The organism is Lacticaseibacillus salsurivasis (assembly GCF_036246225.1).
GTDB classification, from domain to species: Bacteria; Bacillota; Bacilli; order Lactobacillales; family Lactobacillaceae; genus Lacticaseibacillus; species Lacticaseibacillus salsurivasis.
Genome location: NZ_BTTP01000015.1, coordinates 1 through 54,673, shown reverse-complemented (window position 1 = coordinate 54,673; position 54,673 = coordinate 1). Strand labels below are relative to the sequence as shown.

General features: G+C 53.0%; 66 protein-coding genes, 9 tRNA genes and 1 rRNA gene (1 of these 76 cut by a window edge). 7 read left to right on the top strand and 69 right to left on the bottom strand.

What is annotated here, in order from left to right; all coding sequences use genetic code 11:
* Nucleotides 1-507 carry the start of an accessory Sec system translocase SecA2 gene (gene secA2, locus AAA927_RS10230; RefSeq protein ID WP_338217742.1) on the bottom strand. Its footprint begins 1,842 nt before the window's first position, so the window shows 507 of its 2,349 coding nt (coding positions 1-507); the start codon lies at nucleotides 505-507; the stop codon falls past the left edge of the window.
* A gap of 73 nt (nucleotides 508-580) precedes the next feature.
* Here secA2 and AAA927_RS10225 point away from each other — a divergent pair, with 73 nt between their 5' ends.
* A complete protein-coding gene (locus tag AAA927_RS10225) occupies nucleotides 581-784 on the top strand; it encodes a hypothetical protein (RefSeq protein WP_204119550.1) in 204 nt (67 codons plus the stop codon).
* Nucleotides 785-1,124: 340 nt separating this feature from the next.
* On the opposite strand, the gene AAA927_RS10220 is transcribed toward AAA927_RS10225, so the two are convergent.
* The 3 genes from AAA927_RS10220 to AAA927_RS10210 form a co-directional block, all read right to left on the bottom strand.
* Nucleotides 1,125-2,144 carry a glycosyltransferase gene (locus tag AAA927_RS10220; RefSeq protein WP_338217741.1) on the bottom strand — a complete coding sequence of 340 codons (1,020 nt, stop codon included), beginning with the start codon at nucleotides 2,142-2,144 and terminating at the stop codon, nucleotides 1,125-1,127.
* Nucleotides 2,145-2,216: 72 nt separating this feature from the next.
* Nucleotides 2,217-3,233: a glycosyltransferase gene (locus AAA927_RS10215; protein WP_338217740.1), complete on the bottom strand. Its 1,017-nt coding sequence runs from the start codon at nucleotides 3,231-3,233 to the stop codon at nucleotides 2,217-2,219.
* Between the two features lie 30 nt (nucleotides 3,234-3,263).
* On the bottom strand, nucleotides 3,264-4,157 hold the full coding sequence (locus AAA927_RS10210; protein ID WP_338217739.1) for a glycosyltransferase: 894 nt from the start codon (nucleotides 4,155-4,157) through the stop codon (nucleotides 3,264-3,266).
* Nucleotides 4,158-4,662: 505 nt separating this feature from the next.
* On the opposite strand from AAA927_RS10210, the gene AAA927_RS10205 reads away from it, so the two are divergent.
* The gene (locus tag AAA927_RS10205; protein WP_204119546.1) at nucleotides 4,663-6,003 is read left to right on the top strand and encodes a C1 family peptidase; all 1,341 of its coding nucleotides are present in this window, start codon (nucleotides 4,663-4,665) and stop codon (nucleotides 6,001-6,003) included.
* A 43-nt stretch (nucleotides 6,004-6,046) separates the two neighbouring features.
* Here the strand turns inward: AAA927_RS10205 and AAA927_RS10200 are convergent, their stop codons facing one another.
* The gene (locus AAA927_RS10200) at nucleotides 6,047-6,724 is read right to left on the bottom strand and encodes a 2,3-bisphosphoglycerate-dependent phosphoglycerate mutase (protein ID WP_338217738.1); all 678 of its coding nucleotides are present in this window, start codon (nucleotides 6,722-6,724) and stop codon (nucleotides 6,047-6,049) included.
* Between the two features lie 117 nt (nucleotides 6,725-6,841).
* Between AAA927_RS10200 and AAA927_RS10195 the strand changes: the two genes are divergently transcribed.
* On the top strand, nucleotides 6,842-7,645 hold the full coding sequence (locus AAA927_RS10195; RefSeq protein ID WP_338217737.1) for a homoserine kinase: 804 nt from the start codon (nucleotides 6,842-6,844) through the stop codon (nucleotides 7,643-7,645).
* A 45-nt stretch (nucleotides 7,646-7,690) separates the two neighbouring features.
* Here AAA927_RS10195 and AAA927_RS10190 read toward each other — a convergent pair whose 3' ends face one another.
* The 7 genes from AAA927_RS10190 to AAA927_RS10160 form a co-directional block, all read right to left on the bottom strand.
* Nucleotides 7,691-7,927, bottom strand: coding sequence for a CsbD family protein (locus AAA927_RS10190; protein WP_338217736.1), 237 nt, complete (start codon nucleotides 7,925-7,927; stop codon nucleotides 7,691-7,693).
* Nucleotides 7,928-8,023: 96 nt separating this feature from the next.
* Nucleotides 8,024-8,269 (bottom strand): hypothetical protein, encoded by a 246-nt coding sequence (locus AAA927_RS10185; protein ID WP_125582157.1) that lies wholly within the window; start codon nucleotides 8,267-8,269, stop codon nucleotides 8,024-8,026.
* Between the two features lie 68 nt (nucleotides 8,270-8,337).
* Entirely contained in the window at nucleotides 8,338-8,589 is a 252-nt protein-coding gene (locus AAA927_RS10180) for a hypothetical protein (RefSeq protein WP_125582155.1), read from the bottom strand.
* A gap of 196 nt (nucleotides 8,590-8,785) precedes the next feature.
* A complete protein-coding gene (locus tag AAA927_RS10175) occupies nucleotides 8,786-9,763 on the bottom strand; it encodes a serine hydrolase (RefSeq protein WP_338217735.1) in 978 nt (325 codons plus the stop codon).
* 97 nt (nucleotides 9,764-9,860) lie between these two features.
* A complete protein-coding gene (locus tag AAA927_RS10170) occupies nucleotides 9,861-11,102 on the bottom strand; it encodes a glutamate-5-semialdehyde dehydrogenase (protein ID WP_338217734.1) in 1,242 nt (413 codons plus the stop codon).
* Nucleotides 11,099-11,905 (bottom strand): glutamate 5-kinase, encoded by an 807-nt coding sequence (proB, locus tag AAA927_RS10165; RefSeq protein WP_338217733.1) that lies wholly within the window; start codon nucleotides 11,903-11,905, stop codon nucleotides 11,099-11,101. Before proB ends, AAA927_RS10170 begins: the two co-directional genes overlap by 4 nt.
* 248 nt (nucleotides 11,906-12,153) lie before the next feature.
* A complete protein-coding gene (locus AAA927_RS10160; RefSeq protein ID WP_435891523.1) occupies nucleotides 12,154-13,113 on the bottom strand; it encodes a glycosylasparaginase in 960 nt (319 codons plus the stop codon).
* A gap of 210 nt (nucleotides 13,114-13,323) precedes the next feature.
* Between AAA927_RS10160 and AAA927_RS10155 the strand changes: the two genes are divergently transcribed.
* Nucleotides 13,324-13,530, top strand: a complete 207-nt coding sequence (locus AAA927_RS10155; protein WP_125582146.1) for a hypothetical protein — start codon at nucleotides 13,324-13,326, stop codon at nucleotides 13,528-13,530.
* Between the two features lie 56 nt (nucleotides 13,531-13,586).
* On the top strand, nucleotides 13,587-13,829 hold the full coding sequence (locus tag AAA927_RS10150; protein WP_338217731.1) for a YdeI/OmpD-associated family protein: 243 nt from the start codon (nucleotides 13,587-13,589) through the stop codon (nucleotides 13,827-13,829).
* A 51-nt stretch (nucleotides 13,830-13,880) separates the two neighbouring features.
* Here AAA927_RS10150 and AAA927_RS10145 read toward each other — a convergent pair whose 3' ends face one another.
* The 40 genes from AAA927_RS10145 to rpsJ all read right to left on the bottom strand — a co-directional run bounded on the left by AAA927_RS10145 (nucleotide 13,881) and on the right by rpsJ (nucleotide 37,899).
* On the bottom strand, nucleotides 13,881-14,681 hold the full coding sequence (locus AAA927_RS10145; protein WP_338217730.1) for a hypothetical protein: 801 nt from the start codon (nucleotides 14,679-14,681) through the stop codon (nucleotides 13,881-13,883).
* 2 nt (nucleotides 14,682-14,683) lie between these two features.
* Nucleotides 14,684-14,995 (bottom strand): PadR family transcriptional regulator, encoded by a 312-nt coding sequence (locus AAA927_RS10140; protein ID WP_338217749.1) that lies wholly within the window; start codon nucleotides 14,993-14,995, stop codon nucleotides 14,684-14,686.
* A 217-nt stretch (nucleotides 14,996-15,212) separates the two neighbouring features.
* The gene (locus AAA927_RS10135) at nucleotides 15,213-16,118 is read right to left on the bottom strand and encodes a TMEM175 family protein (protein ID WP_338217729.1); all 906 of its coding nucleotides are present in this window, start codon (nucleotides 16,116-16,118) and stop codon (nucleotides 15,213-15,215) included.
* A gap of 75 nt (nucleotides 16,119-16,193) precedes the next feature.
* Nucleotides 16,194-17,450 (bottom strand): NRAMP family divalent metal transporter, encoded by a 1,257-nt coding sequence (locus tag AAA927_RS10130; RefSeq protein WP_338217728.1) that lies wholly within the window; start codon nucleotides 17,448-17,450, stop codon nucleotides 16,194-16,196.
* Nucleotides 17,451-17,997: 547 nt separating this feature from the next.
* Nucleotides 17,998-18,390 carry a 30S ribosomal protein S9 gene (gene rpsI, locus AAA927_RS10125; protein WP_125582008.1) on the bottom strand — a complete coding sequence of 131 codons (393 nt, stop codon included), beginning with the start codon at nucleotides 18,388-18,390 and terminating at the stop codon, nucleotides 17,998-18,000.
* Between the two features lie 13 nt (nucleotides 18,391-18,403).
* Entirely contained in the window at nucleotides 18,404-18,850 is a 447-nt protein-coding gene (rplM, locus tag AAA927_RS10120) for a 50S ribosomal protein L13 (RefSeq protein ID WP_125582010.1), read from the bottom strand.
* 175 nt (nucleotides 18,851-19,025) lie between these two features.
* Nucleotides 19,026-20,240: an MFS transporter gene (locus AAA927_RS10115; protein ID WP_338217727.1), complete on the bottom strand. Its 1,215-nt coding sequence runs from the start codon at nucleotides 20,238-20,240 to the stop codon at nucleotides 19,026-19,028.
* A gap of 106 nt (nucleotides 20,241-20,346) precedes the next feature.
* A complete protein-coding gene (gene truA / locus AAA927_RS10110; RefSeq protein ID WP_204119673.1) occupies nucleotides 20,347-21,090 on the bottom strand; it encodes a tRNA pseudouridine(38-40) synthase TruA in 744 nt (247 codons plus the stop codon).
* 48 nt (nucleotides 21,091-21,138) lie between these two features.
* Nucleotides 21,139-21,933, bottom strand: a complete 795-nt coding sequence (locus tag AAA927_RS10105; RefSeq protein WP_338217725.1) for an energy-coupling factor transporter transmembrane component T family protein — start codon at nucleotides 21,931-21,933, stop codon at nucleotides 21,139-21,141.
* Nucleotides 21,926-22,792, bottom strand: a complete 867-nt coding sequence (locus AAA927_RS10100; protein WP_338217724.1) for an energy-coupling factor ABC transporter ATP-binding protein — start codon at nucleotides 22,790-22,792, stop codon at nucleotides 21,926-21,928. Before AAA927_RS10100 ends, AAA927_RS10105 begins: the two co-directional genes overlap by 8 nt.
* Entirely contained in the window at nucleotides 22,768-23,601 is an 834-nt protein-coding gene (locus AAA927_RS10095; protein ID WP_338217723.1) for an energy-coupling factor ABC transporter ATP-binding protein, read from the bottom strand. The genes AAA927_RS10100 and AAA927_RS10095 overlap by 25 nt, the downstream gene beginning before the upstream one ends.
* 322 nt (nucleotides 23,602-23,923) lie before the next feature.
* Nucleotides 23,924-24,304, bottom strand: coding sequence for a 50S ribosomal protein L17 (rplQ, locus tag AAA927_RS10090; protein ID WP_125582023.1), 381 nt, complete (start codon nucleotides 24,302-24,304; stop codon nucleotides 23,924-23,926).
* A 21-nt stretch (nucleotides 24,305-24,325) separates the two neighbouring features.
* On the bottom strand, nucleotides 24,326-25,264 hold the full coding sequence (locus tag AAA927_RS10085; protein ID WP_125582025.1) for a DNA-directed RNA polymerase subunit alpha: 939 nt from the start codon (nucleotides 25,262-25,264) through the stop codon (nucleotides 24,326-24,328).
* 113 nt (nucleotides 25,265-25,377) lie between these two features.
* Nucleotides 25,378-25,767, bottom strand: a complete 390-nt coding sequence (rpsK, locus tag AAA927_RS10080; protein WP_125582027.1) for a 30S ribosomal protein S11 — start codon at nucleotides 25,765-25,767, stop codon at nucleotides 25,378-25,380.
* A gap of 21 nt (nucleotides 25,768-25,788) precedes the next feature.
* Nucleotides 25,789-26,154: a 30S ribosomal protein S13 gene (gene rpsM, locus AAA927_RS10075; RefSeq protein WP_125582029.1), complete on the bottom strand. Its 366-nt coding sequence runs from the start codon at nucleotides 26,152-26,154 to the stop codon at nucleotides 25,789-25,791.
* 26 nt (nucleotides 26,155-26,180) lie between these two features.
* Complete coding sequence (rpmJ, locus tag AAA927_RS10070) at nucleotides 26,181-26,300, bottom strand: 50S ribosomal protein L36 (RefSeq protein ID WP_125582031.1); 120 nt, start codon at nucleotides 26,298-26,300, stop codon at nucleotides 26,181-26,183.
* A 54-nt stretch (nucleotides 26,301-26,354) separates the two neighbouring features.
* Nucleotides 26,355-26,573, bottom strand: a complete 219-nt coding sequence (gene infA / locus AAA927_RS10065; RefSeq protein ID WP_054717703.1) for a translation initiation factor IF-1 — start codon at nucleotides 26,571-26,573, stop codon at nucleotides 26,355-26,357.
* A gap of 131 nt (nucleotides 26,574-26,704) precedes the next feature.
* The gene (locus AAA927_RS10060) at nucleotides 26,705-27,361 is read right to left on the bottom strand and encodes an adenylate kinase (RefSeq protein ID WP_338217720.1); all 657 of its coding nucleotides are present in this window, start codon (nucleotides 27,359-27,361) and stop codon (nucleotides 26,705-26,707) included.
* 25 nt (nucleotides 27,362-27,386) lie between these two features.
* Nucleotides 27,387-28,700, bottom strand: a complete 1,314-nt coding sequence (gene secY, locus AAA927_RS10055; protein ID WP_125582035.1) for a preprotein translocase subunit SecY — start codon at nucleotides 28,698-28,700, stop codon at nucleotides 27,387-27,389.
* Nucleotides 28,700-29,140 (bottom strand): 50S ribosomal protein L15, encoded by a 441-nt coding sequence (rplO, locus tag AAA927_RS10050; protein ID WP_125582037.1) that lies wholly within the window; start codon nucleotides 29,138-29,140, stop codon nucleotides 28,700-28,702. The genes secY and rplO overlap by 1 nt, the downstream gene beginning before the upstream one ends.
* A gap of 30 nt (nucleotides 29,141-29,170) precedes the next feature.
* The gene (gene rpmD / locus AAA927_RS10045) at nucleotides 29,171-29,356 is read right to left on the bottom strand and encodes a 50S ribosomal protein L30 (RefSeq protein WP_125582039.1); all 186 of its coding nucleotides are present in this window, start codon (nucleotides 29,354-29,356) and stop codon (nucleotides 29,171-29,173) included.
* 11 nt (nucleotides 29,357-29,367) lie between these two features.
* Nucleotides 29,368-29,877 (bottom strand): 30S ribosomal protein S5, encoded by a 510-nt coding sequence (gene rpsE, locus AAA927_RS10040; protein ID WP_125582041.1) that lies wholly within the window; start codon nucleotides 29,875-29,877, stop codon nucleotides 29,368-29,370.
* Nucleotides 29,878-29,898: 21 nt separating this feature from the next.
* Nucleotides 29,899-30,258 (bottom strand): 50S ribosomal protein L18, encoded by a 360-nt coding sequence (gene rplR / locus AAA927_RS10035; RefSeq protein WP_125582043.1) that lies wholly within the window; start codon nucleotides 30,256-30,258, stop codon nucleotides 29,899-29,901.
* A 92-nt stretch (nucleotides 30,259-30,350) separates the two neighbouring features.
* Nucleotides 30,351-30,881, bottom strand: a complete 531-nt coding sequence (rplF, locus tag AAA927_RS10030) for a 50S ribosomal protein L6 (RefSeq protein ID WP_338217719.1) — start codon at nucleotides 30,879-30,881, stop codon at nucleotides 30,351-30,353.
* A 27-nt stretch (nucleotides 30,882-30,908) separates the two neighbouring features.
* A complete protein-coding gene (gene rpsH / locus AAA927_RS10025) occupies nucleotides 30,909-31,307 on the bottom strand; it encodes a 30S ribosomal protein S8 (RefSeq protein ID WP_125582047.1) in 399 nt (132 codons plus the stop codon).
* A 30-nt stretch (nucleotides 31,308-31,337) separates the two neighbouring features.
* A complete protein-coding gene (locus AAA927_RS10020; RefSeq protein WP_125582049.1) occupies nucleotides 31,338-31,523 on the bottom strand; it encodes a type Z 30S ribosomal protein S14 in 186 nt (61 codons plus the stop codon).
* 12 nt (nucleotides 31,524-31,535) lie between these two features.
* Complete coding sequence (gene rplE / locus AAA927_RS10015; RefSeq protein WP_125582051.1) at nucleotides 31,536-32,078, bottom strand: 50S ribosomal protein L5; 543 nt, start codon at nucleotides 32,076-32,078, stop codon at nucleotides 31,536-31,538.
* 6 nt (nucleotides 32,079-32,084) lie between these two features.
* Nucleotides 32,085-32,426, bottom strand: coding sequence for a 50S ribosomal protein L24 (gene rplX / locus AAA927_RS10010; protein ID WP_125582053.1), 342 nt, complete (start codon nucleotides 32,424-32,426; stop codon nucleotides 32,085-32,087).
* A gap of 26 nt (nucleotides 32,427-32,452) precedes the next feature.
* A complete protein-coding gene (gene rplN, locus AAA927_RS10005; protein WP_125582055.1) occupies nucleotides 32,453-32,821 on the bottom strand; it encodes a 50S ribosomal protein L14 in 369 nt (122 codons plus the stop codon).
* Nucleotides 32,822-32,851: 30 nt separating this feature from the next.
* Complete coding sequence (rpsQ, locus tag AAA927_RS10000; RefSeq protein ID WP_338217718.1) at nucleotides 32,852-33,115, bottom strand: 30S ribosomal protein S17; 264 nt, start codon at nucleotides 33,113-33,115, stop codon at nucleotides 32,852-32,854.
* Nucleotides 33,116-33,135: 20 nt separating this feature from the next.
* Nucleotides 33,136-33,330, bottom strand: coding sequence for a 50S ribosomal protein L29 (gene rpmC / locus AAA927_RS09995; protein WP_125582100.1), 195 nt, complete (start codon nucleotides 33,328-33,330; stop codon nucleotides 33,136-33,138).
* A complete protein-coding gene (gene rplP, locus AAA927_RS09990) occupies nucleotides 33,320-33,754 on the bottom strand; it encodes a 50S ribosomal protein L16 (protein ID WP_125582059.1) in 435 nt (144 codons plus the stop codon). Before rplP ends, rpmC begins: the two co-directional genes overlap by 11 nt.
* 3 nt (nucleotides 33,755-33,757) lie before the next feature.
* Nucleotides 33,758-34,420 (bottom strand): 30S ribosomal protein S3, encoded by a 663-nt coding sequence (gene rpsC, locus AAA927_RS09985; protein ID WP_125582061.1) that lies wholly within the window; start codon nucleotides 34,418-34,420, stop codon nucleotides 33,758-33,760.
* A gap of 3 nt (nucleotides 34,421-34,423) precedes the next feature.
* Nucleotides 34,424-34,786 (bottom strand): 50S ribosomal protein L22, encoded by a 363-nt coding sequence (gene rplV / locus AAA927_RS09980; RefSeq protein WP_125582063.1) that lies wholly within the window; start codon nucleotides 34,784-34,786, stop codon nucleotides 34,424-34,426.
* 18 nt (nucleotides 34,787-34,804) lie between these two features.
* Nucleotides 34,805-35,086: a 30S ribosomal protein S19 gene (gene rpsS / locus AAA927_RS09975; protein ID WP_125582065.1), complete on the bottom strand. Its 282-nt coding sequence runs from the start codon at nucleotides 35,084-35,086 to the stop codon at nucleotides 34,805-34,807.
* Between the two features lie 39 nt (nucleotides 35,087-35,125).
* Nucleotides 35,126-35,965, bottom strand: coding sequence for a 50S ribosomal protein L2 (rplB, locus tag AAA927_RS09970; RefSeq protein ID WP_338217717.1), 840 nt, complete (start codon nucleotides 35,963-35,965; stop codon nucleotides 35,126-35,128).
* 31 nt (nucleotides 35,966-35,996) lie between these two features.
* A complete protein-coding gene (gene rplW, locus AAA927_RS09965) occupies nucleotides 35,997-36,284 on the bottom strand; it encodes a 50S ribosomal protein L23 (RefSeq protein WP_125582069.1) in 288 nt (95 codons plus the stop codon).
* Nucleotides 36,284-36,907 carry a 50S ribosomal protein L4 gene (rplD, locus tag AAA927_RS09960; RefSeq protein ID WP_338217716.1) on the bottom strand — a complete coding sequence of 208 codons (624 nt, stop codon included), beginning with the start codon at nucleotides 36,905-36,907 and terminating at the stop codon, nucleotides 36,284-36,286. Before rplD ends, rplW begins: the two co-directional genes overlap by 1 nt.
* Before the next feature lie 22 nt (nucleotides 36,908-36,929).
* A complete protein-coding gene (gene rplC, locus AAA927_RS09955) occupies nucleotides 36,930-37,565 on the bottom strand; it encodes a 50S ribosomal protein L3 (RefSeq protein WP_125582073.1) in 636 nt (211 codons plus the stop codon).
* Between the two features lie 25 nt (nucleotides 37,566-37,590).
* Complete coding sequence (gene rpsJ / locus AAA927_RS09950) at nucleotides 37,591-37,899, bottom strand: 30S ribosomal protein S10 (protein WP_125582075.1); 309 nt, start codon at nucleotides 37,897-37,899, stop codon at nucleotides 37,591-37,593.
* A gap of 371 nt (nucleotides 37,900-38,270) precedes the next feature.
* Here rpsJ and AAA927_RS09945 point away from each other — a divergent pair, with 371 nt between their 5' ends.
* Complete coding sequence (locus tag AAA927_RS09945; protein ID WP_338217715.1) at nucleotides 38,271-38,819, top strand: cysteine hydrolase family protein; 549 nt, start codon at nucleotides 38,271-38,273, stop codon at nucleotides 38,817-38,819.
* 111 nt (nucleotides 38,820-38,930) lie between these two features.
* Here the strand turns inward: AAA927_RS09945 and fusA are convergent, their stop codons facing one another.
* The 3 genes from fusA to rpsL form a co-directional block, all read right to left on the bottom strand.
* Nucleotides 38,931-41,021, bottom strand: coding sequence for an elongation factor G (gene fusA / locus AAA927_RS09940; RefSeq protein ID WP_125582079.1), 2,091 nt, complete (start codon nucleotides 41,019-41,021; stop codon nucleotides 38,931-38,933).
* Between the two features lie 101 nt (nucleotides 41,022-41,122).
* The gene (gene rpsG / locus AAA927_RS09935; RefSeq protein ID WP_125582081.1) at nucleotides 41,123-41,593 is read right to left on the bottom strand and encodes a 30S ribosomal protein S7; all 471 of its coding nucleotides are present in this window, start codon (nucleotides 41,591-41,593) and stop codon (nucleotides 41,123-41,125) included.
* Nucleotides 41,594-41,643: 50 nt separating this feature from the next.
* Entirely contained in the window at nucleotides 41,644-42,057 is a 414-nt protein-coding gene (gene rpsL, locus AAA927_RS09930) for a 30S ribosomal protein S12 (RefSeq protein ID WP_125582083.1), read from the bottom strand.
* Nucleotides 42,058-42,320: 263 nt separating this feature from the next.
* Here rpsL and AAA927_RS09925 point away from each other — a divergent pair, with 263 nt between their 5' ends.
* A complete protein-coding gene (locus AAA927_RS09925; protein ID WP_338217714.1) occupies nucleotides 42,321-42,803 on the top strand; it encodes a hypothetical protein in 483 nt (160 codons plus the stop codon).
* A 270-nt stretch (nucleotides 42,804-43,073) separates the two neighbouring features.
* On the opposite strand, the gene rpoC is transcribed toward AAA927_RS09925, so the two are convergent.
* The 14 genes from rpoC to rrf form a co-directional block, all read right to left on the bottom strand.
* Entirely contained in the window at nucleotides 43,074-46,736 is a 3,663-nt protein-coding gene (gene rpoC / locus AAA927_RS09920; protein WP_338217713.1) for a DNA-directed RNA polymerase subunit beta', read from the bottom strand.
* 12 nt (nucleotides 46,737-46,748) lie between these two features.
* Entirely contained in the window at nucleotides 46,749-50,360 is a 3,612-nt protein-coding gene (rpoB, locus tag AAA927_RS09915) for a DNA-directed RNA polymerase subunit beta (protein WP_338217712.1), read from the bottom strand.
* A gap of 245 nt (nucleotides 50,361-50,605) precedes the next feature.
* On the bottom strand, nucleotides 50,606-53,089 hold the full coding sequence (locus AAA927_RS09910) for an ATP-dependent Clp protease ATP-binding subunit (protein ID WP_204119681.1): 2,484 nt from the start codon (nucleotides 53,087-53,089) through the stop codon (nucleotides 50,606-50,608).
* A gap of 53 nt (nucleotides 53,090-53,142) precedes the next feature.
* Nucleotides 53,143-53,610, bottom strand: a complete 468-nt coding sequence (locus tag AAA927_RS09905) for a CtsR family transcriptional regulator (RefSeq protein WP_204119682.1) — start codon at nucleotides 53,608-53,610, stop codon at nucleotides 53,143-53,145.
* A gap of 152 nt (nucleotides 53,611-53,762) precedes the next feature.
* Nucleotides 53,763-53,836, bottom strand: a tRNA-Pro gene (locus tag AAA927_RS09900).
* Nucleotides 53,837-53,840: 4 nt separating this feature from the next.
* Nucleotides 53,841-53,912, bottom strand: a tRNA-Gly gene (locus AAA927_RS09895).
* A gap of 23 nt (nucleotides 53,913-53,935) precedes the next feature.
* Nucleotides 53,936-54,009 (bottom strand) — tRNA-Arg (locus AAA927_RS09890).
* A 10-nt stretch (nucleotides 54,010-54,019) separates the two neighbouring features.
* A tRNA-Leu gene (locus tag AAA927_RS09885) sits at nucleotides 54,020-54,105 on the bottom strand.
* Between the two features lie 10 nt (nucleotides 54,106-54,115).
* Nucleotides 54,116-54,187 (bottom strand) — tRNA-Gly (locus tag AAA927_RS09880).
* A 16-nt stretch (nucleotides 54,188-54,203) separates the two neighbouring features.
* Nucleotides 54,204-54,276, bottom strand: a tRNA-Thr gene (locus AAA927_RS09875).
* A gap of 4 nt (nucleotides 54,277-54,280) precedes the next feature.
* A tRNA-Leu gene (locus AAA927_RS09870) sits at nucleotides 54,281-54,362 on the bottom strand.
* Between the two features lie 31 nt (nucleotides 54,363-54,393).
* Nucleotides 54,394-54,466, bottom strand: a tRNA-Lys gene (locus tag AAA927_RS09865).
* Between the two features lie 2 nt (nucleotides 54,467-54,468).
* Nucleotides 54,469-54,541: transfer RNA gene (locus AAA927_RS09860), tRNA-Val, on the bottom strand.
* Between the two features lie 8 nt (nucleotides 54,542-54,549).
* Nucleotides 54,550-54,666: ribosomal RNA gene (gene rrf, locus AAA927_RS09855) — 5S ribosomal RNA — on the bottom strand.
* Nucleotides 54,667-54,673 lie beyond the last annotated feature (7 nt).

Sequence of the window (54,673 nt, the reverse complement as noted above, 5' to 3'; positions counted from 1 at the left end):
GTACACAATATCCGCGCTGTACACCTGATGGCGATCGAGTTCTTCCTCATCACTGCCTTCTTCTGCCACCCCAGGCATCACGGTCAGACCCAGCCACTGGTAAACAACACCCATTTCTTTGGCATCACGGTTGGCCAAGTATTCATTGGCGGTGATCAAGAAGTTGCCCGGCCCGGTCAGACCATGCAGGTACATGGGCATGATGGCGGTCAGCGTTTTGCCTTCACCGGTTTTCATTTCGATAATGTTGCGGTCTTCCATGGCCACCGCGCCCAAAATCTGAACGTCATACGGCACCATGCCCAGCACCCGCCGCGCCGCCTCACAGACTGTCGCATAGGCTTCCACTAGCAGCTTATCTAGCGGCTTGCCTTGGGCGAGCTGTTCACGCAATTCTGCGGTCTTCGCCTTCAGCTGCTCATCGCCGAGCGCCTGATACTGCTTGATCAAGGCTTGGATTTGCCGGGTTTGCCGGATGTATTTATGTCTACGCAGGGAAAAATTCATCTCGGGATCATCGTTCCTTTGGCTTCAGTGAGTTCACGTTGCAGTTTCACGCCGGCATCCATATAATGTGGGTATGAAAACAGAGAAAAAAAAGATTAACCAAGCCGATAGCTTGCTCGACCAAGACATCGAAGGCCGATTCGCCAAAGAAAAAAATGAAATCGTCAAACCTACCAAGAAAAAGCCTGGGGGTAAAGGTTCACAAATTTTCATGGCGTTTCTGTTGGCCGGATTGATGCTGATTGGCATCTTGGTGCCGCTTTTGACCATGTTTTAAGCGGCAGGGGCTCATTTTTCAGAAAAAATGTTATTTAAAGTATAGCACAGGCCAATTATTTCCACGCTCATATATGACAACTCTCGTTTCGAAAAATGGTACACATAGGGAACAATTTTGACGACCGGCTCGACTTGGGGTCGCCTGTTGCCTCTAGTGAACCAAAAGCAGCAGGCGAAAAGCAAGCCTGGCGCCCTAGCTGGCAGTGAACAATAAGCCGCTGCCAGGGCCACAATTAAGCGGCTTCATTCCTTAACTACTGGGAATGAAGCCGCTTCTTTTTGTCGTTGATGATGGTGGCAGTTATTGAAAGCAGGCAAAGTGGCGCCTTAAGTGCCACTTATTCACTGGTAATATCATGCGCCGCTAACACGGCTTTTAAGGCGGCTAACTGGGTGTGGCGGCCAGCGCGAATCAAGGCGGACAGCGCTTTAACCTGGTCAACCAGCGGGCCATAAGTGGCCTCGGTTTGCGCGGCCATCACATCAGGGAGCTGGGTCAGGTGATCAACCACCAGCCCGACCTGATTTTGCTCGATGTAGGCCCCAATCGCGCTTTCGCGGTTGGCAATCACCGGCAAGCCCAGCGCCAAGTACAGGCTGAATTTATGCGCCTGGTTGATGCGCGCATAGGCGGCGTAGTGGCCCTGATCATCTTCATCCCAAATCAAGCCAAAGCCGTTCGTCAACGTTAAGCCCAACTCTGCCTGCGACATGGTGCCGCGGTAGGTGACCCCAGGGCCAAGCGGATAACTTAAGTTGGTTTGACCATTTTCCGAGCCATACACCTGGACATCTAGGCTAGCTGGCACATGCCGCAGAAAACCACTCTTCCACTTCATCAAGTTGCCAGCATAATGCAAGGTGCGGCTGAAGCTTGGCTGGTGGTACGTCATCGGCTCCACGTACCCCCATGGGCCACTGATAATAATCGGGCGCTTCACCCCGTCCGCCTTAATCGCAGCCGCCATGGGGGTGGTTGAAACCATCACGACATCAAAACTATTGAGATAATCTAGCCATTCCACTTTCGGGTACAGCTCCGGATAGCGCAGATACTCGACATCATGAACAAACGCCACGATTTTCGCGTGGCGCTGGTGCACGGCCTCAATGATGTACTTTTCAATCGTGATATCCGCATAGGTCGGGGTCTGATAGATGACCACCTCGCCGGCTTGCACCGGCCCCAGCATTCCCTCAATGCGCCCGGCCCAGTCGCCGTCGCCTTCAAATTTGATGAAGCGGTTGTACCAAAGCGGCTGAAAACCGATTTGCTGAAGATAATGGGCCACGTCTTCTTTCGGCTTAACCACCGCTTGATCGGACGCCGCCTGAAGCGGACTGATAATGTAATTCATGTTGACCTCCTAGGACAAAGGGAACGCCGTCTGCCAGTGCGGCAGGCGGCGTGGGAATCGGTTGCTGACGGCTTAGTATTCAGAAATACCATTCACCGCCATGATGGCCTTAAGCGCCGCCAGCTGGAGATGGCGCCCGGAGCGAATCAAAGCTTCCACTGGTTTGACCGCCGCCAGTAGTTGATTGTACTGGTCTTCATCCATCGCCGCCATCACAGGCACCAAGGCTTCCATATCATCCACCACAATGCCGACGTGATTAGCCGCCACAAAATTGCCCACCTGGCTGCCTTTTTTGGCAATCACTGGCAGGCCCAGTGACAAGTACAAGCTCAGCTTATGCGGCATGTTGATCAAAGCGTAGTCGTTGTAGTGATGGGTCGAATTCTCGTCCCAAACCAACCCAAAACCGTTGTCCAAGGCCAGGGCCAAAGCTTCTTGCGAGTATGAGCCCATGCGCTCCACGGAATCGGCGATGCTATAGCCTAAATCACTGTTGCCATCGCTAGAGCCGTACAACTTGACCTGCAGCTCGGCAGGGATGTTGGCCATGAAGCCGCCCTTCCATTCCACCAGGTTACCGGCATAGTGAATCGTCTTGGAAAAATGCGGCTGGCGCGAGCCGATGGGTTGAATGTAGCCCCAAGGACCAGTCACGACAATGGGCAGGTTCACCCCACTGGCCAACACTTGGCGCTTTTCTTCTGGGGTATTCACCAGCAAGGCGTCGTAGGAGCCGAGGTATTCGACCCAGGTCTTGCGGTCGTAGCTCTTGGGATAACGCAGGTACTCCGCGTCGTGCACTAAGGCAATCACCTTCCCGCCGCGATCATGCGTGCCATGCACGAAGGCATCTTCCACGGTCAGCGGTGCATACCCTGGTACTTGCGGGATGACAATATCGCCGGCTTGCACTGGCGCTAAAATCCCGCCTTTGATTTCAGTTTCCCAATGGTCTTCATTATTGATATAGCGGGAATAGCGCAAAGGCAAAAAACCGATGTTACTAAGAAAAACGGCGGTGTCTTCTTTGGGTTTGATCACCGCTTGGTCGGTGGGGCCTTGAATTGGTGTCACAGTATAAAGCATATTTACTCTCCTCGATGTGGGCAACGACCATTAATAATGGTTCAACCCTCTGCGCTTGGTTTCTGTTGTGAAAAATTCCCGAGTTTGGCTGAAGTACTGCCAAAAAGCGGCTTCGAATTCATCCATCACCGCCAAATGACCCCACGGCCGGTAGCCATAAAGATTGCTCAGGAAATGGCGAATCACCACGTGCTGGCGCTCTGCGGTCATGTCAGCGGCCACTGCCGGATCGGTTTGCTCCGCCCAGTGAGTCAACCAGTCGTCGTCTTTTTGGAAGTTGTACCGAAACGGGAGCAAGGTCACCTTGCCTGCCGTCAGCATATTCAGTAGCGTCTGATCCGGATATTGGTAATTCGCCTGATCCGCCCGCTCAACCAGCATCTCTGGTTTGAACAGCTCGTTATACAGCGCCACATTGATGACCAACACCCCGGAGTTGAAGTACGCCTTCATGCTCGAAAAATCCGGTAAGACATTTTGGTCAACTGGCGGGTTTAACGTGTAATAGTAGAAATCTGGCACTGCCGCCATCACGTTGCCCGGCCGATTCAGGCTGAACAGTGGCGCAATATCGGCCATGATGATGGTGTCGTTATCAATCATCAAAAGCTGTTCGTAATTGGGGAAATACGCCGGCACGAACAGCCGCCACAAGGTCACCTGCCCAAAGCGGGCATTATCGTAGTGCTTGAGTTCAGAGGTGATGGGTGGCTTTTGCCAGACAAACAAATGTACTTGCGGTTTCTGGTAGAAGTCTGGCAGCTCACGCAGTAGCGCGACATCGGCATCCAACTCGCCTTCTGTGACCACCAAGATATCAAGCGCGTCTTCGCTTTGATAATGGTCAATCAAAGAAGCAATCGAAGTGGCACAAAGTAAAATGTGCGGGCCACTGACCGTATACACCACTGCATTTTTTGCCATAAACAAACTCCCTCCGAGCACCGTTTTCATCGCCATTGCGTCAAGGCGCAACGCCGGTCAATTCTGATTTCAGTCTGCGCCGATGGTCACCAACAAGCCGCATTGGCTTGGCCGGCCCATTCAGCGTTCAGTTCCTTGTGATAGGAATCCTAGTTAACCATAACATTCCCGGTCTTGTCGGAACAGTCAATTTTTGCAAGATTCCTTTGCCGGATAGCATTGATCACGTCGGCTTGGGGCATACCATAACGTCAGCCGGTCGTTGCGCCGGCCACTAACCTCAGTCTAGGCCGACGCGGCTACCACCGTCAATCACCGGTACCTGCACCTGCGTTTACAAAGGCCAAATTTCGCCGTCAAGGCTTTTGCCAGCCGATTTTCATTTTGAGGTCGACATTGCTTGCGGTTTTTCACGCCTCGCGGGTTCCTTCCCCTGCGGCTTTATGCTAAACTGAGAAAGTCTGAGAGTGTATCATTATTTTCTAATTAAAGGAGTGAACGGAACATGTCAAAGGCAGTTACTGCTGAAGATCTTGCTAAGTACCAAGCTGACCTGGAAAATACCCCAGGCAGCGCGGCCATCCAAAAAGCCGTCATGAACAACGGGGTGCTGAAGTCCAGCGAGGACGTGCACAGCCAAACCACCATGGAGAAAACCTTCTCCATTGATTTGAGCACCGGCACCGTGGCCGACCAGAAGCAATCCGGCCGCTGCTGGATGTTCGCCGCATTGAACACGATGCGCCATGACATTCAACAACAATTCAAAATCAAAGGCTTTGAACTCTCCCAGAACTTTACTTTCTTCTGGGACAAATTCGAAAAGTCCAACTACTTCTACGAAAACGTCTTGAAGACCGCCGGCGAAGACATTGACAGTCGCAAAGTGGCTTGGCTGATGGCCAACCCTCAGGGCGATGGTGGTCAGTGGGATATGCTGACAGCCATCATCGACAAGTACGGGATCGTGCCGAAGTCCGTGATGCCTGAAACCTTCAGCTCCTCTGCTTCCGGTCAGATGAACAAAGTCTTAAACCTGAAGTTGCGCAAAGATGCGGTGACCCTGCGCAAGCTGGTCGCCGATAACGCCAGCGATGAAGACATTCAAGCAGCCAAGGACAAGATGCTCTCCGAAGATTACCGGATTTTGGCTTACACGCTGGGCGTGCCGCCAACCAAGTTCGACTTCGAATATCGCGACGATGACAAGAACTACCACATCGACCGCGACTTGACCCCCCGCACTTTCTACGAAAAGTACATTGGCTGGGACACCAACGCGTTCCAGAGCTTGATCAATGCCCCAACGGCAGACAAGCCTTACAACCACCTGTACACCGTTGAGATGCTGGGTAACGTCATTGGCGGCCGCGAAGTGCGCCACTTGAACCTCACTGTGGACAACCTCAAGCAACTAGCCATCAAGCAGCTGGAAAACGGTGAAACGGTTTGGTTCGGTTCCGATGTTGGTCAGTCCTCTGACAGCAAGCTGGGCATCATGGATCCAGCCTTGTTCGACAAGAACGGCCTGTTCAACGCCAACTTCGACATGACTAAGGCTGATCGCCTGGATTACGGCGAAAGCCTGATGACTCACGCCATGGTTATCACCGGGGTGGACATTGTTGACGGCCAGCCAACCAAGTGGAAGGTTGAAAACTCTTGGGGTGAAAAAGCCGGCGACAAAGGTTACTTCGTCGCTAGTGATGCTTGGTTCGACGAATTCGTTTACCAAGTGGTCATCAACAAGAAGTACCTGAGCCAAGACTTGCAAGATGTCATCAAGAATGAATACGATCACCCCACTGTTCTGAAGCCATGGGATCCAATGGGTGCCTTAGCTTAATGAGATTCAAAAAAGCCGCAGCGATGCGGCTTTTTTCGTGGCTTCATTTGGTAATGACGGTTTTATCCACAATGTGCAACCGGTCGTCTAAGGTGTAAACAATCGGCTGGGCATTGGCCACTTCCACTTGGTCGATTTGATCATCGGGAATGGCTTCTAGGTATTTGATGAGGGCGCGCAGCGTGGAACCATGGGCGACCACCAACTGGTTCTCCTGGCGCAGCAGGCGTGGGGCCAATTCATCGCTCCAGTAAGCAATCAGGCGCGTTTCGGCATCCTGCAAACTTTCGCCGCGGGGAATGATGCTGGCTGGGAAGCGGTGATAGCGCCGGCTGCGACTAGGATTGACCAACAGCGGCGGCCGACTCGTGTAACTGCGCCGCCACAACGCCACCTGCTGAGCGCCAAAGAGCTGACGCGTTTCGTCCTTGTTGATGCCGCGCAAGGCGCCATAGTGGCGTTCATTCAAGCGCCAGGATTTGGTGATAGGCAACCAGTTTTGGCCAATCGCATCTTGCACTAGGTAGGCCGTTTCAATGGCGCGTTTGAGCACCGACGTATGCACATGCCCGAACAAAATTTGCTGCGCTGCTAGCGCCTGCCCTGCCACCTGCGCCTGGAGGACGCCATGCGCCGTCAGCGGGACATCGGACCAGCCGGTGTAGGTATTAGAAAAATTTGCGGCACTTTCGCCGTGCCTGAGTAAGACCAGTTTGACCATCCGTCAACCTCCCAATCACTAGAGTATACCATTTTCACCGAAAATCAGAAAAAGGGCTGGAAAATGAGAATATAATTAGATATACTTATTCTTATCTCATGATATGGAGGACTTAAGATGGCGATATGGGTGCCTGGCACGATTACATCACGAATTCAACCTGATTTGGCGCTGGCCATTGACCGTGGCGTCACCTTAAGCATCGGCGAGGAAAGCTTCGAATGGCAGATCACTGCCAATGACCAAACGCTGCCCACGGATCAAACCAACCTCATCATCGATGTGGCGTTAGCGCTAGATCCCATGCTGGTGCCCCATGAACTGACCTTGAACACCACGGTCACGCCCAGTGTTGGCTTAGGGGCTTCGTTGGCGGCGACGATTTTAGGCATTGAACTGGCCGAAACGCTGAGCCAGCAGCCGATCACCTTGACCCGTAAGCTGAACATGGCCGCCTTTTTCGAACCCAATCAGGCGGCCATTCAGGCCAGCTTGTTCGGTGGCTGTCTGGTCTACGCGCGGCCGAACAACATCATCAACTTCGGTACTGAGTTGGTGCAAGGCGCGATTTACGTGCCGGATCAGGTGGTGGAAACGCCGGTTGACCCTACGCCTTGCACGCAAGGCGCCTCGGCTCGCAGCGTGATGAACGCGATGATGAATGCCGATGGTCCTTGGCTGCAGCAGCATTTTCCGTTGCGTTCTCAAGTGACTGCCGGCTACTATCCGCATGCCGAAATGGTCTCCCGCGCGGTACTGGCAGCAGGTGGCTTCACGACTTTCGTTTCGGCCAATGGCCCGGCGCTGGTGTGCCTCGCGCTCACCGAGCACGAAGACTTCTTCCCGCGGCTACAGCAACAGCTCACTGCCGGCACCGTCGCCCCATTTCACTTATCCCGGCGCGGCGTGACACATGTTTAACCCAAAAAGGAGTCTGGCCAACGCCAGGCTCCCTTTTTTGGATGATTAGTCGTCATGCTGCACGTGATCCACAGCATCGTTGAATTTTTCGGCTGCCTTTTCGGTGACGTCATCCGCTTTGGCGGCGGCGTCCTTTTTGGCAGCATCCAGCTTTGCTTCGGCCTGACCTTTCAGGTTTTGGGCTTTGCCTTTGGCTTCCAACTTTTCGTTGTTGGTGACCTTACCGGCGGCTTCTTTCACCTTACCAGCGACCTTGTCTTTCATGGCATCAAAATCTGGCATATCATCCCTCCTTTACTCCTCAATCATACCCAAAGCTCTATATAAAAAGCGAATATAATGCTTTATCAAAAAAGACAAAAAAATAGACCCAAGGGCCTACTTCTTCGCGTCATCAGGGACGGGCGGTTGGACCGCCTCACCGTCTTTGGTGATGTCTTTATAATTGACCACGGTTTTGTGTTTGAGATCCTCAACCGTTTCGTGGTCTTTTTTTGCGAACTGATCGATCGTCAGTAACGCGGCGTTGGCATATAACTTTTCCACCGTCCCGGTAAAGCTTAACGGGACCTGCTTGCTCTTTGTGACGTCGACAGTTTCGCCGACATTGATTTCTTGGGCCAAAAAAGTTCCCCCTTGTCGTTAACGACATGCAACGTCGTCTATTATACCATAATTGGCCCAGTGCCGTCTTAACTGGCGGCTTCGTCCTCTTCAAGCTGCTGCTGCTCGGAAATCCCCGGCGTCAGCACCTCCATTTGGCGCTTTGAAATCACGGCTTGATAAAGCAAGTCGCGAGCATTCATCCGGTCTGCTGGATCGAATTGCTCGATCATGACCAGCGCAGAATTCTCGTAGCATTTTTTGATGGTGCCGATAAAATCGTGTTCCATGTTGCCGTTGGCGTGGCAACGAACGATGGCTTGTCTGGTAATGGCTGTCATGATAGCGCCTCCATTTCTTTTTATAAATCGAGTATACCACTAGTGTTCTTATGGTCAATATAATTTATTAATTATATTTAAAAAGACACACGTTATTTTGTGATTTTCTGCACTATTCTGAATACTGCATTAAAAAAGGCCAAGTAACACCAGAAGTGTACTTAACCTCATTTTTCACATAAGATTGGTGCGACCGTTAACTACCATACACAATGGTTTGAATTTTCTCGGCATAGGTCTTAATCGCCGAGAAATTCTGGTAACTGCCATTATCGGTCATAATCACCAGCAAGTAGCGCTGGCCTTCAGCTGTCGTCACGATTGCGGCGTCATTATCGGTCGTGCCCAGCCAGCCTACTTTGTCCTGCACCGTGCTGCCTGGATCAGCCGCACTGGCGGCAGCAGGAATGCCATCGCGGTAAACTTGCTTACCCATGGCCGTCAGCAATTTGTTTCGATAGGTGGCATCGGCAAACGGACCTTGCCCTTTCACCAGCAGCTTGAGCATTGTCAGCAGGTTGTCACTGCTGGTGGTCGCCGCGCCAGAGTAATGGAACGGCGCGGTAATGCCAAATTGACTCAGGTAGGTGTTGATCGGCGTACCGCCAGAGCTTTTCAATACCGTTTCGGCATAGTCATTTTGGCTGTTGACGATCATCGCCTGAAACCCGCTTTCGTCACTGCTGGTCCAGGTCTTGGCACCAATGGCCACTTCATGGAACAGCCAAGCCGTGATATAGAGCTTATAGGTGGACGCCGCCACCATTTGGGTCTGGGCATTGGCGCTAGTGGCCAGCGCCCCTTCTGCGTACACTGCCGCGTCTTTAGCCTTAGCGGCACTGCTCCCAGCCACCGGTGCTAAGTTGTAGAAACTCACCGCGACATGGCCGCTTTTGGTAATCTGCGCCAGATACGTGTTCAGCGCCTGCTTGATGCTTTGCTGTTTGGCCGCCACCTGAGTTTTACTTAGCGTCGTGACTTTAGCGGTACTGCTGGCACTGGTACTGCTAGTGCTGACGCTACTGCTGGTGGCCACCGGGGCATCTGCTGCATCGGTGGCGTCATCTGTCGTCACCTCATGCACGATGGCGGCAATTGCCAGCCACAGCACGCTGATGACCAGTAAAGTGAATGGAATGATGCGATGCCAAATCGGCCGTTTTTTTCTGCGCATGCCTTTTGCTCCCTGTTTATTAGCTTAATAATAAACCAGGCATGTGAATTTTATAAGAAGAAAATTAAGCTTTTATCATTTCTCATTGATGCGCGAGCTACTCGCGCACCTGACCATTGCCCCGAATCTGATATTTAGTGGTGGTCAAGGCGGCCAAGCCCATGGGTCCGCGGGCATGCAGCTTCTGCGTGCTGATGCCGATTTCGGCGCCAAAACCAAATTGCTCGCCATCGGTAAACCGGGTCGAAGCATTGACATAGACACAAGCGGCGTCGACCTGATTCAAAAAGCGTTCGCTGCTGGCATAATCATTGGTGATAATACTTTCAGAATGTTTCGTGTTGTGCCGGTTAATATGGGCAATCGCTTCGTCCTCATCAGCGACCACCTTAACGGCCATGATCAAGTCATTATATTCGGTATCCCAATCGGCCGCGGTTGCTGCCGCCATATTGGGCACAATCGCCCTGGCCGCCTCATCCCCGCGCAAGGCCACCCCATGCGCCTGCAGCGCCGCCGCCAAGGCTGGCAAGTAATCGGCAGCGACCGCTTGATGAATCAACAGCTTTTCGGCAGCGTTGCAAACGCTGGGCCGCTGTACCTTAGCATTGACCACAATGGCCTTGGCCATTGCCAGGTCAGCTGTTTGATCCACGTAAATGTGACAATTCCCCGCCCCGGTTTCAATCACCGGCACGGTGGCGGTGTTGACCACCGCCTGAATCAGGCTGGCGCCACCGCGAGGAATGAGAACATCGAGATACGCGGTCAGATGCATCATCTCATTGGCCAGAGCGCGGCTTGGATCTGCCACCAGCTGCACGGCCTGCGCCGGCAAGCCGACCTTGGTCAGCGCGGTTTGCAGTACTTGGGTTAAAGCCAGATTCGACTGCAGGGCTTCCTTACCCCCGCGCAGCATCACGGCGTTACCACTTTTGAGTGTCAACCCGGCAGCATCCACGGTGACATTCGGACGGGCTTCATAAATCATCCCGACCACGCCCAGCGGGACCCGCTTTTGAATGATGGACAGCCCGGCCGCGTTGGTGAAGCCGCCATCGATGCGCGCCGTCGGGTCAGGCAAGGCCGCCACACTGGTCAAGCCATTGGCCATATCTGTGATGCGCGCTGGGGTCAGGCGCAGACGATCAGTAAACTTGGCCGGCTGGTTACTGGCCGCCGCCAAATCACGCGCATTGGCAGCTAAAATCTGTTCGGTGTGGGTGGTCAGCTCAGCCGCCATCGCCTGCAGCGCCTGATTTTTCGTAGCGGTATCTAACTGCGCCAGGACTTGGGCGGCGGCTTGGGCTTGTTGCCCCATTTGGGTTAAATCAATCATCGGATTTCCTCCTTCACTTGACCAAAACGCGTGCCCACTTGCTCACCTGCCAGCACCTGGAGCACCAGGCGCGGATCTTGGCCAGAGCACAACACCATTTGTTTGCCAGTGGTCATCATTGCTTTGGCGGCGCGGAGTTTCGTCACCATGCCGCCAGTGCCGAAGCGCGTGCTGCTACCACCAGCGGCCGCCGCGGCCAACATCGCCGGCGTTGTGACGACTGGCACCAACCGCGCATCGGCGAACTGATGCGGATCTTTATCATACAACCCGTCAATATCAGACAAGACAATCAGCTGATCAGCATCAATCTGGGTGGCCACCAGCGCTGAAAGTTGATCATTATCCCCAAACGTGGTGCGATGCGCCAGCTCATCCGTCGCCACCGAATCATTTTCGTTGATCACCGGAATCACCTGTTGCGCCAGCAGGGTCTGAATGGTATCCAGCACATGCTGCTTGGTGAGCGGATAATCAAAGACATCATGCGTCAACAGTAGTTGGGCAATCGTCGTGCCGTAATCGCTAAAGCGCTCGCTGTATAGCCGCATCAGCTCGGACTGGCCAATCGCGGCTAGCGCCTGCTGGGCGGCAATCGCCTTGGGCCGCGCCGTCATCCGGCGGCTGGCCAAGCCGACCCCGATGGCGCCTGAGGTCACCAGCACCACTTCACAGCCACTATTTTTCACTGCTGATAAGGTATATGCCAGGCGATCAATCGTTTGTAAATTCACCTGACCATTGGGATAAATCAAACTACTGGTGCCAATTTTTACCACCACTCGTGAAACCATCGTCAACATCCTTTCAAAAACAAAAAGCGCCGCTTCGTCGAGGCACCCATTCCTGGGCGGTACCATCCTCGTTCGAAGCAGCGCTTCACACTTTATCAGCTCATTAAATTATTGGTTCATCTGCAAGTCGGGTTCGAACACCAGGCGCAGCTCACAGTCAAGGCCGCGCTTCCTGAACGGTTCTACTTACATTGCAGGGATTGATAGGTAGTATAGCCGGCCAGGCGAAGCTTGTCAACTACCTCTGGTTTGCAGCTTTATAGTGGCGCCTTTAATTCACGCTCATAATTGGTGAGCCAGGCTTCAGACACTGGTTCAATCTTCGTGTGGCCTTCCGCTGCCGGATGGGCAATCAAGATTTGCGCCGGCTGATCAGCAGTGGCCACACTAAAGGTAAACTCAACGTTGGTCGCAACGCCCCACTCGCCATTGTGATTCATGGCAATCAGTGAAAATTCACCGACCTTGCCATACCGGGCTTTGAGCTTGGCCACAAAGGGATACACAGCCTGGTCGCAAGCGGCTTGCGGGGTGGCCCCTGCTGCCATGCGCCGCACGATTTCATAAGACATGCAGCCTTTCATGATGTCCTCGCCAAGCCCAGTCGCCGCCGCGGCGCCGACTTCACTGTCAGCGTAGTAGCCAGACCCGGACAGCGGCGAATCGCCCACCCGGCCGGCTTTTTTCATGAACAGGCCTGAGGTGGAGGTGCCTACCGCCATCGAGCCGGTTTGATCCAGCGCAATGGCCCCGACGGTATCGTGGCCGTCGTAAGCGGTCATCGGCTGCTGGCGCAAAGCTTGCAGCCGTTTTTGCCATTCGGCTTTGGCTCGCGGCGTCAGCATGTTCGTCATTTCAAAACCATGCAACAGTGCAAACTTGGTGGCGCCTTCGCCGACCCGGAAGCTGTTGTAATGATACTTGGCCAAGGCCCGGGCTACCGAAATCGCATGTTTGACATTCTGGATGCCCCCGACCGCGCCTTGCGCTAAGGTGTCGCCATCCATGAACGCGGCGTCCATTTCGACCACGCCTTCTTCATTTGGCAAACCGCCGTAACCCACACTTTTATAATATGGGTAAGCCTCGACGGTTTTGATCAGCGCCTCGACGGCATCCCCAGCCTGAGCTTGTTGCGCCAACAGATCACTGGCCTTAACCACGCCATCATGCGCCATGCGCCAGGTAGCAATTGTCCCCCACTTCATCTGCCTCATCCTCTCGTTTGTCTGATGGGTCTTAGTATACCCGTCTGACAGCTAAAATGGACCCGACGCCGCTGATTTTTCCAACCGGTGAGGCGGGACTAAAGGCTGAAGCAACCAAGGCAGTAAATCAGGCGAAAGTTGCATGTGGCCTGATTTGTTCAATGCTACACTTTGGGTGTCATCAGGTAGCCGGGCACTACCACTAAGGAGGAAATGAAAATGTCAATTTGGGGTGTTTTATTGGGAATCGTGCTAGTGGTGGTCGGGCTGTGGCAGTTCCACGCCACCACGCACGCCTTCAAAGAAATGAAACAAAACGGCAACAAAAACACGTCACCGTTCATCATGTATGCTTTGTACAGCGGGTACCTCTTCGGCGGTCTTTTCATCATCGGCGGGGTGATGGTAGCCTTTAACCTGTTCTAACGCCGATTGACGCGGTCTGGTAAAATAAAGGGTAAACCTAGGAAAGAAGGCCTTTCATGCCTACCAAACCTTTAGCCGCTTACGAACCCATGATTCCTCAAGTGGCGGCCTTGCTCGCCGCCCAGCCTGACTTGCAGGCCTTTTTCAACACCTTAACGCCAGGCTATCAGCGTGAATGGGCGCGCTTCATTTTTGGCACCGCCAGCGAGGCCACCAAGCAAAAACACCTCGCTAAGATGAGCGAGGTGTTGGCTGCCGGTTATAAATCGAAACGTGCTTATGATCAGCGCGCCAAATAATACCATGACCAAGCGAGTGCTTGGTCATTTTTGATTCAAAGTCGCACCTGGTTACAAGGCGCCGCGGGCTTGCGCCACAAAGTGCAGTTTGGCCGCTTGGTGAATGTAGACCGCCGTCGCCAGCGCTACCACTAATACCGCTGCCATCACCCACACTGCTTGCGGTAAAACCAACTCCTGCAGGCCCATTAACAAGGCCCCTAGTACCCAAAAAACGAGCCACGGCTTCGTTAACTGCGGCAGCGGTTTAAGCAATGCTAGATTGAAAGCGAGCAAGCTCACAATCACCCCGGCGCCGCCCCACAAAATGACGTCATCCGACAGCGGTGTGGCCGGCAGGAAGAACATGGCAACGTAAAAGCCAATTGCTAGGACGAGCCCTATCCCGGCGCGCCATTTGGTTTTGCGTTGGATGTGGTTGAACCCCAGACCGCGAAAGAGGCTCACCACAGGCAAAAACACTAGTGGCAACAGGCTCCACTGCATGGCTAAGTCTAAGGTAAAAGGCTCCCCTAGCGCCGTAATCACCGCGCCACCGCCAAGCACAATCGCGCACAAGACATTAAACAACGGCCACAGGCGCACCAGCCACTGCCAAATACTGGCAGTGGGCAACTGGGCCAAAATCTCATCGGCCGCTGTTTGCGGATCAACCCCGAAATGCGCTTTAGCCGAAATGCCATCCGCCGCTGCCGCTTGCATATCGTCAAGCAAATCCGCCAGTGCGTCTTCCATCGCGGCGCTGTCTTTCCCCCAAAACCCGCGCATATAAGTGACCAAAGTCTCCGCGTACAGCCGGTCCAAGCCGTGTAGCGCTTTGAGACGCTGATTGTTGGCCTTCATCAAATCCATGGTTACCCCTCCTGTTGTTTAATCAAAGTCGTCATTGCTGTGGCCAGCTGTTGCCATTGTGGTAAAAAGGTTTGAATTTGGTTGGCCCCAGCCTCAGTTAAGCGATAATACTTGCGATCAGGTCCTACTGCCATCGCCCGCCGCTGCGCTTCAATCAGGCCATTGCGTTGTAGCTTGAGCAGTAGCGGATACACGGTGCCCTCAGGAATGGTCCCAAACCCAGCGTCAGCCAGCTGCTGCAACAAGGCATACCCATACGTTTCTCCTTGCGCAATGATCATCAAAATCGCATTTTCCAGCATGCCTTTAAGCATTTGCGTTTCGATTTTGGCCACGGCCTTCACCTCCTACTTTGCAATACAAAGTATACAGGCTGTTATCTACCTTGTAAAGCACAGTATCAATAACTGATTCGCCTTTTGTTACTTACCCATAAATGACACAAAAATAAGGGGAAAGTGGCGGATGAACGCTCACTTTTCCCTTATTTAAAGCGATTTATGGTGACAGAAACACAATTTAAGCCGAAATTCACTGCTCATCGCGACGGCGATTGTTGCGACCTCGGCGCTGCTGGGCAAACCACGCTGCCATTTGCTGACGCTGCTCTGGCGTCGCATTTTGGAACTTTGCTTTCACCGCTTTTTGATAGCGTGGATCCAGGCTACGATTCAACCACTCACTCCAACGCGGTGAGCCTTGTTCGGTGCGACTTGTGGCCGGTGTCGAACCTTGCCCTGCCGCTGCGGCGCGCTGATCATAGAGCTGATCGGCCAGTTTACGCCAGTCCACATAGGCCGAAGCTGGCAGTTCGGCGAGATCCTTCTGCTGCTCCGCCGGTAAGGCCTCGGCATCGTACATTTGCTGGCGGGCATCGGCGTTCAGGAAGAAGCTCATAATCGGGTAAGCCAAGTAGAAGAATAATGCCACCTGCGGCAGGAAGTAGCCGACAATAATGGCGACTAACGACAGCCCATCTAACCAGCGATTAGCATTGCCGTAGATTTTTTGATACACCTGCTGCATCTCGGCTTTGGTCGTGAACTGCAGATGGACGATGGACTTCGCCAGCCCCCGAAACAGAAAGCTGATCACCGCTTGGGTCACCCCATACAGCATCACCGTCACGCGCGTGGTATTTTCCGCCATCATGTCGGTAAACAGTGGCATTAAGGACAACACCGCAAAAAAGACGACTTCCCAAATCAAAATCTGATAGGTCATGGTCTCGATTTCGGCATAGGCCGTGCTGTGCTGATACCACATGTTAAACACGAAGACAAAGGTAATCATGTAAATACCAATGTGCTGCCCCATCGCCAGGTAATTGGCCCAGCTGTCATGTAGCACTGGCGCAATGGCCAGCACCATGATGGTAATGATGACCGCCATGACCCCATCCGAAAAGGCATCGAGGCGACTTTTGAGTTTTTCCATAATGTGCTCCTTTGGTTAACTGCTCGTATTCTACTGGTTAACCCGGTGCGGTGCAAGTAACGCCCTCATTGGCCCTTACCACAGGTGGAGAATTGGCCCCACCATGTACAGGCCAAACACCATCACCAGCAGACACATGGTAGTCGCGGCGAACCGGTACCACCCGTGCATCCGATACCGGTCTGGTAAGGCCTTGGCCTCTAGTAAGAGCAAAAAGCCGAGGACAATGGGCACCAGTAGCGCATTGATCACTTCAACTGTCACCGCCAAGTCCACCAGCTGGATGTTGGCCAGCACCAACACCGCCCCAATCACATGAGCCCCGATGTAGATCAGATAAAAACCGGCACTTTTTCGATTAAAAGGTTCATTGAGACTGTGCGGCCAGCCTAGCACCTCGGTCAGACCCCAAGTCCCTGCCAACGCGACCACCAGCGCCGCCACCATTGACCCGCCGAACAGACTCATACCAATGAGCAGATTGGCCGGCAGACGGCCCAAGAACGGCGCTAGCGCGCTGGCCATTTGCCCCACTGTGGCAAAGGCCTCGCTGCCGCCGTGCTGCCCCACCGTCGCCGCAAAAGTCACAATGAACACAATCATGATGCCTTGCGTCACCAGCGTGCCGACCGCCGTATCCCGTCGCTCTTGCGGAATGTCTGCCGGCGTCAAATGCTTATCAATCACTGCCCCTTGCTGGTAGAACAACATCCAAGGCATGATCACCGCCCCGACATTCGCCGCCACCAAATACACGTAACTGCGATTGTGCCAAGGAATCGTCACCAGCCCCTGCAGGATATCTGATAGCTGCGGCCGCGCCATGAACATTGCGATGATGAAAACGAACTCGGCCAAGCCCACCAACACCCCGATTTTCTCCACCCGCCGGTACTCGCCCAAAAAGGCCAGACTAACCAGAAAAATCGTGGCAATCGGGATCGTGATCCACTTGGACACCCCAAAAAGTTCCCCGACGCCAGCAATGCCGATGAATTCTGTCAGCAGCGCCCCCACCGCGGAAATACCCAGCGTAATCGCGGCCAACCAGGCCCAGCCGCGGCCAAAGTACTGACGGATCAGGGCGCCATGCCCTTCCTGAGTGATAATCCCCAGTCGCACCGTCATTTCTTGGGCCATAAACAAGACTGGTATCAGCACCAGCTGCGGCAGCACCATGGTGTAGCCCCACTGTGCGCCAGACTGTGCCGCGGTAATTAGACACCCAGCATCGGTATCGGCCAGCATCACCAATAGCCCTGGTCCCCACACCGCCAAAAAGCGATGACGCTGCCAAAAAGCACGGCGCATTATTTTCTCTCGTGCGATCATACCTCACTCCTTTAACTTTCACAGTTTAGCGCAAAGCATCCCAGTCGCCTAGTCACTTTGGCCCAAAACGCGCAGTCGTCCAATCGTCAAAATCGCTTTGTTGTCCCATTAAATACGTTAACTTCGGATTAAAATGGTGAATGAAACCCATTACTGTGAGGTATATCAGCAGCTTGTGGTACTTGATGCCAAATGCTGCCAGTGATGACGAACCTTTCAAGCGCAACGACACCCTTTCACCGTTATCCAGCAGAGGCGGGTGGTGCGGCAGAGGGGCGTGGCGGTCCGACCGCGAAACAATCATCACACGAGGAGACTGCGCACTTGGCAGGCTCCTCCTGTGATGATTGGGGGCAAATAAAAGACAGCGTTGAGCGCGCATGCGCGATGCTGGCTTGTATTTGAGGCTGGAGACCGCCCTGTGGCTCCAGCCGGCCCCCGCAGCCGGACCACCACGTCCCCGGCGCCGCACCACCCGCCTCCGCGAACGCAAAAAAATAAGCCTGCCACCAGGGCAAGCTTACTTTTAAATACCTTGAACGAAAGATTAACGCTTGGAGAATTGACTCGCCTTGCGGGCTTTCTTCAAACCGTACTTCTTACGTTCCTTCATCCGTGGGTCACGGGTGAGCATGCCGGCACGCTTCAGTGGGCCGCGGAAGTCCGGGTCTACATTGAGCAATGCACGAGCGATGCCGTGACGGGTTGCGCCGGCCTGGCCGGTGAAACCGCCGCCGTTAACGTTAACCAGAACATCGTAGGCGCCAGTCGTTTCGGTGATACCGAATGGCTGGGTCAAATCGAGGATCAGGTTTTCGTATGGAAGGTAATCGTGAACGTCTTTGCCGTTCATCGTAATCTTACCGGTGCCAGGAACCAAGCGGACCCGGGCAACCGAATTTTTGCGGCGACCTGTGCCGCTGTATGCTACTTCTGCCACAGTTGTGTCCTCCTTAAATTAGGTTCGTGATGTCGAGTACTTCCGGCTTCTGCGCGGTGTGTGGGTGTTCCTCACCTGCATACACGTGAAGCTTCAAGAACTGCTGGTGACCAAGCGTGTTCTTGGTTGGCAGCATCTTCTTAACGGCGTATTCGACCAAGCGAGTTGGGTTGTCCTTCAACAGGTCACCCGCAACTTCATGCTTCAAACCACCTGGATGTTGACTGTGGTGATAGTAGATCTTGTCGGTCGCCTTGCGGCCGGTAAGCTTCAGCTTGCCTGCATTGATCACAATCACGTTGTCACCAACGTCAGTATGAGGGGTGTAGGTTGGCTTGTTCTTACCGCGTAAAACGGTCGCAACAACTGAGGCCAGACGACCAAGACTGATATCAGTCGCGTCGATCAGGACCCATTTACGTTCGATTTCATCTGGCTTAGCCATAAATGTTGTACGCACGATTTGTTTCCTCCAATATTCTGTGCTGTTTGACACCTATAAGTTTCCGGGGCTTATGTGGGGCAAACAATACCAGGTACTAATCTATCAAAAATACCCTTGAAAGTCAATCTTCCAAGGGCACCGATTTCAGAAAAAACATCAGCGAGGTGTTTCACCGATCACCAATGGCAATTTAGTCGAGTGGTTGGCCCATGGTCTCCGAGCCCAAAGTGAAGACTGCCACCACTGCAACTAAAATTGCAGCTGTGAAGATGCCAAAAATCACCGGCAGTGCGGCACCGTGGCCAATCATCGTGCCCACCAACAGCGGCCCGACAATCCCACCGATACGACCAATCCCGGCCGCCAAGCCAGACCCACTGCTGCGAATGACACTCGGGTATTGCTCTGGCGAATACGCGTACAAAGCGCTCCACGCCCCAAGGTTGAAGAACGATAGCAACATGCCAGAAATCAGCAGCATCGGCAAACTCGTCGCCAATCCGAAGCCAAGGGCAGCTAGCGCCGTGCCGAACAAAAAGCCGCCCAGCACCGGTTTGCGCCCCCACTTTTCAATCAGCCACGCCGCCACAAAGTATCCAGGCAGCTGGGCCAACGTCATCACGAGCACATAGCCGAAAGAATTAATCAGGGAAAAGCCCTTCAGCACCATCACGCTGGGCAGCCACAGGAACATGCCATAATACGAGAAGACCACCATGAACCACACCACCCACAGCATGAGCGTCGCCCGGCGATACGGCGGCCGCCACAACTTCAAGAAGGTGGGCCAAAAGCGCGGCTTGGCCTGGACATTTTTGGTCAGGTACACCGGCGACTCCTTAATCCCTTCCCGAAAGTAGAACGCATAAACGGCGGCCAACCCAGTGATCACCATGGCGACCCGCCAGCCCCAGTGCGGAATGACAAAATAGGACAGCAGCGCTGCCAGCAGCCACCCAGCCGCCCAAAAGCTTTCCAGTAGCACCACACTGCGGCCGCGGTGCTCAGGCGCCACGCTTTCTGATACCAGTGTCGACGCCACTGGCAACTCCCCACCCAGCCCCATGCCAATCAAGAGCCGCAGCACCATGAAAAATGCGTACCCCGTGGCCAGCGCTGACAAAGCCGACCCAAGTGAGAAAATCAAGAGCGTAACAATCAGCACGGTTTTGCGGCCGATCCGGTCAGCCAGCATGCCGAAGACAATTGCTCCGATTGCCATGCCAATGCTACCGATACTGCCGATCCAGCCCATTTGCACCGGATTCAGCTGCCACTCTTCGTGCACTGCCGCAATCACGAACGAAAGCATCCCCACATCCATGGCATCAAACAGCCAGGCCACCCCGACCCCAGTAATCAAACGCGCATGGGCCCGCAGCCCTGCCGGTTTGGTTGTTTCCATCAGCAAAAATCCCCCTTTTAATCAAAAAGCGCCGGTGTCAAGACACTAGCGCTGATGGGACTTATTTTGCCGGACAAAGGGTGTCTTGTCAATAGAAAACTGCCAGCTAGTAATAGACTTCCTTCAGATACAAGCCTGACGCCGGCGCGGTGCCGCGGGCTTGCTGGCGGTCTTTGACCTGATAAAGCCGCTGAAAATCATGGACTGCCCGCCGCCCATTGCCGATTTCCAAAAGCGTCGCCACCAGAATGCGCACCATGTTGTACAAAAACCCATTGCCGTAAAACTCAAAGCGGATTTCATTGTGGGCGGGGTCATCCTGCACCGTGGCTTCATAGATCGTGCGTACCTTGTCTTCAATCACCCCACCGCTGGCGGCAAAGCTGGTAAAGTCATGAGTGCCCACGACATCTTTCAGCGCCTCGCGAATGCGGTCCAAGTCCAGTGGATACGGATAGTGCCCGGTATACAGGCGGTTGAACGGATCGGTGAACCGGCCGCGCGCCACACGGTACACATAGCGCTTGCCTTTGGCGCTGTACCGGGCATGAAAAGTCGCCGGCACAATTTCCGCCTTCAAGATTTCCACGTCCAGCGGCATCAAGGAATTCATCGCTAGCATCATGGAGCGTTCAGGAATATTACCCGGGTAATCAAACGAAATCACCTGGCCCAAGGCATGCACGCCAGAATCAGTGCGGCCGGAACCATCGACATGGATATGATCGACCTTGGCCATTTTGCCTAACGCTTTTTCCAGCACCCCTTGCACTGTCCGCTGCCGCGGTTGAATTTGATAGCCCGCGAACTTGGTGCCGTCATAGGCCAAGGTTAATTTGTAATGTGTCATTGTTTTCCCTCTAAAAAGACGTGAGGGCTGCCCCTCACGTCAAAATGATCAAGCTCTTAAGAACACGAGTCCCAGGGTCAGTAGCACCATCGCCAGGCCCGTCACGATATCGGGCTGGTGATACTGCAAAATCCGGAATTTGGTCCGACCATCGCCGCCTTGGTACCCGCGCGCATCCATCGCCGTCGCCAAATCTTCAGCAATGCCGAAGCTATCCACGAACAACGGAATCAGCAGCGGCACCACCGCCTTCATCTGCTGGAACAAGTTACCGGAGCCAAAATCGACGCCCCGCGCGCGCTGTGCATTCATGATCTTGGTGGTTTGATCCATCAAGGTCGGCACAAAGCGCAAGGCAATCTGAAGCACCAGTGCCAGCTCAGTCACCGGCACGCCGATCCGGCGCAAGGGCTTGAGCAGCGACTCCACCGCATCCGCTAAGGACAGGGGCTGGGTGGTCAACGTCAAAAGCGTCGACACGAAAATAATCAGCACGAAGCGCATAAAGATGAACGCCCCGTTGGTCAGGCCATACTGGGTAATCGCCAGCCAGCCCCAGGACCAGTACACCGTGCCACCTTTGGTAAAGAAGATCTGCAAGGCGACCGTGAACAAAATCAGCCAGATCATCGGGCGCACGCCGCGCAGGAAAAAGCCCAGCTTGATTTTGGACAGGGCCACCATCACCATGGTCGCCACGAACATCAGCAAATAGGATTGCCAGTTATTGGCGAGAAAGATAATGCCAATGTAGTAAAAACTGGCCATTAACTTGGTTCGCGGATCCAGGCGGTGCACCCAGGAATCACCAGGCAAATAGCGCCCGAGCAGCAGCTTAGTCATGGGCGCCACCTCCGATTTGCGGCAGCAGCTGCTGCGCGAGCTCTTCGGTGGTCAGCGGCTGCGGATCAAACTGGAAGCCTTTAGCCGTCAACGCCTGCGCCATTTGGGCCGTTTTCGGCAAACCCAGCTGGTGCGCCGTCAGCCACGCTGGGTCGGCAAAAATCGTCCGGGGACTGCCAGTTTTGATCAGCTGGCCTTGATCCATCACCAGCACCTGATCGGCAAAGTCAGCGACATCGTCCATCAAATGCGTCACCAGCACAATGGTCAGCCCCTGGGTTTCATGGAGCTGCTGAAACATCGCCATCATTTCATTGCGACCCGCCGGATCCAGCCCAGCAGTGGGTTCATCCAGGACTAATACTTCCGGCTGCATCGCCAGCACACCGGCAATCGCCACCCGGCGCATTTGGCCGCCTGACAAATCAAACGGAGACTTTTCCAGCACGGAATCCGGCAAGCCCACCAGCTTGACCATCTGGGCCGCTAACTTCAAGGCTTCTTCTTCGCTGACGCCAAAGTTCTTCGGCCCAAAGGCAATGTCTTTGGCCACGGTTTGTTCAAACAGCTGATTTTCCGCGAATTGGAAGACCATGCCGACTTTCTGCCGCAACGGCTTGAGGTTTTTGTTGGAGGTTTCATTGGTGATTTTAAAATCCCCAATGGTGACGGTCCCATTGGTGGGTTTGAGTAAAGCATTCAGGTGCTGCAACAAGGTGCTTTTCCCACTACCAGTGTGGCCGATGATGGCCGTGTAGCTGCCATCTTTGATGGTGACGGAAACATCTTTCAAACCATCACCGGCAAAGGGGGTCCCTGCCTGATAGGTAAAGCTTACATGGTCGAATGTAATGTCCACAGGTAGTTCACCAGCCCTTCTTCATCAAGATAGTCCTTCGGCATCGTGGCCCCGGCGCGACGTAAAGCGGCCTTGAGCCGCTCTGGATAAGGCACGTCTAACCCCAAAGCAAGCAATTCCTCGCCATGGGTAAAAATCTCGGCCGGGGTGCCAGACTCCACAATTTCACCATCGTTTAACAGCACGACCCGGTCGGCCGAGGCGGCTTCATCGACATCATGGGTGATCGACAGCACGGTCATATTGGTTTGTGCCCGCAGTTGTTGGATCAAAGCCAGCACTTCTGCCCGCCCTGCCGGATCCAGCATTGAGGTGGCTTCATCCAAAATAATGATCTCCGGCCGCTGCGCAATGATGCCAGCAATCGCCACCCGCTGTTTTTGGCCACCAGAAAGGCGCGCCGGCTCCCGCGTGGCAAAGTCCAACATGTTCACTTGCGCCAAGGCATCGTGAACGCGCGTGACCATTTCCGGTCGCGGCACCGCTCGGTTTTCCAAGCCAAAGGCCACATCATCTTGGACCGTAGCACCCACGAATTGATTGTCGGGGTTTTGGAACACGATGCCGACCTTTTCACGAATCGCCCAGACGTTGGCTTCGGTCAAAGGCAGGCCGGCCACGGTCACCTGCCCCGACGCCGGGGCGAGTAGTCCGTTAATATTCTTGGCTAAGGTGCTTTTACCAGAGCCGTTATGACCAATGATGGCCACCCACTCCCCGGCGTTCACCTGCAGCGAGACATCGCGCAAGGCCGGTTTGGTTTGATCCGGATAAGCAAAATTCAGATGTTCGATGTCGATCAAAGCCACAGCGCTGCCTCCTTGAGCGGTTTGCAAACAATCACAACTGTCAATCATGATACCATATTTTAACGCTGCTCGCTGGGCCTGCAAACGTTCAGCCACTAAAAAAGCTGAGGCATCTGCCCCAGCCGATTCTATGTATAAAAAAATCATTTGAGATGGAGACACCGGTTGCCCGGTGCTCGCAAGCTAGACTCGGCAGGGTTGCCCCTGGGACGAATGTCCATACCCTTCGGTAGCCAACATCGTAACGCTCCATCGATCAAATGATCAAAGTGAACCGGCCACTAGGGTCGATTCGGTTTTGAAATTCGGTTCATCAAATGGTTTAAACCATTTCGATAATCACCAGTTGTGCGCCATCACCGCGGCGAGCACCCATCTTCAAGATGCGGGTGTAGCCACCGTTACGTTCAGCATAACGTGGGGCAACATCACTGAACAGCTTCTGCAAAGCAGACTGAACAACAACATTGTCACCATCTTCCTTCACGTCAGCAATCTTGTTGCGAAGGAATGCAGCCGCCTGACGACGAGCATGGAGATCGCCACGCTTGCCCAGTGTGACCATCTTATCAAAGGTGGAACGAATTTCCTTGGCGCGGGCTTCGGTCGTGGTGATACGTTCGTTCACGATCAGGTCCGTCGTCAAGTCGCGCAGCAACGCTTTACGTTGTGAGCTTGTGCGCCCTAATTTCCGGTAACTCATGGATTGGCCTCCTTTTGTGTATTAGTCTTCCTTACGTAGGCTCAGACCCAGATCAGACAGCTTGTTTTTAACTTCTTCAAGCGACTTGCGGCCCAAGTTCCGTACTTTCATCATATCGGCTTCGGTCTTGTTGGTTAACTCCTGAACCGTGTTGATACCAGCACGCTTCAAGCAGTTGTAAGAACGGACAGACAAGTCGAGCTCTTCGATGGTCATCTCAAGCATCTTTTCCTTGTGGGTCTCTTCTTTTTCGACCATGATCTCGGCGTTTTTGGCTTCATCAGTCAAGTTAACAAAAATGTCGAGGTGTTCGGTCAAAATCTTAGCCGCCAAGCTGATGGCTTCACGCGGAGAGATCGAACCGTTCGTCCAAACATCCAACGTCAGCTTATCGAAGTCATTCCGGCGACCGACACGGGTGCTTTCAACTTGATAATTGACCCGGCTAATTGGGGTAAAAATCGAGTCGATTGGGAGCACACCGATCGGCATGTTTTCGGTCTTGTTTTGATCTGCAGCCACGTAGCCGCGACCCGTACGAACGGTCATGCGGACATGGAAGTGGCCCCCTTCGGCAACGGTACAAATGTACTGTTCGGGGTTCAATACCTCAACATCACTGTCTGTGACGATATCGGCGGCGGTCACGGTAGCCGGACCTTCAACGTCGATCTCGACGGTCTTATCTTCATCCGAATGCATCTTCAAAGCAAGCTTCTTGATGTTCAGGATGATCTGCGTAACGTCTTCCAGCACCCCGTCAATCGTGGAGAACTCATGGAGCACGCCATCGATTTGGATGTTAGAAACCGCAGCACCTGGCAAAGAAGAGAGCAGAATCCGCCGCAGCGAGTTGCCCAATGTGGTGCCGTAGCCGCGTTCTAGCGGTTCGACCACAAACTTGCCGTAGTTGGTGCTTTCGTCAACCTTTGTGATGTTCGGCTTTTCAAATTCGATCATCTAGTCTGTACCCCTTTCAAAACGAGAAGTGAACCTTGTTTCCCAGCACGTGGCAAACCGGTGCGGTTTGCCGCAATTTTGGCGACCAAGCGTTGCCAAAATAGGGTAAACAATTACACACGACGACGCTTCGGAGGACGAGAACCGTTATGAGGCACTGGGGTCACATCGCGGATCGCGGTCACTTCAAGACCAGTTGCCTGGAGCGAACGAATCGCAGCTTCACGACCGGAGCCTGGGCCCTTGACGGCAACTTCAACAGACTTCATGCCATGTTCCATGGATTCCTTAGCTGCCGCTTCAGCAGCCATTTGCGCAGCAAATGGCGTGGACTTACGGGAGCCTTTGAAACCGAGGGCACCAGCAGAAGACCAAGCAATCGCGTTACCGCGAGGATCTGTGATCATGACCAACGTGTTGTTGAACGTTGAGTGGATGTGCGCAACGCCACTTTCAATGTTCTTACGAACGCGGCGCTTGCGTGTGGTTTTTCTTACAGCCATCGATACTTACCTCCTTTTTAATTATTTCTTCTTCCCGGCGATGGTAATCTTCTTACCTTTACGGGTCCGGGCGTTGTTCTTGGTGTTTTGACCACGAACAGGCAGACCGCGACGGTGACGCATGCCACGGTATGAGCCGATTTCTTGAAGCCGCTTGATGTTCAGGCTAACTTCACGACGCAGATCGCCTTCAACTTTGACGTTGTCGACGGCTGCACGGATCTTGTCTTCCTGGTCGGGAGTCAAGTCTTCTTCGCGGACGTCTTCAGGAACGCCTGCTTCTTTCAGAATCTTCTTGGCGGTCGTGTTGCCGATCCCAAAAATGTAGGTCAGCGCAATGACGATTTGCTTACCACGTGGTAAGTCAACACCTGCGATACGAGCCATATGATGACACCTCCTATTTTAGTGAATTATGAACCTTGGCGTTGCTTGTGTTTCGGGTTAGCAGAGCAGATGATCATGACGCGGCCTTTGCGGCGGATGACCTTGCAGTGCTCGCACATCTTTTTAACAGATGGACGTACTTTCATGATTAGTAGCCTCCTCTTGGAAACGTGCTTGCAGAATGCATGCACTCTGGCAAATTACTTGAAACGGTAGGTGATCCGGCCTTTGGTCAGATCATATGGCGACAATTCTACAGTCACACGATCCCCAGGCAAAATGCGGATGTAGTGCATCCGAATCTTCCCTGACACATGCGCAAGAATCGTCGCGCCATTTTCAAGCTCGACTTTGAACATCGCGTTCGGTAAAGTATCGACCACGGTGCCCTGAATTTCGATCACATCGTCTTTTGCCACGAAATATATTCCTCCTAATTGTTTGGATCACACGCGAAAACGTTGAAGCCACATCTGGCCTCAGCGCATACCGCGATATTGTAACATAATTCGACCACTTTGAAAACAGTCAGGCCGTGGCCAAAAGACGATTACTGGGCGATCGTCTCCAGGATCTTTTTGATCTCGGCGAAAACCAGATCGATGTCTTGGTCGCCGTTGACGTTGAACAACAGGTGCCGCTGATCGTAAAAATCAAGCAGCGGTGTGTTCATTTCGATGTTCACCCTTAACCGGTTTTTCACGGTTTCAGGTTTATCATCGTCACGCTGGAAGAACTCGTGGTGACCACAACGATCACAGGTGTCAGCCACCTTGGTCGGGTTGTACAGCTTATGGTAGGTGGCGCCACAGTTTTTGCAAATGTAGCGGCCAGATAAGCGTTCAACCAGGACATCCGGCTTAACGTCAATATTGATCACCGCGTCGATCGGCTTGGCCAATGTTTTGGTGATGGTTTCAAGTGCTTCAGCTTGTGCAATGGTCCGTGGGAACCCATCCAGCATATAGCCTTCATCGGTATCCTTCTCACCAAGGCGGTCCTTGACGATGCCATCAACGACTTCGTCAGGTACCAGTTGACCCTTGTCGATAAATGCTTTGGCTTGCTTGCCCATTTCGGTACCAGCAGCCATCGCGGCGCGGAACATGTCCCCCGTACTGATGTGGGCAACAGGATAGGCGTCTTCAATGCGTTCCGCCTGAGTCCCCTTACCTGCACCTGGAAGTCCCATTAAAATGAGATTCACGTTGCTTCCTCCTATTAATATGACACTAGTCCTTCACGAGATCGTCGCGGATAAACCCGACGTATTCCCGCTTCATCAACAACCCATCCAACTGGCGGACCAGTTCAATCGCAGTCATGACCACGATAAGAAGACTTGTCCCGCCCAGACCGATTGATTGTGGCAGACCCCAAATGTTGGCTGCCAGCTGTGGCAGCAAGGCCACGAAGCCGAGGAACAATGCCCCAACTGTGGACAAGCGCATCAGCAAGCCAGAAAGATACTTTTCGGTTTCTTTCCCTGGCCAAACCCCAGGAATGTAACTGCCTTGCTTGATCAAGTTTTCCTGTACCTTTTCCGGGTTAACCTGGACGAAAGCATAGAAGAACGTGAACAAGACGATCAAAATCGTATACAAGGCCGTCCCGGCCGGCTTTTGCATGTTGAAGACGCTCGTCAAGGCGTTATACCAGCCGGCATCTTGAAACTTGTTCGCAAAAGCCATCAAAATGGTTTGCGGCGTGATGATGAAGGACGATGCGAAGATTACCGGAATAACCCCGGCAACGTTAACCTTCAGCGGCAGGTAGGAATTGCTACCGGCTGCCGTCACGCGGCGTGTATATTGAATCGGAATCTTCCGGTTCGCTTGTTGGACCCAGGTAACAAACGTGATGACCAGCACCAAGATGATAGCCAAGGCAACCAAGAACAGCACCCCTTGCCAGCGATCACTGGCATTGTTGTTGGCGATGTTGTCTTGCCACAGCTGCTGGATGCCGCTTGGGAGGCGGGCAATGATCCCAGCAAAGATGATCATGGACACGCCATTACCGATCCCTTTGTCAGTGATTTGTTCACCCATCCAAGTGAGCAGCATCGTGCCACCGGTTAAGATAATGCCGATGACCACGTAAGTCTGGACGGTTGGATTTTTCACCAACCCCAACGCGGATAGCTGCTGGAAGCCAGCAGTAATCCCGACGGCCTGGAAGAAACCGAGGAAGATGGTCAAATAGCGGGTGACTTGGTTCAGCTTACGCCGACCAACTTCACCTTGTTTGCTCCATTCAACGAATTTCGGCACAATGTCCATTTGCAATAACTGGACCACAATTTGTGCCGTAATGTACGGTGAGACCCCCATTGAGAAGATCGAATAGTTCGCTAATCCACCACCACTGACGGTGTCCAGCAAGGAGATCAAGCCGGTCGAGCCGACCTGTGTCAACGCTTTGGCGTCGACCCCCGGTACTGCGATTTGCGCCCCTAGACGATAAACCAATAAAACGCCTAAAGTAAAAAGAATCTTGTTGCGGATGTCTTTGACTTTGAATGCGTTAACGAGGGTTTTCAGCATTACATCACCTCAAGCGAACCGCCTGCTGCTTCAACTGCGCTCTTAGCAGCTTCGGAAGCCTTGTTGACTTTAACGGTCAGCTTCTTGTCAAGCTTGCCGTTCGCAAGCAACTTGATGCCGTCCTTTTCGTTCTTAACCAAGCCGGATTCAACCAGCACGGTTGGGGTTACTTCGGTCCCATCATCGAACCGGTTCAGGTCTTGCACGTTGATCACGGCAAAGACTTTACGGTTGATGTTCTTGAACCCACGTTTTGGCATGCGCCGGAACAGTGGCATCTGGCCACCTTCAAACCCAAGCCGGGTCTTGCCGCCTTGGCGAGCCAATTGACCCTTCGTCCCTTTACCAGCCGTCTTACCTTGACCGCTGGAAGTTCCGCGGCCGAGTCGCTTACGGCTTGAACGTGCACCGTCGTTAGGCTTTAATTCATGCAACTTCATACGTTAGGCACCTCCGTTTCTTTAGTGTTTTTAGTCCTTAACTTCCTCAACGGAAACTAAGTGAGAAATCTGGAAAATCGCACCCCGAGTGGCTGCGTTGTCAGGCTTTACAACAGAGCTGTTCACCCGACCAAGACCGAGTTCCTTCACAATTTTACGTTGCTTAGGCAACCGGTGAGCAGCACTGCGAGTCAGAGTAATTTTTAACTGAGCCATTATGTGCCCTCCTAGTCTTGTTCTTGTAAGTGAGAAACGGACACGCCGCGCAAGTCAGCAACTTCTTGAGCCGTCTTGAGCTGGGTCAAGCCGTCCATCGTTGCGCGAATCATGTTGATTGGGGTGTTACGGCCGAGTGACTTGGAGGTCACATCAGCGATCCCAGCCAATTCCATAACGGCACGAACAGCGCCGCCGGCTGCGACCCCGGACCCTTCAACGGCTGGCTTAAGCAGAACTTCACCAGCGCCGAAGTGACCGATCACATCATGAGGGATCGTGGTGCCAACGATCGGCACTTCGATCAGGTTCTTCTTCGCGTCTTCAACCGCTTTGCGAATCGCTTCAGGCACTTCCTGCGCCTTACCGGTCCCAAAGCCGACGTGACCATGCTTGTCGCCGACGATCGCAATCGTTGCAAAACGCAGACGACGGCCACCTTTGACAACTTTGGTGACCCGGTTGATCGAAACAACGCGGTCTTCCAAGTCTAGTTGGTTTGGATCAATGTATGATGCCATGTGTTGGTTATCCTCCTTTGATTAGAATTCAAGGCCGTTTTCACGTGCGGCTTCAGCTAAAGCTTGCACGCGACCATGATAGAGGTAACCACCACGGTCAAAGACCACTACTTTGTGACCAGCAGCAACGGCACGCTTGGCAACCAATGCGCCAACTGCCTTTGCTTGCTCAGTCTTGTTGTCATCAGCAGAAACTTCTTTATCAAGAGTGGAGGCACTTGCTAGCGTCACACCCGCTACGTCATCAATTAATTGCGCGTAGATGTTTTTGTTAGAACGGAAAATGTTCAAGCGTGGGCGCTCGCTCGTACCAGAAATCTTACCCCGGACGCGCGCGTGACGCCGTTGCCGAGTTTTGTTTTTATCTGGCTTTGAAATCACAATGTTCACTCCTTTAATAGACTGCGTTAACGGGCCTGAATTGGCCCAGATACAATTGCCGCAGCCAGTTACCTAGTTGCAGCTTGGCAAGACTACTTACCAGTCTTACCTTCCTTACGCCGAACGTATTCGTCGACGTAACGAATCCCTTTACCTTTATAAGGTTCTGGGCTGCGGACCGCGCGGATCTCGGCAGCGAATTGGCCGACGACCTGCTTGGAAATGCCGCTGACGTTGATTTCAGTGTTGCTTGGCACGTCAATCGCAACGCCTTTTGGTGCTTGCATCTCAACTGGGTGAGAGTAGCCGACGTTCAAGACCAGCTTTTCGCCTTGCTTTTGCGCACGGTAGCCGACCCCGACAAGCTTCAATTGCTTGACGTAGCCTTCGGTCACACCAACGACCATGTTGTTCAAGTTAGCACGCATGGTACCATGCAGCGCCTTGAACGAGTCATCTGGGCGGCTGAAAGAAATTTCAGTGCCTTCTTGCTTCATTTCGATCTCAGGGGCAAAAGCACGAGTCAATTCGCCCTTGGGGCCCTTAACGGTGATGTTGTCACCATCCTTGGTGACGGTCACACCTGCAGGCACGGTGATTGTTTTATAACCAATACGACTCACAGTTGCACCTCCTTTTGTTTAAATTGATTACCAGACGTAGGCGAGAACTTCGCCGCCGACGTTCTTGGCGCGTGCTTCTTTATCCGTGATGACACCTTCCGGAGTCGACAGGATGGCAATGCCCAGGCCGTTCAAGACCTTCGGCACAGCATCTGCCTTCACGTAAGAGCGCAAGCCTGGCTTGGAAATGCGCTTCAAGCCGGCAATGACGCGTTCGTTGTTCTTCCCGTATTTCAGGAACAGACGGATCACGCCTTGCTTGTCGTCTTCGATCACTTCATAGTCGCGAATGAAACCTTCGCGCTTGAGGATCTCGGAAATGTTGATTTTCATCTTTGATGCAGGTACGACCAGAGATTCGTGACGCACCATGTTGGCGTTACGAATGCGGGTCAAGTAATCTGCGATTGGATCGGTCAAGACCATTGATTTAACCTCCTTTGACTGGGTTTCGATTTACCAGCTAGCTTTGCGCATACCAGGAATTTGACCGGCATGAGCTAATTCACGAAGGCAAATCCGGCAGAGTTTGAACTTACGGTAAACTGAATGTGGACGACCACAACGTTGGCAGCGTGTGTATTCTTGCACTGCGTACTTTGCAGGCCGACTGTTTTTCACGATCATAGACTTCTTAGCCAAGTGTGACCCTCCTTATTTTGCGAAAGGCATGCCGAGTTGACTGAGCAACTCGCGCCCTTCTTCATCCGTGTTAGCAGTGGTGACAATAACAATGTCCAAACCGCGCACGCGGTTAACCTTGTCATAATCGATTTCTGGGAAGATAACCTGTTCCTTAAGGCCCAAGGTGTAGTTGCCTCGGCCGTCGAAGGACTTCGCAGAAATACCGTGGAAGTCACGCACCCGCGGCAAGGAGACGTTGATCAGCTTGTCCAGGAAGTCATACATGCGTTCGCCGCGCAAGGTAACCTTGGCGCCGATGGACATGCCTTCACGCAGGCGGAAGTTCGCGATACTCTTCTTCGCCTTGGTGATCAGTGGTTGCTGACCAGCGATCAAAGCCAATTCAGCAACGGCTTCGTCCAGGTTCTTGGCGTTTTGCGTTGCATCACCGACACCCATGTTCAGCACGATTTTTTCAACGTGCGGGGTCTGCATGGTGCTCTTGTAGTCAAACTTCTTAACCATCGCTGGCGCGATTTCTTTGTTAAAACGTTCTTGTAAACGATTAGCCATCTGGAATTAGTCCTCCTTTCCGTCGGTTTTTGGTGCCGCTGCGGTTAATTCTTTGCCGGACTTTTTGGCAATGCGAATCTTCTTGCCATCTTTGATCTCGGCGCCGACGCGCGTTGGCTTGTTGGTTTCTGGATCCAGCAGCATTACGTTAGAAACGGCAATGGCTGCTTCTTTGTCGACAACGCCACCTTGTGGGTAGTCGTTATTCGGCTTTTGGTGTTTCTTGATCATGTTGACGCCTTCGACAATAACCTTGTCTGCCTTAAGCAAGACTTTCGTTACTGTGCCTTCTTTGCCGGCGTCTTTACCACGCATGACCCGAACCTTATCACCAGTTTTGATTTTCATGTCGCACCTCCTATTTGGTCAGAATGTTAAAGGACTTCAGGCGCTAAGGAAACGATCTTCATGAAATCGCCGTCACGCAGTTCGCGTGCGACTGGTCCAAAGATACGAGTCCCCCGAGGGCTCTTGTCTGCGTTGATGATGACTGCAGCGTTCTCGTCAAACTTGATGTATGAACCATCAGTACGGCGAGCACCAGACTTCGTGCGCACGATAACAGCCTTAACGACTTCATGTGCCTTGACAACGCCACCTGGTGTAGCCTGTTTGACAGTTGCCACAACGATGTCACCGATGTTACCAGTCTTACGGTATGAACCGCCAAGGACTTTGATCACCAGGAGCTCGCGGGCACCAGAGTTGTCTGCTACTTTAAGACGACTTTCTTGTTGAATCACGGGTTGGTCCTCCTTTCACACGTATTTGGATTAAATACGAACTGCCTTTTCGACAACGTTCAATAAACGGAAACGCTTGTTGCGAGACATTGGACGAGTTTCCATGATCTGAACAAGATCGCCGACTTTAGCAACATTGTCTTCGTCATGTGCGTAGAACTTCTTCGAGTACTTCACACGCTTGCCGTAGACGGGGTGCGTCTTTGTCGTGTCGATTTCGACGGTAATGGTCTTATCCATTTTGTCTGAAACGACGCGACCTTGATAAACTTTACGAGAATTACGTTCTTCCAAGGTGATTGTCTCCTTTCCGCTTATTTATTGAGCGCTTGCTGCCGAAGGACCGTTTTGATCCGTGCGATGTTCTTCCGCACTTGCTTCAAGCGAGCAGTGTTTTCCATTTGGCCAGTAGCTTGTTGGAAGCGCAGGTTGAAGAGCTCTTCCTTGTACTGCTTTTCTTTGTCGAGCATTTCCTCTGTGGTTAATGCTGAAATATCCTTAGCCTTCATTAGATTGCTCACCTACTTCCTCGCGAGTCACGATCTTGGTGCGGACAGGGAGTTTGTTGGACGCAAGGCGCAAAGCTTCGCGTGCAACTGCTTCCGGAACGCCGCCGACTTCAAACATCACTTTTTCGCGTTTAACAACTGCGACCCAGCCGGATGGTGCACCTTTCCCGTTACCCATCCGGACGCCGACGCCCTTAGATGTGTAAGACTTTTGAGGGAAAATGCGGATCCAAACCTTCCCGCCACGTTTCATGTAACGCGTCATGGCAATACGAGCCGCTTCAATCTGACGGTTAGAGATCCAGTGTGATTCCAGGGCTTGTAGCCCGAATTCACCGAAGGAAACTTCCTTGCCGCCCTTGGCTGCGCCGCGCATCTTCCCACGGAATTCGCGACGGTGCTTTACACGCTTAGGTACTAACATGGATTATTTCCCTCCTTTCGCATTCTGACGATTTGGCTTGTCAGGCAAAACTTCACCGCGGTAGATCCAGGTCTTGATCCCGATCTGACCGTAAGTGGTCCGAGCTTCTTCCCATGCGTAGTCGATATCGGCCCGCAAGGTGTGCAAAGGCACGGTGCCTTCAGCATAGTGTTCACGACGCGCAATGTCGGCACCGTTCAAACGGCCGGCCGCCTGGGTCTTGATCCCCTTGGCACCAGCGCGCATGCTACGCTGCATGGCTTGCTTCATCGCGCGACGGAAAGCCACCCGTTGTTCAAGCTGCTGGGCGATGCTTTCGCCGACCAGCTTAGCGTCGAGATCAGGCTTCTTGATTTCCACGATGTTGATGTGGACTTTGCGGCCTGTCAGGTCGTTCAATTCCTTACGCAAGCTTTCAACTTGGACGCCACCTTTACCGATGACCATACCAGGTTTTGCGGTGTGGATGGAGATGTTCACGCGGTTTGCGGCCCGTTCGATCTCAATGGTCGAAACAGATGCGTCCGCGAGCTTCTTGTTGATGAATTTACGGATTTCAATGTCTTCGTGAAGGTAGCTTGCAAAGTCTTTTTCAGCGTACCATTTGGATTCCCAGTCACGGATGACGCCAACACGGAAACCGATTGGATTGATTTTCTGACCCACGCTTTATCCCTCCTTTGTTTCTTTCTCAGCGACCGTCACGGTGATGTGTGAGGTGCGCTTGTTGATTGGTGATGCAGAACCCTTAGCACGCGGACGGAACCGCTTCAAGGTTGGGCCTTCGTTAACGAACGCTTCCTTGACGTAAAGGTTTTGGGCATCTAAGTCAAAGTTATGTTCTGCGTTTGCAATGGCAGACTTCAGAACTTTTTCAATGATTGGAGAACCCGCGCGTGGCGTGAAGTCCAAGATTGCTAATGCTTCTGCGACTTCGCGGCCGCGGATCAAGTCGATTACCAGACGCGCTTTGCGAGCAGTAATCCGAACTGTTTTTGCCGTCGCTGTTGCAGACGTAATTTCTTCAGCCATGAATTATATGCTCCTTTCTTAGCGTGCTGCTGACTTTTTGTCGTCCTTGGCGTGACCCCGGAAGGTCCGTGTCGGAACGAATTCACCAAGCTTGTGGCCGACCATATCTTCAGAAATGAAAACTGGGACATGCTTGCGGCCATCGTATACGGCGATGGTGTAACCAATGAAACTAGGGAAAATGGTAGAACGACGAGACCATGTCTTGATGACGGTCTTCTTTTCGCTGTCAGCCTGAGCATCGATTTTCTTCATCAGATGAGCATCGGCGAAAGGTCCTTTTTTAAGACTGCGACCCATTGTGTGACCTCCTTTATACGGTGTAATTCAATGGTGAGTTTACTTGTTCTTACGGTGACGGACGATGAACTTCTCGGACTTAGCCTTGTGATCACGCGTCTTCTTACCCAAGGTCTTCTTACCCCATGGAGAAAGAGGTGATGGACGACCGATTGGGGCTTTACCTTCACCACCACCATGCGGGTGATCGTTAGGGTTCATAACTGACCCACGAACGGTTGAACGGAAGCCCAACCAGCGCTTGCGGCCAGCCTTACCAATGCTGATCAGTTCGTGTTGTTCATTGCCGACAGCACCAATCGTGGCGCGGTTGACCGAAAGGATCATGCGCACTTCACCGGAAGCCAGACGCACGGTGACGTATTTGCCATCGTCGTTTTTACCCAGCAATTGAGCAGAAGCACCGGCAGAGCGAGCCAGCTGGCCGCCTTTACCAGGCTTGAGTTCGATGTTGTGGATGGTGGTCCCATCAGGAATGTTCTTCAGTGGCATTGCATTGCCGGGCTTGATGTCGACGCTATCGCCAGAAACGATCTTGTCGCCAACGTTCAGACCCTTAGGTGCCAAGATGTAACTCTTAACCCCATCTTCATAGTGAAGCAGTGCAATGTTAGCCGTGCGGTTAGGATCGTATTCGATGGCCTTAACCGTTGCGACCACGCCATCTTTTTGACGCTTGAAGTCGATGGTGCGGTAGAACTGCTTGTGACCACCGCCGCGGTGACGCACAGTGATGTGACCTTGTGCATTACGGCCAGCAGTGTGGCTTTGACTTTCAAGGAGCGTCTTTTCCGGCTTGGTCTTGGTGATTTCAGCGAAATCCGAACCAGACATGTTCCGCCGGCCGTTTGACGTTGGTTTGTATTTAATAATGCCCACGCTTGTTTCCTCCTATCTGAAAATTTTGAAGCTAGTCTTCAAAAATCTTGATTTCGTTTGAATCAGCGGTCAAAGTAACGATGGCCTTCCGGCGCTTGCGGGTGTAGCCCACATAGTTACCTTGGCGCTTCTTTTTGCCGCGAACGTTGGCAATGTTGACCTTAGCGACCTTCACGTCGAAGATTTCCTCAACGGCGCGACGGACAGCGGTCTTTTCGGCATCACGAGCAACTTCGAAGGTGTACTTCTTGTTGTCCATGTCAGCCATTGATTGCTCGGTGACGATCGGGCGTAAAATGATGTCGCGTGCTGCTGCCATTATGCGAGCACCTCCTCAATCTTTTGAAGCGCAGATTGGGTCAAGATCAGCTTGTTGTAGTTCACAACATCCAATACGTTGATGCCATCTGCGACGATCGTCTTGACATTCGGCAGGTTGCGGGCAGCCAAAGCTGCGTTGTCATTGCCGTCTTCAAGGACGATCAAGGCCTTTTCTTCAACCTTCAAGGAAGCCAGCGCAGCTGCAAAGTCCTTGGTCTTAGGTTGGTCAAAGCTCAAAGCGTCGACCACAACTAATTCCTTGTCCAGCACTTTCTGAGAAAGTGCTGACTTGATTGCTAAGCGGCTAACCTTCTTGTTGATCCGGTAGCTGTAGGAACGAGGTGTTGGGCCAAAGACCACACCACCGCCGCGCCATTGTGGGCTACGGATGGAGCCTTGGCGGGCACGACCAGTACCCTTTTGGCGCCATGGCTTCTTACCGCCGCCAGAAACGGCGGAACGGTTCTTAACGGCGTGAGTACCTTGACGAAGGGAAGCGCGTTGCATCAGCACTGCGTCAAACACGGCGTTATCGTTGGGTTCGATTGCCCAGATTGCATCGTTCAGATCAACGGTGCCGTTTTCTGTGCCATCTTGCTTGAATAAAGTAACGTTTGCCATTAGTTAATGTCCTCCCTTCGTGTTATTTAGCCGCTGACTTAACAGCGGAACGAATTGTAACGAATGACTTGTTAGCCCCTGGGACATTGCCCTTGATCAAGATCACATTGTGGTCCAAATCGGTGGAGACAACAGTCAAGTTTTGCATCGTGCGCGTATGGTTACCCATCCGCCCAGGCAATTTCTTACCCTTGAAGACTTTGTTGATGATTGCCCCAAGAGAACCAGGACGACGGTGGTAACGAGAACCGTGAGCCATAGGACCACGGGACTGACCGTCCTTCTTGATGTTACCTTGGTAACCATGTCCTTTGGAAGTACCGGTGACGTCCACGATGTCGCCAGCTGCAAATTCGTCAGCAGAAACAGTCTTGCCAACTTCATAGTCACTAAGCGCTACATCACGGATTTCCTTAATGAAGCGCTTAGGGGTCGTGTCCGCCTTCTTGGCGTGACCGACGCTTGGCTTGTTGCTAAGTACTTCACGCTTGTCGCCGTAGCCCAGTTGAACTGCTTCGTAGCCGTCTGATTCAACGGTCTTAACTTGCAGGACAACGTTAGGGGTGACGTCGATCACGGTAACTGGGACCAGTTCGCCGTTTTCGGTGAAGACCTGCGTCATGCCAATTTTCTTACCTAAGATTCCTTTACGTGCCATGGGTACACCTCCAATTTCCTATAGATTATAATTTGATTTCAATGTCGACGCCGCTCGGCAAGTCGAGCTTCATCAAAGCGTCAACAGTTTTTGGGGTCGGGTTAACGATATCGATCAGGCGCTTGTGTGTGCGCATTTCGAACTGTTCCCGAGAATCCTTGTACTTATGCGGGGAACGCAGCACCGTGTAGATGGTCCGTTCCGTTGGCAGAGGGATCGGGCCAGAAATTGCAGCACCTGTGCGCTTTGCAGTTTCAACGATCTTATCTGCTGATTGATCTAGAATCCGGTGTTCGTAAGCCTTAAGCCGGATCCGAATCTTTTGTTTTGCCATTGTGTAACCTCCTTCGTCCATTATCAGTTAGTAGACTAGCTCCGTGAAAATTCCCGTCGCGCCCCCGTGGCAAAGCGGCCGGGCGTGTCGCAACCTCTCACATCCACGCTACCCTGACTCAGCTTGAGCCAGAAGTGCATAGTAACCCCTTCGGTTTACACAGCACTCTTGATAGTATACAAAAAAGCGCGGTTTAACACAAGACTTTTCGCCGGCTTTTTCAAAAAAACTGGCGCGGCAAAGATTGCTATAACGGCTTTTGCTCGCTCATCCCCGCACATTCACCTGCCTTGTTTTCATAGCAGGGGTATTGTCTTGACACCATGTGGGGAACCATCTACAGTTAACCTAAATCCCTAAGGAGGTTCATCATGGCAAAAGCCCTTTTGATTATCGACTACACCAATGATTTCGTGGCGGACAACGGCGCCTTAACTGCCGGCAAGCCTGCCCAACTCATTGAACCGCGCATTGTGGCGCTTGCCGACCAGTTCGCTGAGGCCGGCGATTTTGTCTATCTACCCACGGATGTGCATACCCCAGGTGACCCGTATCATCCCGAAACCAAGCTCTATCCGCCGCATAACGTGCGCGGCACTTGGGGCCGGGCACTCTATGGGACACTGGCTTCTTGGTACGCCGCGCATCAGGCTGATGCGAATGTGTCTTTATTCGATAAAACGCGCTATTCGAGCTTCGCTGGTACGCCGCTGGATTTGTGGCTGCGCGAACGCCAAGTCGATGACCTGCATCTGGTCGGGGTCTGCACCGATATCTGTGTGCTACACACCGCTGTCGACGCGTATAACCTCAATTATCCCCTCACCATCCACCAAGACGCCGTGGCCACCTTCACCCCAGGCGGCCAGGAATGGGCGCTCAATCATTTCAAAACTGTCCTCAATGCCACGTTAGCTTAGTGGCATCCCATCTACGCAAAAGTGGGCCTGATCAAGACAAACTGATCAGGCCCACTTTTTGAACGAGCAGACAAAAAAAGCCACGCACCAGGCGTGGCTTCCAGTAGCGAATTAAGCTTCGCCGCCGTTTTTCTTGATGATCTCGGCTTGGATGGACTTCGGCACTGCAGTGTAGTGATCGAAGGTCATCGTGAAGGTCCCACGGCCCTGGGTCGCGGAACGCAAGGTCGTCGCATAACCGAACATTTCGGCCAGCGGTACCTTAGCATTGACCAGCTGCGCATTACCGCGCTGTTCCATGCCTTCAACGTTCCCACGACGAGAGTTGATTTGACCCATGACATCGCCAAGGTATTCTTCTGGGGCAACCACTTCAACGTGCATGATTGGTTCGAGGATGACCGCACCGGCATCCTTAACCGCATTGCGCAACGCCAGGGAAGCCGCAACCTTAAAGGCCGCTTCAGAAGAATCGACTTCGTGGTAAGAACCATCGTAAAGCTTGGCTTTCACGTCGATCAATGGGTAGCCCGCAAGCACACCATTGGCCATCGCTTCTTTCAGGCCTTGTTCAACGGCTGGGATGTATTCACGTGGCACGACCCCACCGACAATGGCATCTTCGAATTCGAAGCCTTTACCTTCTTCGTTCGGGGTGAATTCAACCCAAACGTCACCATATTGCCCTTTACCACCTGACTGGCGAACAAAGCGCCCTTCAGCGGAAGCAGTCTTGGTGAAGGTTTCACGGTAAGCCACTTGAGGTTCACCAATCTTAGCGGCAACCTTAAATTCACGCTTCATCCGGTCAACCATGATATCCAAGTGCAATTCGCCCATGCCGGCAATCAAAGTTTCGCCAGTTTCAGGGTTGGTTTCAGCTTGGAAGGTTGGGTCTTCTTCAGACAGCTTCTGCAAAGCGATATCCAGCTTATCCTGGTCTTCCTTGGAGTCTGGCTCGATGGAAACCTGGATAACCGGTTCTGGCACTTCGAGGGATTCAAGAATCAATGGGTGGTTAACGGCCGTGAGAGAATCCCCGGTCGTGGTGTTCTTGAGCCCGATCGCCGCAGCGATATCACCAGAAAAGACTTCTGGGATTTCTTCACGGTGATTGGAGTGCATTTGCAGCAGACGACCGACACGTTCACGGTTGTCCTTGGAAGCGTTCAAGACATATGAACCGGCTTCCAAAGTCCCACTGTAAACCCGGATGTAGGTCAAACGACCAACGAAGGGGTCGGTAGCGATCTTGAAGGCCAACGCAGCGAAGTCCTGATCGTCGCCGGCGCGCAGTTCAACCGCTTCGCCAGTTTCTGGATCTTGGGCGTTGTATGGCTTAACGTCCAGTGGTGATGGCAAGTAGTCAACCACCGCATCCAGCAGCATCTGAACCCCTTTGTTCTTGAACGCAGAGCCAGCCAGCACTGGGAAGAATTCAAGGGCGATGGTCGCCTTACGGATGGCCGCCTTGATTTCATCGTTGCTGATTTCTTCGCCTTCAAGGTACTTGTCCATGATGCCGTCATCAACGTCAGCGACAGCTTCGATTAAGTCAGCCCGGGCTGCTTCGGCTTCTTCCTTGTAGTCGTCGGGAATGTCCACGACATCCCACTTCGTCCCCAAGTCATCTTCGTCGTACAAGTCGGCCTTCATTTCGATCAGGTCGATAATGCCTTCGAAGTTGTCTTCAGCGCCGATTGGCAGCTGAACCGCATGGGCGTTAGCGCCCAAACGATCATGCAGGGTCTTCACGGAGTACTTGAAGTCGGCCCCAATCTTATCCATTTTGTTAACAAAAACGATCCGCGGCACGCTGTAAGTGGATGCCTGACGCCAAACGTTTTCAGTCTGAGGTTCAACCCCGGACTGAGCATCTAAGACGGTGATGGCACCATCAAGGACACGCAAGGAACGTTCAACTTCCATAGTGAAGTCCACGTGCCCTGGGGTATCGATGATGTTAATCCGGTTGTCCTTCCAAAAGGCGGTCGTCGCAGCGGACGTGATGGTAATCCCACGTTCTTGTTCCTGCGCCATCCAGTCCATTTGGGAAGCCCCATCATGGGTTTCGCCGATCTTGTGGATTTTACCGGTGTAGTAAAGAATCCGCTCAGTCGTCGTGGTCTTACCAGCATCGATGTGGGCCATGATCCCGATGTTGCGGGTCCGGTCCAGCGGAAATTCACGCTTGTTGGCCATGTGAAAAAATAACTCCTCTCATTGTTGATCGATTATCTAAAAGTTTTAGGTAAAACAATTGGCTACTATATGCCAAGTGACGGATATAATAGCCAACCTTCTTACCAACGATAGTGTGCGAACGCACGGTTGGCATCTGCCATCTTGTGCGTATCTTCGCGCTTCTTCACAGCTGCACCAGTGTTGTTGGCAGCATCCATGATTTCACGAGCCAAGCGATCGTCCATCTTGTGTTCACCGCGTTGACGGGAATACTGAACGATCCAACGAAGGCCCAACGTCGTCCGCCGGTCTGGCCGGACTTCGATTGGCACTTGGTAGTTCGACCCACCGATCCGACGGGCCTTAACTTCGAGGACAGGCATAACGTTCTTCATGGCCTGTTCGAAGACTTCCAAAGGTTCGTTGCCGGTTTCCTTCTTGATGATGTCGAATGCATCATACAAAATGGTTTGAGCCTTACCGCGCTTACCATCAACCATCAGGTGGTTGATCAAGCGGGTAACCAGCTTAGAGTTGTAAACTGGATCAGGTAAAACATCGCGTTTTGAAACATTGCCTTTACGTGGCATGCTGATTGCCTCCTTATTCCTAAATACCGCACAAAGCGGGGATTATCTGACTACTTCTTAGGACGCTTTGTACCGTACTTGGAGCGGCTTTGCATCCGGCCGTCAACACCGGCGGTATCGAGGGTCCCACGGATGATGTGATAACGCACACCAGGTAAGTCCTTAACACGGCCCCCACGGATCAGAACAACCGAGTGTTCCTGCAAGTTGTGGCCGATCCCAGGGATATAAGCAGTGACTTCGATCAGGTTCGACAAGCGAACACGAGCGTACTTACGCAGAGCGGAGTTAGGCTTCTTTGGGGTCATGGTGCCGACACGAGTGGCAACCCCACGCTTTTGAGGAGCGGGATTGTTCGTCAGTGACTTCTTCTTACTGTTGTAACCGAAGTTCAAAGCAGGTGAGTCGGACTTCGTTACATTACTTTTACGACCTTGGCGTACCAATTGGTTAATGGTTGGCATTCTAAGGTTCCTCCTTCCTGATACTTGGGTAATTCATCTTCTAAGTCCACACATCCAGGCGGTTCTTTTTTGCGAATAAAAAATGGCCGGCCCGGCGGCGAAATGGTATTTCACCAGTTCGACGTCCGGGCAAACCCGAATTAACTGGAAAAAACAACCTTAAACAGTGTACTATCCGCCGCCCGCCTCTGTCAAGCGTCTTTCCGGCGTTTGCACCAGTATTTTCACGCCTTGGCGAAATCTGGTGATAGAGGTGATGGCATGTGGTTCATTCTATCATAGTTGCTGTAGCTGTGCTGGGGCTAATCAGCTTACGGCCGACCCACTGGCAGTTGCTTTACCAGCTGGGTTTAGTTGTGCTTGCAGTGTTCTTCGCCCGTTCCCAGCTGCTAGCGCTGGCGGGGCTGGCCTATTTTGCCTTGAGTGACTGGCAAACCCAAACGGTGCCGGCGCTGGGGTTTGACGGCTGGTGCTTGCTTGTCGCTTTAACCACCCCGGCGCATTGGCTGGTGGGACTTTGCTGGCTAGTCGCTTTGGCTGTCTTGAGCATTGGCACCCAGGGGCTAGGCAGCGCTGATGTGCTCGCGATTAGTGTACTGACTTTGGGCATGCCGGCGCTAATGAGTTTGGTGTTTGTGCTACTGGCTTGCGTGATTGGGTTGGGACACGGCTGGCTGTGGCCTGGCCCCATCCCCTTTCTGGTCGATCTGCAGCTGGCGTATTTGCTGATGGTGATTGTGAGTTAATGCACGCTGCTTTGGCTAAGCGCGGCCATCCTCCGCTGCCTGTTTTAGTTGCGCTCAGATCGGCAACGCTCGAGCGAGTAGCTAATCGCAGCCTGTTGTAGTTGCGTTGCGTTAAGCCAACGCCGGAGCAGCTAGCTACACATCAGGCATCGCCGCTTTCAGCGGTAATGCCTAATGCTAGGCTATCTGTCCGGCTAAGTACGGCTTACCTCCACAGCCTGAATCCAAAAAAGCCGGCTGGGCAAATGCCCAACCGGCTCCTTTTCATGCTTAGTCTTGCTTTGGTTCTGCGTTAGCGGCGTCTTCTTCCTTCATCTTCTTTTCAAGATCAGAGATGGAGTAGACGCTGTCGGAAACGGTGCCGACCGTCTTTGGTTCCATGTGACGGTAGGTGGCCATCCCAGTCCCAGCAGGAATGATCTTCCCGATGATGACATTTTCCTTCAAGCCGACCAGCGGATCGTTCTTCCCGCGGATGGAAGCATCCGTGAGGACCCGAGTGGTTTCCTGGAAGGAAGCGGCAGACAAGAAACTGTTGGTTTCCAGCGATGCCTTGGTGATCCCCAGCAGCACTGGGCGACCAGTAGCAGGAATCCCGCCGGCGATCAAAGTCTGCTGGTTGCGATCCTTGAAGTCCGCAATGTCCAGCAAGGTCCCTGGCAAAATGTCAGTGTCGCCTGGATCCATGACGCGGATCTTGCGCAGCATCTGCCGAACCATGACTTCGATATGCTTATCGCCGATTTCAACCCCCTGCATCCGGTAAACTTTCTGGACTTCCGCCAGCAGATAGTTTTCCGTGGTCAAGACGTCTTGCACCTTGATCAACTGCTTAGGATCAATTGAGCCGCCGGTCAAACGACCGCCGCGATCAACATGGTCGCCTTCAGCAACGGCAACAGATGATGCGTATGGCACGCTGTAAGTCCGGGTATCAGTTTGGCCTTCAACGGTGATTTCCCGGCTGTGTTCAGCTGGATTTTCATCGATGGCCGAAATCGTCCCGTCAACTTCACTGATTACCGCCAGCCCTTTAGGATTACGGGCTTCAAAGATTTCCTGAACACGAGGCAACCCTTGCGTGATATCTTCGCCGCCGGCAACACCGCCGGTATGGAAGTTACGCATGGTCAGCTGCGTACCAGGTTCGCCGATTGACTGCGCAGCCACGGTCCCAACGGCTTCGCCGACTTCAACCTGTTCGCCAGTGGCCAAGTTGCGGCCGTAGCACTTTTGGCAAACCCCATGACGGGTGTTGCAGGTGAAGATGGAGCGGATAGTGACAGTTTGAACGCCGGCATCAACGACAGCTTGTGCCTTGTCTTCGTCGATCATTTCGTTCTTCTTGACGATGACGTCACCGGTTTCAGGGTTAACGACTGACTTTTGCGCGTAACGGCCAACTAAGCGGTCGTACAGCGGTTCGATCATTTCGTTCCCTTCGCGAATGGCCGAAACGACCAAACCGCGATCGGTGCCACAGTCTTCTTCGCGGACAATGACGTCTTGCGCCACATCCACCAGCCGCCGAGTCAGGTAACCTGAATCGGCCGTCTTCAGGGCGGTATCGGTCATCCCTTTACGGGCCCCGTGAGTGGACATGAACATTTCCATAACGGACAAGCCTTCACGGAAGTTCGACAGCACTGGCACTTCCATCATCCCACCGTTTGGCGCCGCCATCAGGCCACGCATCCCGGCAAGCTGAGTAAAGTTTGAGATGTTACCACGCGCCCCAGAATCACTCATCATGGAGATTGGGTTATTCGGGTCAAAGGCGTCAATCAGCTTTTGCTGAATTTCGTCTTTGGCGTCATTCCAAATCGAGATGACCCGATCATGACGTTCCTGATCGGTAATCAACCCACGGCGGAACTGCTTGGACACAGTGGCCACCTTCTTGTGGGCCGCATCAACGATGGCTGGCTTTTCAGCCAGTTCAGGCACGTCGGCCACCCCAACGGTGATCCCAGAGTTCGTGGCCTGGGTGTAACCCAAGGTCTTCATGTCATCCAGCAGATCAGAGGTCCGCTGCACTTTGTACGTCTTGAAGACTTCAGCAATGATGTCAGACAAGAAGCCCTTCTTGAACGGTTCGTTAATTGGAGCGTCTTGCAGGTAAGCATGAATATCCTCACCTGGCTTCAGGAAGAAGCGGTCTGGCACGCCATTGACGATGTTGTCTTGCGTGGCCACATTCAGATATGGGAAATCTGCCGGCATGATCTGGTTGAAGATCACACGACCAACCGTGGTGACCATGATCTGGTGACGCTGGTCATCGGTGAATGGCTTTTCTGGCAGTGAGGAGACAGCCAAGCCGATGCGGCTGTGCAAATGAACATAACCATTTTGCAGGGCCATCAGCACTTCGCTGGCATCCTTGAAGATCATGCCTTCGCCTTCACGGCCTTTTTGTTCCATCGTCAAGTAGTAGTTACCCAAAACGATATCCTGAGAAGGCGTAACGATTGGCTTACCATCACGAGGCGCCAAGATGTGGTGCGCTGCCAGCATCAAAAGGCGGGCTTCAGCTTGGGCTTCGTCGGACAGTGGCACGTGAATCGCCATCTGGTCCCCGTCAAAGTCAGCGTTGTAAGCTTCACAAACCAGCGGGTGCAGGCGGATGGACTTACCATCAACCAACACGGGTTCGAAAGCCTGAATCCCTAAGCGGTGAAGCGTAGGGGCACGGTTCAGCAGCACTGGCCGTTCCTTGATGACATCTTCGAGCACATCCCAGATGTCTTCATCTTCACGGTCAATCTTGCGGCGGGCGTTCTTAATGTTGCTAGCCAGCCCACGCGCCACCAATTCATGCATGACAAATGGCTTGAACAATTCCAAAGCCATTGGCCGCGGCAAGCCACATTGATAGAACTTTAGGGTCGGCATAACGTCGATAACGGAACGACCGGAATAGTCAACCCGCTTACCCAGCAAGTTCTGACGGAACCGGCCCTGCTTCCCTTTGAGCATGTGGCTCAAAGACTTCAGCGGACGATTGCCTGGCCCGGTGACCGGACGGCCACGGCGGCCGTTGTCAATCAAAGCGTCAACGGCTTCCTGCAGCATCCGCTTTTCGTTTTGCACAATGATGCTTGGCGCATTGAGGTCAAGCAGGCGCTTCAACCGGTTGTTACGGTTGATGACACGGCGGTACAAATCGTTCAGGTCAGAAGTGGCAAACCGGCCACCTTCAAGCTGAACCATTGGTCGCAGATCCGGTGGGATGACAGGAATGGTATCCATGACCATCCAAGCCGGGTCGTTGCCAGAAACCAGGAAGGCATCCAAGATGTCCAACCGGCGAATGGCGCGTGTGCGCTTTTGACCTTGCGCGGACTTCAGGTCTTCCTTCAGCTCAGCGACTTCCTTGGCGAGGTCGACTTGCTGCAGCAATTCCTTAACCGCTTCGGCCCCCATTTTGGCATTGAAGCCCTGGCCATATTCGTCGCGCTTTTCACGGTATTCGCGTTCAGTCAGCAGTTGCTTCTTCTCCAAGGCGGTGTCGCCTGGGTCGATCACAACGTAGGAGGCGAAGTAGATCACTTCTTCGAGGGCGCGTGGTGACATGTCCAAAACCAGACCCATCCGGCTTGGAATGCCCTTGAAGTACCAGATATGAGAAACTGGTGCTGCCAATTCGATGTGGCCCATGCGTTCACGGCGGACCTTGGACCGGGTGACTTCAACGCCGCACCGGTCGCAAACGATGCCTTTATAGCGGATCCGTTTGTACTTCCCGCAGGCACATTCCCAGTCCTTGGTTGGCCCGAAGATGCGTTCGTCAAACAGCCCATCTCGCTCTGGCTTCAGCGTCCGGTAGTTGATCGTTTCGGGCTTTTTAACTTCCCCGTAGGACCAACTGCGAATTTTGTCAGGCGAGGCCAGGCCGATTTGCATGCTTTCAAATTTATTGACATCAATCAAAGGGCTAACCTCCTATTTGTTAGTATCGTCGGTCGAGTTAGCGTTCGTGGCAGCAGTGGCTGCTTCTTGCGCCTTCTTTTCTTCTTGCTGCTGGGCGAATTTCGCCAAGGCATCAACGGAAACAACGTCATCGTCGTCATCGTCCATGTCGCGCAGTTCGATTTCGTTCTTGTCTTGGTCGAGCACTTTCATGTCCAGACCCAAAGCTTGCAGTTCCTTGACCAACACGCGGAAGGATTCTGGCACGCCTGGTTGTGGAATCTGTTCGCCTTTGACAATGGCTTCGTAGGTCTTGACCCGGCCTACCACGTCATCAGACTTGTAGGTTAAGATTTCTTGCAAGGTGTAAGCCGCCCCATAAGCTTCAAGGGCCCAAACTTCCATTTCCCCGAAGCGCTGGCCACCGAACTGGGCTTTACCACCCAGTGGCTGCTGCGTAACCAAGGAGTAAGGTCCAATGGAACGAGCATGGATCTTGTCGTCCACCATGTGAGCCAGTTTCAGGTAGTACATGACACCGACGGAAACACGGTTTTCAAATGGCTCCCCAGTGCGGCCATCATAAAGCACGGACTTGCCGTCGCTGGCCATGCCGGCTTCTTTGATGGTAGCCCATAAGTCGTCATCATTGGCCCCGTCAAAGACTGGGGTGGCAATGTGAATACCCAGTTTGCGGGCCGCCATCCCCAAGTGCAATTCCAGCACCTGACCGATGTTCATACGTGATGGCACACCCATGGGTGACAGCAAAATGTCAACTGGGGTCCCATCAGGCAGGAATGGCATGTCTTCTTCAGGCACAACCACTGAAACGGTCCCTTTGTTCCCGTGACGACCAGACATCTTATCACCGACCTGAATCTTACGCTTCTGGGTGATGTAGACGCGGACCATCATGTTAACGCCTGGAGACAATTCGTCGCCAGCTTCACGCGTGAAGATCTTGACGTCTTGAATGATCCCGCCGCCGCCATGAGGAACCCGCAGTGAGGTGTCACGTACTTCACGCGCCTTTTCCCCGAAAATGGCATGCAGCAAACGCTCTTCAGCAGACAGCTCGGTGACCCCTTTAGGCGTGACCTTGCCGACCAAGATATCGCCATCGCGAACTTCCGCCCCGATGCGCACGATCCCGAATTCATCCAAGTCCTTCAATGCGTCTTCGCCGACGTTCGGGATTTCACGGGTGATTTCTTCCGGTCCGAGCTTGGTGTCACGCGCTTCGGATTCATATTCTTCAATATGAATCGAAGTGTAGGCATCATCACGCACCAGTTTTTCAGACAGCACAATCGCGTCTTCGTAGTTGTACATGTTCCAAGTCATGAAGGCGATGACTGGGTTTTGCCCCAAAGCTAGTTCGCCATTTTCCATGGCTGGGCCATCGGCAATGATTTCGTCTTCATCGACTTTATCGCCGATGCGCACAATCGGCCGTTGGTTGTAGTTCTTACCGGCGTTGGACCGGCGGAACTTCATCAGGGAATACTTGTCCACAGCGCCATCGTCGCGGCGAATGCGAATGGTCTTCGCATCCACATAGTCAACAGTTCCGGCATGTTCAGCCAAAACGGCAATCCCCGAGTCATGGGCAGCCTTGTATTCCATCCCGGTCCCAATCAGTGGGGCATGCGGGTTGATCAAAGGTACCGCCTGACGCTGCATGTTCGCACCCATGAGGGCCCGGTTGGAGTCGTCGTTTTCCAAGAACGGAATGCAAGCCGTTGCGACCGCAACTACCTGCTTAGGCGAAACGTCCATGTAGTCGATGTGTTCTGGCGTGGTTTCGATGTTGACATCCTTCGCCCGGGCCAAAATGGCTTCTTCAGCAAAGGAGCCATCATCGTTCAGCTTGGCGTTGGCCTGCGCGACAACATAGTTATCTTCTTCATCGGCCGTCAAATAGTCGATTTTGTTGGTGACTTTGTGGTCAGTCCAGGAAACACGGCGATATGGGGTTTCGATGAAACCATAAGGATTCACCACCGCGTAGGAAGCCAGACTGTTGATCAGCCCGATGTTCGGGCCTTCTGGGGTTTCAATGGGACACATCCGGCCGTAATGCGTGTAGTGCACGTCACGCACTTCATAACCAGCGCGGTCACGCGTCAAACCACCAGGCCCAAGGGCAGACAGGCGCCGCTTATGGGTCAATTCGCCAAGCGGGTTAGTCTGATCCATGAACTGTGACAGCTGGGAACTGCCGAAGAATTCCTTAATTGAAGCCACTACTGGCCGAATGTTAATCAATTGCTGTGGTGTGATGGTGGCGGTGTCTTGAATCGACATCCGTTCACGGACCACCCGTTCCATCCGGGACAAACCGATGCGGAACTGGTTTTGCAGCAATTCACCGACGGAACGAATGCGGCGGTTGCCCAAGTGGTCGATATCATCGGTGGCACCCAAGCCTTCTTGCAAGTTCAAGAAGTAGTTCATGGACGCAATGATGTCGGCTGGGGTCAAGTGCTTGGTCTTCTTGTCAATGTGGCCATTGCCAATCAACTTGATTTCTTTTTCTGGGTTGACCTGGGAGTAGACCTTGATCACTTGCACGGTCATCGGATCGGTTACAACACCTTGGTCAGAAGGCTGGAAGGTAACGGTCTTGAAATCGTCGCGGTCCAAAAAGCCGCCTAAGGTTTCCATGATGTGCCGGTCAATCTTGGTGCCTTTTTGCACGATGACTTCACCGGTATCAGGGTCAGCCAACGTTTCTGCCAGGGTCTGGCCCAACAGGCGAGTCTTCAAGCTCAGCTTCTTGTTGACCTTGTAGCGGCCAACATTCGCCATGTCATAGCGCTTTGGATCAAAGAACCGCGCGTACAGCAAAGAACGCGACGAATCAGCGGTCTTCGGTTCGCCAGGACGTAGCCGTTCGTAAATGTCCTTCAAAGATTCATCGGTGCGCGAGTCATCGGTGTTTTTGTGGACGTCTTTTTCCAGCGTCAACATCAAGGAATCGTTGTCGCCAAAAATGTCGAGGATGTCTTGGTCGGCGCCAAAGCCAAGCGCGCGCACCAGTTCGGTCATTGGAATCTTCCGGGTGCGGTCGATGCGGACATACGCCAAATCCTTGGCGTCGGTTTCGTATTCCAGCCAAGCGCCGCGGTTAGGAATCACCGTGGTGCCATAGGTCACACGGGAGTTCTTATCGGTTTCACTGTTGTAGTAAACCCCAGGCGAGCGGACCAGTTGGGAAACGATAACCCGTTCGGCCCCGTTGATGATAAAGGTCCCTTGCTTGGTCATCAGTGGGAAGTCACCAAAGAAGACGTCTTGCGACTTGATTTCACCAGTTTCGTGGTTGGTCAAACGCAACGTCACATGCAGCGGTGCGGAATAGTTGGCGTCATGCTGGCGCGCTTCCTCCACCGTGTACTTTGGTTCCAGCAGCTGATAATCAACGTATTCCAGCGACAGTTTCCCTTGGAAGTCTTCGATTGGCATAATGTCATCGAACATTTCCTTGAGCCCTTCGTCTAAGAACCATTGATAGGAATTGGTCTGAATCTCGATCAAGTTAGGCAGATCGAGTACTTCTTTAATGCGGGAATAGGAACGGCGAGTGCGATGCTTACCGTAATTCACTAAATGTCCTGCGTGTCCTGCCAAATTGTTCACCCCTCATTGGATTTTTCGGCCATCTTGATTGTAAAAAAAACGTAACGACGGTTAAATTAAAATTACAATCGGTGGTTGACGAACATTTTGAGCAAAAAAAAACGAAAAGTAGAAAGTCAAAATCCCTCTGCTACTTTTGCGTTTTTTTATGCGTTGCAACGGACAATAGATCGCCGCAACTGATGTCCTAACCGAAATGCAATTGCATTAACTATACTGCCGTGCAATTTAAATGTCAAGCGCTGCTAGGCGTGCACCGGCGCCTCTGGTTGGGCGGCCTTCTTCACATGGAAGGTCAGCTTGCCTTTGGTCGCCCCGATGGTGATGGTGTCGCCGGCGCCAGCTTGCCCGGTCAGCAGCAGTTCGCTGAGCTGATCTTCAACGTCCCGCTGCAGCGCCCGGCGAATTGGCCGCGCCCCGTATTCTGGATCAAACCCGGCTTTCGCCACAGCGTTGATGCCAGCCGGCGTAATCTTGACGGTGACGTCTTGATCACTCAGGCGGTGCAGCACCTGTTTGGCCATGATCTTCACGATTTCGTGCAGTTCTGGGGCGGTTAAGCTGTGGAAGACCACCGTTTCATCAATCCGGTTCAGGAACTCTGGCCGGAACGCCCGCTTGAGCTCTTCCAACATCCGACTTTGCATCGAAGCAAAGTCCTGGCTGGCAGCTTGGGCGCCGAACCCGACGCTCTTGTCATCGCGGAGTGCGGTGGCACCGATGTTCGAAGTCATAATCAAAATCGTGTTGCGAAAATCGACCCGGCGACCTTTGGAATCAGTCAGGAAGCCATCATCCAGCACCTGAAGCAAAATGTTGAAGACATCCGGATGCGCCTTTTCTACTTCATCCAGCAGCACCACAGAGTACGGCTTGTTACGAACCTTTTCTGTCAGCTGACCACCTTCATCGTAGCCCACATAACCTGGGGCCGCCCCAATCAGGCGGCTGGTGCTGTATTTCTCCATGTACTCCGACATGTCAACGCGAATCATCGCGTCTTCGGACCCAAACATGGCCTCAGCCAAGGCCTTCGCCAGCTCGGTTTTCCCGACCCCAGTAGGACCCAAGAACATGAAGGAGCCGATTGGCCGCGTAGGATCTTTCAACCCGCTGCGAGCCCGACGAATTGCGCGGGACACGGCAGAAACTGCCTCTTCCTGGCCCACGACGCGTTCATGAAGCACCTTTTCCAGGTTGACGAGCCGTTCGCTTTCCTTCTTTTGTAGTTGGGTGACCGGCACCCCAGTCCACTGCGAAACCACTGCCGCCACGTCTTCCGGTGTCACTTTGACATCGGTACGGACGCCATTTTCATTCACAGGTTCTGGAGACGCTTCAAGCTTAGCCCGGAGCTTTTGTTCCTTTTCACGAATAGTTGCGGCGGCTTCGAAGTCCTGATGCATGATGGCATCGTCTTTCGCTTGCACGGTTTCCCGCAACTGTTTTTGCAGCTTGTCGGCTTTGGTTGGCTTATCGGATTCATCCAGCCGCACCTTGGCCGCACTTTCGTCAATCAGGTCAATCGCCTTATCTGGCAAGAACCGGCTCGAAATATACCGGGAGGACAAGGTGACGGCTTCATGCAGCGCCTCATCGGTAATCGTTACGCCATGGTGCGCCTCATACCGCGGCCGCAAGCCACGCAGAATTTCTTCGGCCTCGGCCTGACTTGGCTCGTTGATTTGAATGGTGGCAAAGCGGCGTTCCAAAGCGGCATCCTTTTCGATGTACTTTTGATATTCATCCAGAGTCGTGGCCCCAATCAGCTGCAACTCGCCGCGCGCCAAAGCGGGCTTCAAGATGTTGCTGGCATCAATGGCGCCTTCTGCCCCACCGGCCCCAATTAAGGTGTGCAATTCATCGATAAAGAGGATGACATTACCATCAGCGTAAATTTCATCGATCACTTTTTTCAGGCGATCTTCGAATTCACCGCGGTATTTGGTCCCTGCCACCAAGGAGCCCATGTCCAAAGCCATGAGCCGCTTGTTTTGCATGTCGGCTGGTACTTGACCGGCGACGATTTTTTCGGCGAAACCTTCAGCAATGGCAGTTTTGCCCACCCCAGGTTCGCCAATCAACACCGGGTTATTCTTGGTGCGCCGAGCCAAAATCTGGATCAACCGGCGGACTTCCTTGTCCCGGCCCACCACAGGGTCCATTTTGTTTTCCCGGGCCAGCTGGGTCAAATCCCGGGCCAGGTTGTCCAGCGTCGGCGTGCCTTGGCTGGCCGGCTTGGCCTGCCGCTGGGCGCCGCTGCGATGCTTAGCCGCTGATTCGGTGATCCCCATTTTCTTGAGCACCAACTGCCGCACCTTGGCCAGACTCAGTTCCAGGTTTTGCAAAATGCGGGCCGCCAGAATGTCGTCTTCGCGCAGTAGCCCCAGCAAAATGTGCTCGGTGCCAATTTTCAGCGCGCCGAGCCGCTTGGCTTCGTCACCGGCAAAACTCAAAATCTCTTTGCCTTTTGGCGAGTATGGCAAATAACTATCGGCCGCCTGCCCCGCATCAACGGTGCCATAACCGGTAAAACGTTCGATTTCGTCATGAATGTCTTCTTCAGTAATGCCCAATTGCCGCAGCGTCTTGCCGGCGATGCCTTCTTGCTCGATCACCAGCGCCATCAGCAAGTGTTCTGTGCCCACAGCATGGTGATGGAAGTACTTCGCCTGCTCCTGCGCGATCAGTAACACGTTTTTTGCACTTGGGGTAAATAGGTTGTCCATAAGCACACTCCTTTGGCGGCCATTTGGCCAAAATGGGAAATCCCATCTAAGTTCTATCTTTCATACCGCAAACTGGCAAGAAAAGCAAGCAGCAATCGCGACCGCAGCTCGTCTTCGGCTTGGCGATCGCCTTGCTGCAAGGTGTGGTGGCTCAGCACTGTGAGCATCATATTACCTTCTTGGCGGTCGATCACATCAGCATCATACAGCTGCTGGATCAACACCTGCGCATCCCGCTCGCGGATGGCTGGTGGCATATTGGCCACCATCATCGCCAGCAAATCCTGGTCATCGCGCAAGTGCACTTTCAAAATGCGGATGTAGCCACCGCCGCCACGCTTGCTTTCCACGACATAACCGCGTTGCGGGGTAAAACGCGTTTTGATCACGTAGTTGATCTGTGATGGCACGCAATTGAACTGCTGAGCAATTTCTGCGCGACTGATTTCCACCTGGCGCGTTGACCCCAGCATGGCCTTCAAATAATGCTCGATCACGTCAGAAATATTCTGACCTTGCATTCGCCTCACCCCTTTGACTTTGACTAATCTTGACTTTTATTATACTGAATATCACCAGAATTACCAGCAGCCTAGCCAAGAGACGTTTTTCACATAGCGCTGCATTCAAATGAGAATCAAAAAAACTGACGTCAATGACGTCAGTTCGACGATCGGGAAAACAAGATTCGAACTTGCGACCCCTACGTCCCGAACGTAGTGCTCTACCAAGCTGAGCTACTTCCCGATGAAGCGGAAGACGGGATTCGAACCCGCGACCTCCACCATGGCAAGGTGGCGTTCTACCACTGAACTACTTCCGCATAGTTCCTCCGGTCACCCGGAATGCACCCAGTAGGAGTCGAACCTACAACCTTCTGATTCGTAGTCAGACACTCTATCCAATTGCGCTATGGGTGCAAAATATTCATGCCGAGAGTCGGGTTCGAACCGACACGGTAATCACTTACCGCAGGATTTTAAGTCCTGTGCGTCTACCAGTTTCGCCATCCCGGCGGCTCGCAAAAGCGGAAGACGGGATTCGAACCCGCGACCTCCACCATGGCAAGGTGGCGTTCTACCACTGAACTACTTCCGCATGAAACTGATATTACTGCCGACTAGAGGGTTCGAACCTCCGACCCCCTGTTTACAAGACAGGTGCTCTGCCAGCTGAGCTAAGTCGGCGTGATGCGGGTGAAGGGACTCGAACCCCCACGGTATAAACCACTAGAACCTAAATCTAGCGCGTCTGCCAGTTCCGCCACACCCGCAGATCAGAAACTAATGGAAAAAAGGAAAAAATGAGCCGTGACAGGCTCGAACTGTCGACCCTCTGATTAAAAGTCAGATGCTCTACCGACTGAGCTAACGGCTCAATGGAGGATACAGGGCTCGAACCTGTGACCCTCTGCTTGTAAGGCAGACGCTCTCCCAACTGAGCTAATCCTCCATGAAAAAGCGCGGCAGCTTCCTACCCTCGCAGGCAGTCACCCACCAACTACTCTCGGCGTAGAGAAGCTTAACTTCTGTGTTCGGCATGGGAACAGGTGTATCCTTCTCGCTATCGCCACCGCACTTCATA

Coding starts and splice junctions, on each gene's coding strand:
- rpsG (WP_125582081.1), bottom strand. CDS start 41,593: ATGCCACGTAAAGGCAATGTTTCAAAACGCGATGTTTTACCTGATCCA.
- rplW (WP_125582069.1), bottom strand. CDS start 36,284: ATGGCAGCAGCACGCGACATCATTTTACGCCCGATCGTCACCGAGCAA.
- secY (WP_125582035.1), bottom strand. CDS start 28,700: ATGCTGAAAACCCTCGTTAACGCATTCAAAGTCAAAGACATCCGCAAC.
- AAA927_RS10175 (WP_338217735.1), bottom strand. CDS start 9,763: ATGCGCAGAAAAAAACGGCCGATTTGGCATCGCATCATTCCATTCACT.
- rpsJ (WP_125582075.1), bottom strand. CDS start 37,899: ATGGCAAAACAAAAGATTCGGATCCGGCTTAAGGCTTACGAACACCGG.
- AAA927_RS10155 (WP_125582146.1), top strand. CDS start 13,324: ATGTCAATTTGGGGTGTTTTATTGGGAATCGTGCTAGTGGTGGTCGGG.
- AAA927_RS09910 (WP_204119681.1), bottom strand. CDS start 53,089: ATGGACAACCTATTTACCCCAAGTGCAAAAAACGTGTTACTGATCGCG.
- AAA927_RS10130 (WP_338217728.1), bottom strand. CDS start 17,450: ATGATCGCACGAGAGAAAATAATGCGCCGTGCTTTTTGGCAGCGTCAT.
- rpsM (WP_125582029.1), bottom strand. CDS start 26,154: ATGGCTCGTATCGCAGGTGTTGACTTACCACGTGGTAAGCAAATCGTC.
- rpsL (WP_125582083.1), bottom strand. CDS start 42,057: ATGCCAACCATTAACCAATTGGTACGCCAAGGTCGTAAAAGTAATGTA.
- AAA927_RS10215 (WP_338217740.1), bottom strand. CDS start 3,233: ATGCTTTATACTGTGACACCAATTCAAGGCCCCACCGACCAAGCGGTG.
- rplV (WP_125582063.1), bottom strand. CDS start 34,786: ATGGCTGAAGAAATTACGTCTGCAACAGCGACGGCAAAAACAGTTCGG.
- rpmJ (WP_125582031.1), bottom strand. CDS start 26,300: ATGAAAGTACGTCCATCTGTTAAAAAGATGTGCGAGCACTGCAAGGTC.
- rplE (WP_125582051.1), bottom strand. CDS start 32,078: ATGGCTAATCGTTTACAAGAACGTTTTAACAAAGAAATCGCGCCAGCG.
- rpmC (WP_125582100.1), bottom strand. CDS start 33,330: ATGAAGGCTAAGGATATTTCAGCATTAACCACAGAGGAAATGCTCGAC.
- AAA927_RS10220 (WP_338217741.1), bottom strand. CDS start 2,144: ATGAATTACATTATCAGTCCGCTTCAGGCGGCGTCCGATCAAGCGGTG.
- rplP (WP_125582059.1), bottom strand. CDS start 33,754: ATGTTAGTACCTAAGCGTGTAAAGCACCGTCGCGAATTCCGTGGGAAG.
- AAA927_RS10180 (WP_125582155.1), bottom strand. CDS start 8,589: ATGACAGCCATTACCAGACAAGCCATCGTTCGTTGCCACGCCAACGGC.
- rpsH (WP_125582047.1), bottom strand. CDS start 31,307: ATGGTCTTGACCGATCCAATCGCAGATTACTTGACCCGCATTCGTAAC.
- AAA927_RS09945 (WP_338217715.1), top strand. CDS start 38,271: ATGGCAAAAGCCCTTTTGATTATCGACTACACCAATGATTTCGTGGCG.
- proB (WP_338217733.1), bottom strand. CDS start 11,905: ATGTTGACGATGGTTTCACGAGTGGTGGTAAAAATTGGCACCAGTAGT.
- AAA927_RS10170 (WP_338217734.1), bottom strand. CDS start 11,102: ATGATTGATTTAACCCAAATGGGGCAACAAGCCCAAGCCGCCGCCCAA.
- AAA927_RS09905 (WP_204119682.1), bottom strand. CDS start 53,610: ATGCAAGGTCAGAATATTTCTGACGTGATCGAGCATTATTTGAAGGCC.
- AAA927_RS10135 (WP_338217729.1), bottom strand. CDS start 16,118: ATGGAAAAACTCAAAAGTCGCCTCGATGCCTTTTCGGATGGGGTCATG.
- AAA927_RS10160 (WP_435891523.1), bottom strand. CDS start 13,113: ATGAGGCAGATGAAGTGGGGGACAATTGCTACCTGGCGCATGGCGCAT.
- rplC (WP_125582073.1), bottom strand. CDS start 37,565: ATGGCACGTAAAGGAATCTTAGGTAAGAAAATTGGCATGACGCAGGTC.
- AAA927_RS10145 (WP_338217730.1), bottom strand. CDS start 14,681: ATGGATTTGATGAAGGCCAACAATCAGCGTCTCAAAGCGCTACACGGC.
- truA (WP_204119673.1), bottom strand. CDS start 21,090: ATGACACATTACAAATTAACCTTGGCCTATGACGGCACCAAGTTCGCG.
- rplD (WP_338217716.1), bottom strand. CDS start 36,907: ATGGCAAACGTTACTTTATTCAAGCAAGATGGCACAGAAAACGGCACC.
- rplX (WP_125582053.1), bottom strand. CDS start 32,426: ATGAAAATCAAAACTGGTGATAAGGTTCGGGTCATGCGTGGTAAAGAC.
- AAA927_RS10140 (WP_338217749.1), bottom strand. CDS start 14,995: ATGCTTAAAGGCATGCTGGAAAATGCGATTTTGATGATCATTGCGCAA.
- AAA927_RS10210 (WP_338217739.1), bottom strand. CDS start 4,157: ATGGCAAAAAATGCAGTGGTGTATACGGTCAGTGGCCCGCACATTTTA.
- AAA927_RS10115 (WP_338217727.1), bottom strand. CDS start 20,240: ATGGAAACAACCAAACCGGCAGGGCTGCGGGCCCATGCGCGTTTGATT.
- AAA927_RS10190 (WP_338217736.1), bottom strand. CDS start 7,927: ATGCCAGATTTTGATGCCATGAAAGACAAGGTCGCTGGTAAGGTGAAA.
- AAA927_RS10205 (WP_204119546.1), top strand. CDS start 4,663: ATGTCAAAGGCAGTTACTGCTGAAGATCTTGCTAAGTACCAAGCTGAC.
- AAA927_RS10150 (WP_338217731.1), top strand. CDS start 13,587: ATGCCTACCAAACCTTTAGCCGCTTACGAACCCATGATTCCTCAAGTG.
- AAA927_RS10225 (WP_204119550.1), top strand. CDS start 581: ATGAAAACAGAGAAAAAAAAGATTAACCAAGCCGATAGCTTGCTCGAC.
- AAA927_RS10085 (WP_125582025.1), bottom strand. CDS start 25,264: ATGATCGAATTTGAAAAGCCGAACATCACAAAGGTTGACGAAAGCACC.
- rpsE (WP_125582041.1), bottom strand. CDS start 29,877: ATGGCATCATACATTGATCCAAACCAACTAGACTTGGAAGACCGCGTT.
- rpsS (WP_125582065.1), bottom strand. CDS start 35,086: ATGGGTCGCAGTCTTAAAAAAGGACCTTTCGCCGATGCTCATCTGATG.
- rplQ (WP_125582023.1), bottom strand. CDS start 24,304: ATGAGTTACCGGAAATTAGGGCGCACAAGCTCACAACGTAAAGCGTTG.
- AAA927_RS10105 (WP_338217725.1), bottom strand. CDS start 21,933: ATGACTAAGCTGCTGCTCGGGCGCTATTTGCCTGGTGATTCCTGGGTG.
- AAA927_RS10195 (WP_338217737.1), top strand. CDS start 6,842: ATGGCGATATGGGTGCCTGGCACGATTACATCACGAATTCAACCTGAT.
- rplO (WP_125582037.1), bottom strand. CDS start 29,140: ATGAAGTTGCATGAATTAAAGCCTAACGACGGTGCACGTTCAAGCCGT.
- AAA927_RS10200 (WP_338217738.1), bottom strand. CDS start 6,724: ATGGTCAAACTGGTCTTACTCAGGCACGGCGAAAGTGCCGCAAATTTT.
- rpmD (WP_125582039.1), bottom strand. CDS start 29,356: ATGGCTCAGTTAAAAATTACTCTGACTCGCAGTGCTGCTCACCGGTTG.
- rpsK (WP_125582027.1), bottom strand. CDS start 25,767: ATGGCTGTAAGAAAAACCACACGCAAGCGCCGCGTTCGTAAGAACATT.
- fusA (WP_125582079.1), bottom strand. CDS start 41,021: ATGGCCAACAAGCGTGAATTTCCGCTGGACCGGACCCGCAACATCGGG.